Raw genomic sequence first — 57,671 nt, 5'->3', positions numbered from 1 at the left:
TTGCCTAACTTTAAGGTCACCAACGCAAACTTGCCATACAAGACGCGGTTAGCGCGTTCAGCTAGTGGCCAGTTCGATGCCGTGGTTACGCTGTGGGGGGCTGACTTCCCAGACCCAATCACCGACCTGTCCCTGTTCACGTCCGACAATTCCTACAACAACGGGAAATGGAAGAACAAGACCTACGACAAGCTGGTCAAGGAAGCCACGACGACCAACGCCAACAAGCCCGCTGCTCGGTGGCAAAATCTGATTGATGCCCAAAAGGTTCTGTTGAAGGACCAGGGGATCATTCCGGTTTACCAAAGCGGCAAGCCACAATTGGTTAAGTCAAAGGTTAAGGGCATCACTTACTTCCCAGTTAGTTCCAACTGGGACTTCAGCAAAGCTTACATCGCTAAGTAAGCTAGTTATGGATACCATTTCAATAGTGAAAATGTGAGGGTGTTTGGTAGATGTGAGTGACCAGAGGGGGGCCAAGCCGGCCAGCTGTGTCGATGGTCTAAGCTGAGCGACTTTCTCAGCTTAGAGCATGGGACAACCTTTGCGACCGCTTTTCAGGCGCAAAGTTGAGGTGGAAGCCCGTCTCTCAGGCTGGAACCGGCCCCATAGCCGGCCCGCTTGAGTCCACCGCCGGGAACGGACATGACCGACACAATCTCATTTCCCCGTCTTGACGGGATCGATGACACCTATCTTTCAAGAATTAAACAACTGATAATTTTTTCAGGACTGATTAGCCCCTAACTGGGCGTGTCAGTCCTGTTTTTGTATATGTAGGAATTTACCGGGGGTCGGGGCGTAAACGGTCGTGTGTGGACTCGGAGGGGGCTTCTAACCTATCTCTGCGTTATAACTACCTTAATTCTTTCAGTTGGCTACTCTTACGGAAAACTTAGAATGATTATTTTGGAAGAATGAATATTAGGATTCACCGACTTGGACGGGTAACTCAGTTAACTGGTAGCGGCACCATTTGCGACGGAATCCCGCCGGCGTGCGCTCCTGGAGATCTCATAAAAGGGTTTACTAACCCAATGTAACCGTAGCCATTGCCGTTATAACAGTCATTCAGCATCGTAACTTTATGCTGTTTTCCTGTATACGGTATACAGAAAACGAAAATTCCTCCCGATTTAAATGTGACATCAGATTTTAATTTTTTATTTTAAATGGCGGTGTAACAGCGTTTTGATAAATATTTTTAAATTAAATTAGCTTTTACCATTGATTTTAATTGTTTTCTAATATACAATTGCAATATCAAATTTGAGGTTGTCAATTTATTTATCAAACAACTAAGAGGGGTTGGATTATAAAATGAAAATCAATTCGGCAGTCAAACTCGGAACGGTCGCGACATTTGCCGCTGTGTTACTTGCAGCGTGTGGATCATCATCGAACAGTTCTAGCGAGGCTAGCAAGCAGACGTTAAACTGGATGGAAAATTCCGCCTTACCTTCAATGGATTCTTCTACCGCCACGGACGTTGTTTCTGGGGAAACGATGAACAACACCGGTGAAGGTCTTCTCCGGATCGGTAAGAACAGTTCTATTCACCCAGGGGTCGCTAAGAGCTACACCAAGTCCAAAGATGGTAAGACTTACACCTTCAACTTGCGTAAGTCTAACTGGAGTAACGGGGACAAGGTAACCGCTAAAGACTTCGTTTACGCTTGGCAACGGACCGTTGATCCTAAGACCGCTTCGCAATACGCTTACATGTACGCGCAGGTTAAGAACGCCAACGCTATCATGAACAAGAAGAAGCCAGTTTCTAGCTTAGGAATCAAGGCCGAAGGGAACTACAAGGTGGTTGTCACGTTAACGCAAGCCACTAGTTACTTCCCATCATTGGTTGCAAGTCCAATGTTCTTCCCACAAAATAAGTCAGTTGTTCAAAAGTACGGTAAGAAATACGCAACGAATGCCCAAGATAACGTCTACAACGGTCCATTTAAGTTAACTTACTGGACTGGTACGTCCGATAACTGGACATTAAGCAAAAACACTAAGTACTGGGACGCTAAGAATGTTAAACTAAAGAAGATCAACTTCAAGACGATGAAGGATCCCCAAACTTCTTTGAGTCAGTACCAAAGTGGCAAGCTTGATGCAACTTACTTGAGCGGTCAACAACCTAAGAACTACAAGAACGACAAGCAATACGTTGAACGTAAGAGTGCCTCAACCTTCTACATTGAATTGAACGAAAAGAAAGATTCAATGATGAAGAACAAGAAGGCTCGTCAAGCCTTATCACTGGCTATCAACCGGAACCAATTCGTCAACAAGGTCTTAGCTGATGGTTCGACTGCCGCAAAGGGCTTAGTTTCAACTGGTTTAGCTGAAAACAAGGGAACGGACTTCAACACCGCTGCTGCTGTTCCATCCGCAACTTCACAAGATCTGGCCAAGGCACAAAAGCTTTGGAAGCAAGCTTTGAAGGAAACGGGCCGTTCTAGCTACTCACTGACCTTAATGGCCGATGACACGCCAGCCGGTAAGAACAGTGCCGAATTTATCCAGAGTCAATGGGCTAAGTTGGATGGCTTAAAGGTTACCAACAGTAACTTACCATTCAAGACGCGTTTGAGCCGTTCACAAAATGGCCAATTCGATGCCGTTATCTCTGCTTGGGGTGCTGACTTCCCTGACCCAATTTCATTCCTGTCTCTGTTCACTTCTGGTAACTCTTACAACAACGGGAAATGGGCTTCCAAGGCTTACGACAAGTACGTTGCCGCAGCCACTGGTAAGGATGCCAACAACAACACTGCTCGTTGGAATGACATGGTTAACGCCCAAAAGACTATCTTAAATGACCAAGGTGTCATCCCCGTTTACCAACAAGGGAAAGCCCAACTGGTCAAGTCCGATGTCAAGGGATTGATTTACTTCCCAACCGGTGCTAACTGGGACTTCAGTCGCGCTTACATTGCTAAGTAAGCAACACGTTTAAATCAGTTATGACAGTCGGGTGAAGGCCCGACCAAATAAGCTTTATCGGGAAGTAAGGATTAACGCGAGTTGGTCCTTACTTTTCGATATTATTGCAATCATTCATCATCTTGTTGTTTTCGTGGAGTTCTTGTTAAGTTTAACGACTTAACGGTAACAAATAAGTCTACTGATTGAGAGGTAAACAAATGGCAAAGTATCTAGCAAAGCGGATCTTTTACCTGATCCTAACCTTATTCATCGTTATTACCTTGACGTTCTTCCTAATGAAGTTGTTACCCGGGACGCCACTGACTAACCAAGCTAAGTTGTCCAAGAGTCAGATTGCGCTGATCTACGAACAATATGGTTTGAATAAGCCAGTCTGGCAACAGTACCTGCTGTACCTAGCAGGGGCTGTGCGGGGTAACTTCGGAACGTCTTTCCAATTCAGCGACCAACCAGTGTCCTACTTGCTTTCAAGTCGGATCGGACCATCCTTGCAGATTGGGCTGCAAGCCATGATCTTAGGGGTCATCGTTGGAATCGTTGTCGGGGCCTTTGGGGCCATGCGGCAGAACTCGTGGGTTGATACCACGGCTACGGTTGTTTCTATCTTAGGGATTTCGATTCCCTCTTTCGTCTTAGCTGTTTTACTCCAATACTACTTGGGGTTGAAATTGGGCTGGTTCCCAATCGCCGAATGGGGTGGCTTTATCTATACGGTCTTGCCAACCCTAGCGTTGGGCGCGACGCCGCTAGCCGAGTCGGCGCGGTTCGTCCGAACCGAAATGGTCGATGTGCTCAGTTCGGATTACATTGAACTAGCCAAAGCGAAAGGGTTGAGTCGCACGGGGGTTATTTACCACCATGCGCTGCGGAACAGTTTGATTCCGTTGATTACGATCGTTGGACCGTTAGCTGTGAACATCATGACTGGATCCATGGTTGTGGAAAACATTTTCTCCATTCCTGGTATCGGGGAACAATTCGTTAAGTCCGTCTTGACGAACGATTACCCAACCATCATGGGCTTGACCATCATCTACTCATTCATGCTCTGTGTCGTTCTGTTGTTCACGGATATCTTATACGGTATCGTGGACCCACGGATCCGGATCACAGGAAAGGCTAACTAGGAGGTAAATAAATGGCAGATACAGTTAAACTCCCTGAAGATAGCTTTAAGCGAATCAATGCCGATGACCGGGCAGCGCTCGACAGTGAAAAAATTGCGGCGCCTTCGTTAACCTTCGCGCAAGATGCATGGCGGCGGTTGCGGAAGAACAAGGGTGCTTGGGTATCCTTGATTGTCTTAGCCATCGTGTTCATCATGGCCTTTGGGTCCCTGGTGGTCTCACCACATAACCCAAACGCCGTGAACCCGTCATACGCCAACTTGCCATCTAAGATTCCTGGCATTGGCATCAATGGGTTCAACGGGACGTTGGTTCAAGCGGGCCAACGAATCGACGCTTATAAGCAGGCTGGGGCTTCCAGCAAGTTTTACATCATGGGGACCGACTACTTAGGTCGGGACCTGTTCTCACGGGTTCTTTACGGGACTCGGATCTCCTTGATCATTGCGTTAGTGGCGACCCTCTTTGATTTAACGATTGGGGTGACCTACGGGATGTTCTCGGGGTGGAAAGGTGGCCGCATAGATACCATTATGCAGCGAATCATTGAAATCATCTTGTCCATCCCTAACCTAGTTGTGATTGTCCTGTTGATTTTGATTCTGAAACCTGGGATGACGTCAATCATCATTGCCATCGCGCTGACGTCGTGGACCAACATGGCCCGACTCGTCCGAGCGCAAACGATGGAGATAAAGGAACAAGAATACATTCTGGCGGCGAGAACGCTGGGTGAGCGACCGCTGAAGATAGCCTTCAAGCATCTTCTGCCAAACCTCTCCAGTGTGATCATCATTAACACGATGTTTACCATCCCTAACGCCATCTTCTTCGAAGCCACCTTGTCCTACATTGGGATTGGGATTTCCTCACCACAGGCTTCACTAGGGACGTTGTTGAACGATGGACAGAAGAACTTCCAGTTCTTACCTTATCAAATGTGGTGGCCAGCACTGGTCCTTTCCATCATCATGTTAGCCTTTAACCTTCTGGGTGATGGCTTACGGGATGCCTTTGATCCGCGGACGAAAGAGTAGGTGAACTAACGTCATGGAGAACGATAAAAACATTTTGGAAGTACGCAACCTGCAGGTTAATTTCAAAACTTACGCCGGTGACGTTAAGGCCATCCGGAACGTCAGTTTTGATCTGCGGAAGGGTGAAACCTTAGCCATCGTTGGGGAATCTGGTTCCGGTAAATCCGTAACCACCCGGACGATTATGGGCTTAAACGCCCGTAACGCCGACATCACCAGTGGCTCGATCCTGTACAAGGACCAAGACCTGTTGAAGAAGAGCGACAAGGAAATGGAACAATTCCGGGGACAAGATATCGCCGAAATTTTCCAAGACCCAATGACCTCGTTGGACCCAACCATGAAGATCGGTAAGCAAATCGCCGAACCGCTGATGGTCCACAAGGGTATGAAGAAAGAAAAAGCCTTGGCACAAGCCTTGGAAATGATGAAATTAGTTGGAATCACCGACGCAGAAAACCGGATCAATGATTATCCGCACCAATTCTCTGGTGGGATGCGGCAACGGATCGTGATTGCGATTGCCTTGATCAACTATCCAGAAATTCTGATTGCCGATGAACCAACGACTGCCTTGGACGTGACGATTCAGGCGCAAATTTTGAACCTGATGAAGGAACTGCAAGACAAGATTTCCACGTCAATCATCTTTATCACGCATGACTTGGGTGTCGTGGCCGGCATGGCCGACCGGGTCGCCGTTATGTATGCCGGGAAGATCGTGGAATACGGGACCGTCGATGAAATTTTCTACAACCCGAAGCATCCGTACACGTGGGGCCTCTTGAGCTCGATGCCAACGCTTGATTCGAGTGGGGATGAATTGCCATCGATTCCCGGGACGCCACCTGACTTACTCGATCCACCAACCGGGGATGCTTTCGCTGCCCGGAACGCGTACGCCCTGAAGATTGACACGGAACAAGAACCACCATTCTTTAAGGTTTCTGACACGCACTACGCGGCCACTTGGTTGCTCCATCCGGATGCACCAAAGGTCACGCCGCCAGCCCAAATCGTGGCACGGCAAAAGAAGTACGCTGAGATGCAACAGGCCTTGGTCGCCAAGCAACGGCCAAGTGTCCCAGTTGAAGAAGAGGAGGAACAGCAATAATGGATTACGAAAATGCCGAAAAAATCCTCGAGGTCAAGCACCTCAAGCAATACTTCAACGTGGGTAAGGCCGATGAGGTTCGCGCCGTCGATGATATCTCGTTTGATATCTATCGTGGTGAAACCTTTGGGCTAGTTGGTGAATCCGGTTCTGGGAAGACCACGACCGGACGGGCCATCATCCACTTGTACGAACCCACCTCTGGTGAAATCTTGTTTAACGGCAAGAACGTTGATAACTTTACTAGTAAAGATGACCAACGCGAATTCCGGCAAGACATGCAAATGATTTTCCAAGACCCGTACGCGTCCTTAAATCCACGGATGAAGGTCAAGGATATCGTGGCCGAAGGAATCGACATTAACCATTTGGCTAAGGACGATGCCGACCGGACCAAGCGGGTGGAAGACTTGCTGGAAACCGTGGGCCTGAACAAGGATCACTCCAGCCGGTACCCCCACGAATTCTCCGGTGGGCAACGGCAACGGATCGGGATTGCCCGGGCATTAGCCGTTGATCCTAAGTTCGTGATTGCCGATGAACCTATCTCAGCCTTGGATGTTTCCATCCAGGCCCAAGTGGTTAACCTGATGAAGAAGCTCCAGCGCGAACAGGGCTTAACGTACCTGTTCATCGCCCATGACCTCTCCATGGTGAAATACATTTCGGACCGGATCGGGGTTATGCACTACGGCCGGATGCTAGAAATCGCCGACTCTGACGAAATCTACGCCCACCCCTTGCATGACTACACCAAGAGTTTGCTGTCCGCTGTGCCTGTCCCTGACCCTGAGTTCGAACGGACCCGGGAAGAGATTGCGTACGACGGTAGCGGTGAGAACGATGGCAAGGAACGTCACCTGGTTGAAATCGCCCCCCGTCACTGGGTACGGGCTGCCGATGATGAAATTGACATGTATACCCAACGGGCCCACGAGGCTTCATTGATTCGCAAGTAAGTGTTTGGGCACCGCAGCTGTTTTCCTGGCTGCGGTGCTTTTTTCTTTGGGCTTGGGGTTTCGGGCTAGGCTTGGGATTGGTTTGGGGATTTAGGTCAAAGGCTTTTGGGTCAAGGACAGTGGGGGATGGCCGCCTGCGGCTTCCAGGGTTCCGCCTGCTGTGGGGACCGCTTCCGGCCTGAGGAGCGGTCCTCCAGCTCGCTTTTAAGCCACCAGAATCGGCGTCTCAAAAGTCGCCCCGTGATGTAAGGCCGGCAAGCCCACCCGCCCAACATCACCGACACAGCCGTCTCCACCCTGGCTTCCTCCGGCTCCTGGTTGTGCGTTGACCAGGTCGCTGGTTTGGCCCGAAGCCCGAAGCCCGAAGCCCGAAGCCCGAAGCCCGAAGCCCGAAGCCCGAAGCCCGAAGCCCAACTTAATTTGCTGACTTGGTACAAACCATTCACAGTTGGCTACACAGCTTATGTACTTGGAGGATGCAAAAAGGGCCAGCAACCGTGATTAGTTGCTGGCCATAGAGATGGAACGGTTTATTGAATTGTTTGTAAGTCGACTTACCGAGGGAATGGCGATAACTCTGTTACACTGGGAAATGCAGGAAGTTTTGTGAGCGGGGGCTGTCTTTTTCCTTCTGAGGTGAAGCGTATGGAAAAAATCCCAAAGAAAGGTTTCACAGTCTATGAGCGTGTTTCAAGCGCTGCCATTGATGTTGGTGTTTGCCACATTGATGATACTAATCGATCGTCACGATCGAAAGTAATCAAAAAAGCCGCCCAGTATAAGCTTTGACAGGCTAGGGCGACTCATCTGTCGTTACTGTCTCCGCTCTTGAAGCGGCTTGTAAGGTCGGTGTGCAACCACCGACCTTTTGTACGTCTACAATATAGCATATTCTCAGGAGAAAAGGGAATCTGTTGTTTGTAAAATACTCGGATGATGCGGTGAGCTAAATTGAAATTTACATATAAAATTATTTATAAGACAAATTACCTAGAGGATGGTGACCACTCTATTACACTAGACAATGCAGGAAGTTTTGTGAGCGGGGACTGTCTTTTCCTTCTGAGGTGAGGCACATGGAACAAATCCAAAGAAAGGTTTCGCAGTCCATGAGCGTGTTCCAAGCGCTGTCATTGATGTTGGCGTTTGCCACATTGATGATACTAATTGATCGTCATAACGATCGAAGATAATCAAAAAGCCGCCCTCTATAAGCTTTGATAGTTTAGGGCGACTCATCTGTCGTTACTGTCTCCGCTCTTGAAGCGGCTTGTAAAGTCGGTGTGCAACCACCGGCTTTTTGTATGCTTAAAATATAACATATTCTAGCTCGAATAACTATTCAAGCCACTCAAATTAGCGTGAAAACATAGAGAATTTAAACCCATTGTTGATTGTCATATAACGATCGGAAGTAATCAAAAAAGCCGCCCTCTAATTCTTTGACAGAGTAGGCGACTCATTTCTCGTTACTGTCTCCGCTCTTGAAGCGGCTTGTAAGGTCGGCGGTCCAACGCCGGCCTTTTTCTATGCTGACAATATAGCATATTCTAACCCAGACAACTACGACAATCACTTACAAGTTTCGTTATAAAAAGCCTACCGACAGAAAGGTTGTCAGTAGGCCAAGACGAAACTATTTAATCTTACCCTCAGAGTTGTTGTAGTCGTTCACCTTGTACTTGCCGTTCTTAACGGTAATCTTGGTGATACTCCCGTTATCAACCGGCACGGAGACGTCGATGTCCGAGTACTTGGAAACGATACTACGGATGGTCGTGCTGTGGGTGGCAATCAGGATACGGTCGCCGTCTTTGGCCGCGGCGATGGCGTGGTCCAAACCAGGTTGTACCCGAGCCCAGAACATCGCGTTGTCTTCAGCATCACCGAAGGGGTCTTGGGCGTGGAACATGTCCTTGGTCTTTTCAATCGTCAATTCCTTGATCATGGCGTTGAAGGAGTCCAAGCCAACCGGCGTGCCCAGCGTGTGCCAGGTGAGGCCGGTATCGAGGCCTTCGAAGTAGCCAAAGTTTTCTTCACGGAAGGCTGGTTCCGTTGTCAAAGCAACTGGGGTCTGGTTAGCGGCTAAAATGTTCTTGGCCGTGTTCTGGGCCCGCGTCGTGTCACTGGCATAGGCAGCGGCAAAAGGAATCTTCGCTAATCGCTCGCCGGCGCGTTTGGCATCGGCGATTCCCTTAGCGGTCAGCGGAGAGTCGGACCACCCTTGAATCCGGTGGTATTTGTTCAAATAAGTTTGGCCGTGACGCACCAAGTAAAGTTCAACTGTTGCCATCTCAATCTCTCCTATTCTTCAAAAAACTTCATCTTTGGTCTACTCGCATTGCCTCCGGGATGGTGAAAATAGGCCGTGACGCTGTGCCATGTCGTTCCCGGCGGTGGCCTCAAGGTATCCTGCTGTGGGGCCGGTTTCAGCCAAAAATCGGGCTTTCACCTCAACTTTGAGCCTGAGAAGCGGTCTCAAAGATTGTCCCATGCTCTAAATAGCGAAAACCACGCTATTAAGACCATCGACACAGCTGGAAACCTTGGTCCACCTCTGGTCACTGGGACTGTCTTCGCGGGCCAATTTTACCATCCTTGCAGCCGATAAGCGTGCAGACCATGGATAAGTTCAACTATTCGTTCAATGATGTCTACATTCAGCTAGTTCATAATACGATGCGTAAGTGATAACCAACTGAAAGACATAACCAATGGTGTGGGTGCCCACAATGTTAGCCGATAGGGCAGAAAAAATGGACTCAGCCGGGGGATTCTCTGTGTTCTTCAGAGAATGGCGACTTTGAAACTCATTTCTCAGAGGTTCAAAGCGAGCTGGAAGACCGTCTTTTGGCTTCCAGCGTCCTGCCCCCAGCGTTCCGGTCCATTTTTTCTGCCCGGCAAGGCGCTGGTAACGTCAGTTTGGACCCCACACAACTGGTTAACATCTTAACAGTTTTAGTTTAAAATGCCTAGTTCGCGCCGGATTTCACGAGCCGTTTCCGCATTGCTGGTGAAGATAATCCGGTCATTCAGCTTCAGCGTGGTACTTCCGGTTGGTCGGACAAAGTGACCGTCCCGGAAAATTTGACTGATGGTGATATCTTTAACAAATGGCAAACTGTGAATTTCCAGGCCGGTGTAGCGCCGGTTGTGGAGGGCCACTTCGTAGACGGCGGAAGTCGTTGACGTCAACAGGCGCAGGGTCGTTGGCGTTTCAATCAGGCTCCGGAGCATGGAGATGTTCACGTTCGGCGTGTTATAGACCTCAATGCCCAGGTCGGTCAGCTCGTCTTCGCGGGCGTCTAACACGTTGCGGTCCTCGAAGCGGGCGATGACCCGTTTGACCCCGTAGGCTTTGGCGGCCTTGGCCAGCTCATAGTTCTTGTTGGCATTGAAATGGCCCAGAACCACGATATCAGCATCGAAGGCGTCTTGCCCCTCCACGTAGTCACTTTCCAGTGAATCCAGCAGGTGGACGTTGACCTCGGAGTTATAAGTTTTGTAATTGTCAGGTTTGTCGGTGTACATACTGATGTCGTACCAGCTATCGGCCAGCTGTTGCGCCACGGGGACGGTCAGCAGGTTGGTCCCGATAAAGTGGACGGTCGACTTCTTCAGGTCTTCAGCCTCGGCAGAATAGCCGGTGTTAAAGAGCAGGGGACCCAGCACACAGGTCAAAATGGCGGCCAGTAAGAAGGCCCCAGACTGTTGCGAGGTGACGACCTTCATGGACTTGGCGACTTGCAAGACGGCCAGGACCATGGTGATGGTCGCCGCGGAAATGGCGGTTCCCGCAAAGGCATTGCCGCGTTTGAACCGCAGCCGCAAGATGAAGTAAACGGCGGCCTTGGCCAGCAGGTAGGCGGCAAAGAAGGCCGGAATCAGTAGCAACGTTGCCGGGTCTGCTAACAGTGTGCGCAGGTTGAGGTCGGCCCCACTCATCATGAAGAAGATGGGGATGAAGAACCCGTATCCGATGCCATCGAGCCGGACCATGGTGTTTTCCTGTGGTTGCAGGAGTTTCATCACGATGCCGGCCACGAAGGCCCCCAGGATACCCTCGGCCCCCACGGATTCGGCAATGACCACCAGACTAAAAATCAGGAAGAAAGCCAGCCGAATATCCAATTGGGTCGTGGACTTGTTGATGCTGTCAAAGAAGGTGAAGAACGGCTTGAACCGGCGGAAAAGCACCCCGGCTGCCAGGAAGACCAGCAGGAGCAGCCACAGGGATTTGCTATTGTCACCGAAGACGGACGCGTAAATCGTCAGGGAAAACAGCGGGATGATTTCACCCAACGCCGCAATCAACAGGACGGTCTGTCCGAACGGCTTACTTAGCAGTTCCTTTTCCTTCAGCGTGGCAATGACGATGCCCAAAGAAATCGTCATGAAGATAATGGCCGCCAGCCATGGGTCCTTGAACAGCCCGGTCCACTGGCAAATGAAGCCCAGTAACAGCGAGCTGACCATGATGGCCGCGTAGCTCGAGACGGCGAGAAAGACCGGCGAGTACTTGGGTGCGCTCCCGGCCGCCTTGGCCGCTAACGGGGTCTGCGGCACCTTGCGTCGGCTGAAGAGGCTAAAGTCAATTTCCATCCCACTGAGGAACAGGAGGAAAATGACCCCGGTGCTCGACAGTAAGGATAACGTTGAATTGCTGTGAACGATGTTGAGGACGCTAGGGCCCAACAGGATTCCCACCAAGATTTCCACCACAGCGGTCGGCAGCACGGTCAATTTGAATTTGGCCATGACCAGCGGCGTCACCAGGGCGGCGGTTAAAATAATTAACAAGGATACTTGATCCATCGTTTCATCCCCTCAAAAAAAGTTCCCCTACATTATACCAAAGTTCGCGTGAAGGAACTGGTTTGACGCCGGTCAGTTTACTTTCTTTATAGGCTGAACACGTGTAAAATGGAAAGTCGAATTATGTTTGATACGGGCAAAAAAATAGTCGTTGTTGGTGCCTCCGGACTGGTGAAAATAGGCCGTGACGCTGTGGGCGCACGCCCGTCACTGACATAGGTGGTGCTGGCGCTCCCGCCGGTGGATTCAAGCGGCCCTGCTATGGGGCCCGGTTCCAGCCTGAGGAGCGGGCTTTCACCCCGACTTTGAGCCCAAAAGTCGGTCTCAGAGGGCGGCCTAATTTCACCAGCCCTGCGGCGTCCACTAGTTTAGCCCGTAGTCATGCATATTTGATTAATGTTGTTGGTTTCATTGTTGACGTCGGTAGGTCGCCTTACTAATCATTCGGCCTAACTGTTAAGACAATGACTTATCTAGTAGCTTAGACTAAAATAGAGTTATGAAATAAAGTTGGCGCATGAAATAAGTTAGCTTAGCCACCACAATTACTATGTGAGTGGCGCCGGAGTCAGTTAGGTATGGAGTTCCCTGTGTCGGCGTTGTTAGACCGGTGGGTTGCCGGCCTTACAACGCGGGTCGTGTGGGGAGACTTGTGAATTTTGCAAGGCTCACCACCGCCTTTGAAGACCGACCTATGGCTTCAAAGGGTTGTCCCACAGGGGTGGAATACCTAACTGACGCAGGTAGAACGGACTGAAACACAGTTTTTTTTAATGAAAGTTGTTTACCCAGTTATTTGAGGAGGGATTGGCTTGCCAGATTCAATCAAGGCCCACGAGCAAGAACATTTAGACGCGGTGGTCGCAAAGATCAAGACCGCCGAAAAGGAAGCTAAGGAACGGATCGACGTAGCCGAGAGTGATGAGGCCGGGATCCGGAAGAACTTTGTCAATGATTTACGAATCAAAACGGATAGTTACGAAGGGATTTTGGAAACGGCGCTCTCCGTGCGGCAACAGCAACAAATGCTGGCCGAACGGCAGAATAGTTGGCAACACGCGACCACGGAACTGAGTACGCTCAAGCGCTTGGAACAGAAGGCTTACTTCGCGCGAATCGACTTTCAGGAAGGTCCTAAGGCCAAGGTAGAAACCATCTACATCGGCCTGGGATCCTTCTCCGACACGCCCGACCACTTTCTGATCTATGACTGGCGGGCCCCCATCTCCAGCATCTACTACGATGGCGAACTGGGAAACGTCAGCTACCAAACGCCGGATGGCGAGCAGACCGTGGACGTCAAGCTAAAGCGCCAATTTCAAATTGAAGACGGCACCATTGTCACCCTGTACGACACGGATCAGACGGTCACCGACCAGATGCTCCTGTCGGCCTTGAGTGAGCACTCCGACACCAAGATGAAGAGCATCGTCACCACCATTCAAAAGGAACAAAACCAAATCATTCGGGACACCGGCTCCGACCTGTTATTCGTGCAGGGGGCCGCGGGTTCCGGGAAGACGGCCGCCATTTTACAGCGGGTCGCGTTCCTGCTGTACCGTTATCGCGGGCATTTAACCGCTGGACAGGTCATGCTCTTCTCGCCTAACCAATTATTTAACGATTACATCGACCAGGTGCTCCCAGAATTAGGTGAGCACAACATGGTCCAAATGACGTATTACCAGTACGCTGGCCGTCGTTTGCCAAAAATTGAAGTGGAAACGTTGGCCCAACGCTTTGACGAAACCAACACGCCCGCGCAAAAGAAAATCAATCAGATGAAGGGGAGCCTGGCGTTCTTTGATGCCGTGACCGGTTACGCCGATCATTTGGAAGCCAAGGATATGGTCTTCCGCAACATCAAGTTCCAGGGCGACGTCTTCATCCCGAAGGAAAAGATTCAGGAAATCTACTACAGCTTCAACCGCAACTACCACCTGGGTAACCGGCTCCAGGCCACCAAGGAAGCCTTGATTCGGATCCTCAATCGCCGCATCACTAGCGAAATGAAGACCAAGTGGGTTGAAGATACGATTCAAGACTTGAGTAAGGAACAGTTGGATTCTCTGTACGGGGATGACCCGCGGGAGTTCGATTCCTCCGAAAAGGAAATGCAATTCCTGTCACGTAAGGTGGTCATGAAGGCCTTTGAACCCATTCGGAAGGCCATCGTGCGGGCGCGCTTCCTGAGTATCAACAACCAGTACGTCCACATGCTCCGCGACATGCCGCACCGCATCGACCTGAGCGACTACCAAGTCACCGTGGCCGACTGGAACGCCAGCGTCGAGGAATCCGTGGCCAAGCTGCGTGACCACCGGATGCAACTGGTCGACACCACACCGTACCTGTACCTGTACGATAAGATGACCGGGAAGTCCGGTGAACGCGACATGCGCTACGTTTTCATGGATGAAATTCAGGACTACAACGCCTTTCAACTGGCGTTCCTGAAGTTCAGCTTCCCCCGCGCGCGTTTTACCATGCTGGGAGATCTCAACCAGGCTATCTTCACCAAGGAAAATAGCCGGACGCTGTTACAGGAGCTGAGCACCATGTTTGACCCCGACAAGACGCGCGTCGTTCAACTGACGCAGTCCTACCGGTCAACGCAACAGGTCACCGACTTCACCAAGCACATTTTGAAAAATGGGGAGGCCGTGACTGCCTTTGCCCGTGAAGGGGAGCTGCCAACCATGACGGTGGCGGCCGACGAGGAAGCTGGCCTGCAAAAGGTCATCGCCCAAATCAAGCAAAATGAAGAAGAGGACGAGACCACGGCCATCATCGGCAAGGACTTGGCGGACTGTCGTGACCTGACGGAACGCTTGAAGGCGGCCGGTGTGGCGGTAACGTTGATCCAATCCGAAAACCAACGGCTCGCACCGGGGACCATCGTGGTGCCATCGTTCCTGGCGAAGGGGTTGGAATTTGACGGCGTCATCGTGTGGCAGGCCTCGGCCAGTCGTTACGATGCGGATGACGAACGGCAATTGCTGTACACCATCTGCTCACGGGCCATGCACCGCCTGAGCCTGATTGCGGTCGGTGAACTGTCACCGCTGTTGAGCGACGTGCCAGCGGATGAGTACGAAATGGTTTAAGGTTTTTAAACTAAGAAATGAAACGCATCCTCTACTAGCCTTCGGGTCGGTGGGGGATGTTTTTGTATCCGCCCATGCCACAACTGAATCCGCTATCAATCTAGTGAAATCATGCCCGGTAACCAGCGTATCTGCGGTATAATAGGATTTAATTGTTTGACCTGTTGTGCACAGAAAGCAAGCAGTGCCAAGGCTTGTAAACTTAGTAGCCTAGACACTTGTGCGGGTTCAATTCAACGTATGGTCGGTCTTGGAGCCGGAGGGCGTTAGGCTTGCCAGCGCCTGTGTCGGTGGTGTTAGACCGGTGATTTTCCGACCTTACAGCACGGGACGCGTTTGAGACACGTGACTTTCGTGGCTCAAACCGAACCCGAAGACCGCTCTTTGGCTTCGGGTGGGCCCCACAGGCCGGTTGGCCTAAACGCCCGCAGGCGGAAAGACCCAGCACAACAGTTTATTTTAACCAAAGTAGAGGTGTCTCCATGAGTGATCCCATCAATTACAATGCGTTTACCCGCGCCCAGTGGCGGGCCTTTTCCGATGACGCAACGCTCCCACTGACGCAGGAAAGTCTGCGGCAGATCAAGGCGTTTAACGACCGGATTTCCCTGCAAGACGTTCAGGACGTGTACATTCCGTTGGTGCATTTATTACACTTGGAATTTAACCACTACCGCCAATTACAAAAAGACAAAGCGGCTTTTCTCCAGCAAAAGCCACGGCGGGTCCCATTTATCATCGGAATTGCCGGCAGTGTGGCCGTGGGTAAGAGTACGGCGGCGCGCTTGCTGGAAGTGTTGCTCAATCACTATTTTGAGGGGCAACGGATTCAGCTGATTACGACTGACGGCTTTTTATACAGTAATGAGGAATTAAAAAAGCGCAACCTGATGGCGCGCAAGGGCTTTCCGGAAAGCTATGATATGGCGTCATTGATTCAGTTTTTAAACGACGTCAAGGCGGGGCAGGAGCTGATCAAGGCCCCCGTGTATTCCCACAAGGTGTATGACATCGTGCCGGATCAGTTTGAGTACATCGTGCACCCGGACGTTTTGATTGTTGAAGGGATTAATACCCTGCAGTTACCGACCAATGAGCAGATTTATGTCAGCGACTTCACCGACTTTTCGTTGTACGTCGATGCTGATCCGACGCTGATTGAGAGCTGGTTCTTGGAACGGTTTGAGTTGTTATTGCAAACGGCCTTTCAGGATCCAACCAACTATTACTATCCTTATACGACGGTCAGTCACGAAGAAGCCATCGCGAAGGGCAAGCAGGTTTGGCGCGATATTGATTTAAAAAATTTAACGGAATACATTTTACCTACGCGAAATCGAGCGGACATGATTCTGCATAAATCCTTCCATCACCGCATCGACCGCCTGTTGTTGCGGAAGTACTAGGAGGCGGCGCAATGTTACGAGACGCCACGATTGTGGACGCGGACGCTGTGGCCATGTTGGTGCTCCACGAGGTAGAACGCCGCCAGCTCAGACGCCTGCGTCGCGTGACTAAGGAACAGTTATCACAAATGTTATTTGTCGGCTACCACCAGCCTGATTTTCGCTACGGGTATCCGCAGGCCAGAGTTTATCAAAATCAGGGCGTGGCGGTCGGCGTGGCTTACGGTTATCCCGCCGCAACTGAGCGGGCGCTGGATAATCAATGGGCGACGTTGTTTGAACGGCAACAGTTGACGGTGCCCCAACAGCTCGTGGTGACGCCGCGGGCCTTGCCGGACGAGTGGTACCTGGATCTGTTGACGGTTCGCAACCGCTCCAAGGGCAAGACCTACCAGCAGAAATGGTTTGACGAGTGGCTGCTGGGCGATGCCATCCATCGCGCCCGGCGGAGTGATTTGCCGGCGATGGGGATGGACGTGCGGCCGGGGAGTTCGCTGGCGGGGTTGGCGGCGGAGTTCGGCTTCGTCGCCACACAACGCCGCCATCTAGACCGCCAAACTTACTATCATTTGCGGTTGAAACTCGGGTAGAATTCGCCTTCGGGCTGGTGAAAACTGGCCCGTGACGCTGTGGGCGAACGCCCGAAGCCTGAGAAGCGGTCTTCGGCCTTACTTTGAGCCGAAAATCGCGTCTCAAAGATATCAGTTGCCTAAGCGGTAAACCGCTAAGGCAACTCCCACGGCTGAGCCCATTTTCACCAGCCCTGCGGCTGACACGGGTTTGAACCGCAGATAGCGAGTTGATGGTTCTGCTGGTGTGCTGTTTGGCTAATTGTTATTGAAAATAGGTAATGGACATGAACAGTGTTGAATCTGGTTGGGTTTGACCCGTTATAAATGGATGTGTCAACGTTAGTGACCAGAGGCAGGCCAAGATGCTCAGCTGTGTCGGTGGTCTTGGCAAGGGTATTTTCCTTGCCTAGAGCACGGGACGACCTTGGAAACTCGCGAACTTTAGCGAGGTTTCAAGGCGAGGCGGAAGACCGGTCTTTGGCTGGAACCGTTCCCCACAGCAGGGCGTCTTGAGCCTGCCGCCGGGAACGGACTTGCGCACCATTTTAACGTGGGGCTGTCAGCCGCAGGTGGCGACCAAGCAAATTTTCCATCACCGGGTGAAGCGATTGTGGTGGATTTACATTGACCCGCGTTTCAGAAATCGGTATGATATAACCAATGTTTAAAAAGAAGAAAGGGTGAATGGCTTGGCAAACGTTGATATGTCCAAATTCGATAAAATTATCGTCTTGGACTTCGGAAGTCAATACAATCAATTGATTACGCGCCGGATTCGTGACATGGGCGTTTACTCTGAACTGAAGGCCCACACCATGAGTGCGGCTGAAATCAAGGCTTGGGGCCCTAAGGGAATTATTTTCTCAGGGGGACCTAACAGTGTGTACGATAGCAGTGCCTTTAACGTTGACCCAGAGATCTTCAAGTTAGGGATTCCTATCTTGGGTATCTGTTACGGGATGCAACTGATGGCCCACAGCCTGGCTGGCGGGAAAGTTGAATCCGCTGATAACCGGGAATACGGGCGGGCTGACATCACGGTATTAAGTGACGATGCCAAACTGTTCAAGGACACGCCAAAGACGCAGACGGTCTGGATGAGTCACGGTGACTTAGTGACCCAGGTGCCTGATGGCTTTGAACGCGTGGCAACGAGCGAAAACTGCCCAATTTCTGCCATGCAAAACGTTGACCGCAACTTCTACGGGATTCAATTCCACGCGGAAGTTCGGAACACGGAATATGGTAACGACATCTTGAAGCACTTCGCTTTTGATGTCTGTGGCGCAGAATCTAACTGGTCTATGGACGATTTCATTGACCTGCAAATCGAACACATTCGCGAGACGGTCGGCGACAAGCGCGTCTTGTTGGGCCTGTCCGGTGGGGTCGATTCCTCCGTGGTCGGCGTGCTCTTGCACAAGGCTATTGGGACGCAACTGACCAGCATCTTCGTGGATCACGGTCTGTTGCGGAAGGGTGAAGCTGAGCAAGTGATGGCGAGTCTGGAAGGGAAGTTTGGTCTGAACATCGTTAAAGTCGATGCCCAAGACCGTTTCCTGAGCAAGTTGGCTGGTGTTACTGAACCCGAAAAGAAACGTAAGATTATTGGGAATGAATTCATCCAAGTCTTTAACGACGAAGCCCAAAAGCTCGACGGTATCGATTTCTTGGCCCAAGGCACGTTGTACACCGACGTGATTGAAAGTGGGACGGACACGGCGCAAACCATCAAGTCTCACCATAACGTGGGTGGGTTGCCGGAAGACATGCACTTCCAGCTGATTGAACCCCTGCGTTCCTTGTTCAAGGATGAAGCCCGTGAGTTGGGTGAAAAATTAGGGATGCCAAGCGACCTCGTTTGGCGTCAGCCGTTCCCTGGTCCCGGTTTAGGGATTCGGGTTCTGGGTGAAATCACGCCAGAAAAGTTACAAATCGTTCGCGATAGTGACTTGATTCTGCGTGAGGAAATCAAGAAGGCCGGCCTCGACCGTGATATTTGGCAATACTTTACCGTCTTACCAAACATCAAGAGTGTCGGCGTCATGGGCGATGGCCGGACCTACGACTATGCTGTGGGTATCCGGGCCGTCACGTCCATCGATGGGATGACCGCGGACTTCGCGCGCATTCCATGGGATGTCTTACAGGAGATTTCCGTCCGCATCGTAAACGAAGTGGATCACGTCAACCGTATCCTGTATGATGTTACGAGCAAGCCGCCTTCGACAATCGAGTGGGAGTAGGCTTTACTTCCATTCAGCCGGACTGTAACGGCGTAAATATACGATGATTTAAAAGAAGCAGCTAACCTTTTGTTGGGGTTGGCTGCTTTTTTTAGTGGTGGACAAGAACTTACGGGTATTGGGGTATAAAATTGTTTTTCACAGAGAGTCGGTTCACGCACACAAGTAGATTTATCGGACGCAACCCATTGAGACCAGTTAGGCTCTCGATGGGTTTTTAGTAGCCCTAGGATGCTGTGGCAACATCGACCGTGTAACCGCAAAAAAATGATGATACGATTCGATAAAGGTTTATTACCTACATAAAATTGTCCGTTTTTCCCACTTAAATACGGCTAAACTATAAAAATTCAAGCACCCATGAACCACCTGTAGAGCTAAACGTAACGGGGGCTCACTTGACGTTGCAACAATATTTGGCAACAATAATGTTTTAGGGGATTGAACGTCACTCACAAACTGCCTATAATGGATAGTAATAACAAGGGTAACGACTATATTTGACATCACATTACCTGAGCTTGGTCATGTTAAGAGGGGGACCAATCATGAGGGATTATGAACGTAAAACACATTACAAAATGTACAAATCACATAGAGGCTGGCTAGTTGCTGGTATCACTGTTACCAGTATGGCAGTGGGAATCGTCGCTGGACCACAGGCCAGTCAGACCGCACAGGCTGCCGATAATACGCCAACTACTACGGCAACCATTTCCGGTCAGTCAGCGACAAGTGGCGCACAGGCCAAACTATCAGCTGCGACAACGACGGACAAGTCGACTGGTAATGATAATGGTGATAAGACACCAACACCAGTCGCACCACAGAAGCCAGTAGTTGGGTCTGCGCCCGTCCAGCCAGCGACGGACAAGTCGACTGGTAGTGATAATGGTGATAAGACACCAACACCAGTCGCACCGCAGAAGCCAGTTGTCGAGTCTGCGCCCGTCCAGCCAGCTGACGGTGGCACGCCGGCTAATGATGGTATTGTTGCGCCAAAGGAGCCTTCATCTAATCAAACGACACCGGCACCAGGTGAAAAGCCGACTGCCAGAACTGCCGTGACGACCGCTGCGCCCTTTAAGACCGGGATTTCTGTGCAGGATACCGATGATTTAACCAACAAGGTGGCTGCCACACCAGCCTTTAACATCAGCAAGACTGATCAGTTGCAATATACTTATAACCATGTGGATTCTGCCGGGCATAACACAGACTTGAGAGTTGTGGATGGCTATGATGCTAGTCATCAAGTACAGGGAGCTGGCACTTGGTTGGGTGAGACGTATGCGAACCAGATTGCCCAGGATGCTAAAGGAATTGATCCAGTTACGTCGGCTAAGTACGGGACCCAACTCATGTACATCGATGAATGGCTGCCAGACTATGGACTTCAATACTTTCTCTGGCAGAATAACTATGCCAAGACGTATGCCACGATTGCTGACTTTCGCAACAACTTCTCGAAGGCTGAGTTGGCAACGCTTACGTCCATTTATTCGAACGATAATTTACAAGCCGCAGCCGGCAATCAACCGACGACTTACTATCAGAGTATTATGGCCATGCAGACACTTGAAGGCCTACAAAATGCGGTCAACCTGCAGGTATTAGATATTTCACCGAACTTGTTGGTCAGTTTAGAAGCTTACGGGACTGGTGAAAAGAATAGCAACCTCTGGGACATTCGGGCGTTAAGTGGCCTGAAGAACCTACGTGAGGTTCAGTTACCAACGGCTTCCATCAATGATATCTCAGCACTAGGAAATCACGACAAGTTGACCGATGTCAGCTTGTTCGATAACCAGATCACGGATATTTCACCACTGGCGACGGATAAGAATCTCTTGATTTCAAAGGCTAGCCTGTTTCAGCAGCATGTGCTGTTAGCCCCGATTAAAGTCAGCAATAAGTTGGCTAAAGGGGCCAATTCAACTGATGCAGGAATGCTGACCTACACGACGCCATCCTTTATCATCAAGGACCTGACTGCCAGCAACCTGCCAATTCAGGGCTTTGATAATGCCAGTGATCTGTTATATCCTTCCCTGTACCCGTCTAGTTCTGATGCCGGTAATCTGAACAGTAACACGTTGACCTGGTATAACTTATTAAATAGTACTGATTCCACGTACGGTAGTCTGTCCACCACCTGGAGTGATACCAACAGTAACTTCGCTGGTTACATCATTCAGCCGTATGAATTGGCTGCCAACGTCAGCGATTTAAACGTTAATATTCAGCTACTACAAGCTAACGATCAGCAGTTGAACTTGGCGCCAGCTACCCTGATTTCTGGGGATATTGGGTCGAGTGTGGACGTCCAACAGAATGCAACCGTCCAGACGTTATTGAATCAACAGTTGTCTAAGGGCTACACGTTCTCCGGGCTGATTTTGGATGGCACGGGCCTGTATTCCGACTACGCGGCAAAGAACGGCAAGGCCAATGCGCAAACGTCTTGGGCCACCACTTTAGGTGACGAGTCCAAAAACTGGACGATTCTATTTTACAAGGGCGTCATGCCCTGGACGGTGTCAGTTGGTTACGGTGTGAAGGATGCCAATGGCAATTACACACCAATCACGAATGCAGACGGCACGGCCGTGACCGCCAACTACAAGGGAACGTCGGCTGACAAACTAGCTTTGACCGATTATGAAAGAGACTTTGACGACTATGTTTACACCGGTGCTGAAACGAGTGCTGATGGTCAAACCTGGACTGATATTAGCCAGGCGGCTGATATTCCTTACGTCAACGACATTCAAGCGGTCCGGATGGTTTACGCCCAGGCTAAGAAGGCCACGGTGACCATCAAGGACGCTACCACGGGTAAGACGCTCCAGGTGTTGGATGCGACGACCAATCCTGAACTGAAGGGAGCCATTGGGTCCACCAGTTCTTTTGATTCCAACACGGTGATTGCGCCTGAACTGGCCAAGGGATACACGGTGGTCAGTGATACCACGAAAAACGCTGACGGTACCAGTGCCATTGTTTTCGCCAAGGATGCTACGGCTAACTTGGATTACACGATCACATTAGCACATGCGTTTAAGACCGTTGAGCAGGCCGTTCACGAACAGATCACGTATCAAGATAAGCAACAAAAGACAGTTGCTGCGCCAGTAACTAAGACGGTGAACTTTGCTACGGTGACGGACCAAGTCACCCAAGACGCCGTCACCTACAGTAAATTAGATGCTACAGCGACGCCCGAATTAGACGTCACTGGTAAACCTACTGACGCTAGCTGGGTGGTTTACCAAGCGGGTAGTGATTTGGCATTCGCTGCGGTGAAAAACCCAAGTGTACCTGGGATGCACGTTGTTTCGACGACTGACCCGGCCAATGTTTTGACACAAACGGTAGCCCAGCCAGTAACACCGACCACCGGCGATTTGAGTTTTGTCGTCACCTATGACGCTAATCCAACATCCGGTGGCGGTGACAATGGCAACAACGGTGGCGGAACCGTTACGCCACCAGTGACGCCAACTACACCAACTCCCGGCGATAATGGTGGCGCCGCCGCGGCTGTGGTCACGCCTAAGAAACCAACGAAACCGACAAAACCGACAAAACCCAACCAGGGTGGCCAAGCGGTTGTCGTGAATAAGAAGACGATTCGCGGAGCTGGTCATCAGGCTGGTGGGACGGTCACTGCCGGTGGTCAAGGGGCAAAGGTTCAGGCCTTGACAGCGCCAGTAGAGAAGACAGCGTCAGTAGCGAAAACGGCTACAGCGACGACGGACTTAAAAGCGGCTCAGTTACCACAGACTAACGAACAGCAGCTTAACGGGTTAGCCGTCATCGGGTTAGCGCTGTTAGGTGCTTTGACTAGCGTTGTGGGCTGGAAGAAACGTCGCTTCTAATCTTAGGGAGTAGGCTTTACTTCCAGTCAGCCGGTATGTAACGGCGTAAGTAAATGAGACATTTCAAATAAGGCATCTGCTTTTATTGTGGGTGCCTTTTGTGTACGCTTAACGTGATTACTGAATTTAAAAATGGAAAGGATGATTAACAATGATAGTTATGGGAGAACATAGCCGTGCAACTTATGGGGGAGTTTTAGACTTGCTTGATGGGATAGAGTCTGAGTGGAATCCAAATCAGGACCAAGCACCTGCAGATACTAATGCTTCGAAGAGAATTTTTGAAGTTGAAGAGGGAAAAGAAGACAGCCTGGTACGAAAGGGTAAGCTAATTCGTAATGGGAAGCAAATAAGACATCGACGAGATTGGCTAATTCTTGCTGATATTTATAACAATGGCGAGTATACGCAAGGATTTCACCTTCGCAATTATATTGAATTTAAGTTGCATGACGGAGCAACGAGGAGTGATGGCCTCTATGACGGTCGAATAAGAAATGCCGCGCTATACTTCTATATTCGAGAGGTTGTCTATGGGGATAGTAAAGAAAAAGGTAACTTCGAGAACGAGGTCCAAAAAGTTATTAATCATTACGAATTAGTGAATGAAGATAATCAGGATGTTCGAGTGAATAACTTTAGACGAATTTTATAATCAAGTTAGCCACTTAGAGTTTAGGACAAATAAATACACCAAGGTAGCTGGAAGCTTTTTTATCGGTGTTTAACAATGAATTTTTTAGTGCGGATAAAGTTAAATAGTGCTATGGTTAATTTAATTAATAAATACAAAAAGGAGAATGGTGGGAAGATGCACAAACTAGCGGCAACACTGATGATAGTGACGGCACTTAGCTTTGGGAGTAGTGTGGTGACAACGACTACGGCGAATGCCAGTACCTGGCACAAAGGGACACCCAAAGTTTTACGCGGTGTCTGGAAGTATAGCCCTTCAGGCAAGTGGAAAGATGATGTTGGGCCTATGTTTAAGCTGACGAAGACGACGATGAAGACGTATGGTCGCGGCAGCATTCAGGGGAAAGCGTCATATAAAGCGTTGGGCCACCATAAGTATCAGGTGAAAACAAAGGCTAAAGGGAAGTTACCACCACTGAATTTCAAATTTCAATACGTCAGTAAGCATAAAATGCGCGTAGTGGGGTACAGTCAGCTTTACAAGCGGTAAGTAAACACATAGATGAAAGCGCTTTACTAAAACTGAGGAGTGAAGGTTAACATGAAGAGACAATTATTATTTTCAGGACTGGCCGTTATGGCGGGTCTGACTTTAGGGAGTATCGCGTTGCCAGGCACCACGGCTGAAGCCAAAATTCACTACACAACAACGCCCAAATCGTTTAGAGGGACCTGGGTGAACTTTTCAAAAGATGACATCAACGGCACCATGTATCGCTATCGTTCAACGGCAAAGATAACCAAGTACGTGTACAACTATAAATATGTCGTTAATGGGCGGACAATCTCAAAGGTTAACTGGTCGGGAAAGAAAAAGTCACATTTTTATAATCATAGTGATCTTAGCGTTAAAAAAGGAAAAAACGGGCGTTGGCGGATTTCTCAGTATGGCATGAAAAATAACATCTTCAATACGACCTACAAGCGAGTTAAGCACAATGGGAAACAGGCCTTAGTCAGTCTTGATCATTACGGAGATGGTACACCACTGAATCTTTACTACTACAAGAAGTAAGTTCTGAGGAGAATCAAGCGAATGAATAAACGGGTAAAGTTAGTTATTGCCGGATTGATGGCGCTCAGTTTTGGCATTGTCTCCGTGACCACAGTCTCTTCGCCAGCTTTGGCAAAGACCAAGGCAGCTAAGGTGATTAGCCACCAAAAATTAGCGAAGACAAAGTTCCATCCTAATGGCGGAAGTCTATATACCTCAACCAAGCTGACGAAGAAGTCGCCTAAGACGTTCAAGGCAGTGAAGACAACGTTCTACGCGACGAAGTCAGTCAAGGTGAAGAAGGCTAATAGTAAGCGGGCAACCTATTACTATGTTAAAAACAAGAAGGGCAATATTAACGGTTGGATTTGGAAAGGCTATCTAAACAAGACCAAGAACCTGGCACAACGGGCCTCTGACATTCGGCGTTTTAAGGCGACTTACAAATATGTTGATAATCCCAAGGATGACGGCTACCAATTGTACCGTGACTCGTTGAGCGGCATGACTTTAGCTCATGCTTATAATGACAGTATCTATGTTGAGAAAGCTGGTATTCCCTCAATTCTGGAGGCAACCTATAGTACGTCGAACGCCAAAACGCTGCGAGGATGTCAGGCAACCTATAAAATTTTCAAAGGTCGGTTCAGCGCTAAGATTAACGCAAAACTAGCGAAGCAATGGAAAAAGGTCTTAAAGGATTCTGCTGCGGTGAAACGCCAACCCGACGTGGGTGACGTTACCGATCAGATGTACGACTCGACTTTGAAATTCACGAATACATTAGGCAATGCTATCCATGGCTTGGATAAGTAAGCGGCAACAGTCACCAAATTTAGTAAGGGAGCGATAGATATTATGAAATCTAAATTGATTTTTTCAACAATGGCAGTAGCGGCTGGTCTAGCCTTAGGCGGTGTTGCGACCCCGAACACGACGGCCGAGGCGAAGATTCACTACACAACGATGCCCAAATCATTCAGAGGGACTTGGGTGTGCGTTGATGATGAAGATTCCGCCAACATTCACACGCTTAAGATCTCGAAGTACGTTTACGACTACAAGTCTAATTATCATGGCAAGAAAGAAACGCTGGCTAAATGGTCCGGCAAGAAAAAATCACATTACTACAATCACAGTGACCTTAGCGTCAAGAAGGGCAAGCACGCGGAAACTTGGCGAATCAGTTGGTATCGCATGAACAGTTTGTTTGCCGAAACGATTAAGAAAGAGAACCATAAGGGAAAGACAGCCCTAGTCTTCCTCGACCGTTTTGGTGATGGCACGCCGCAGCGAACTTATTTCTACAAGAAGTAGACTAGCCTCAGTTGGTCGTCGTCAATTCAAAAATTGGCGGCGACTTTTTAGATAGATTAGTTACCTCCTCAACCCCAATACAGTCCATAAATGCGTCAACTGCCATGCCCAAATTAAATGTCCAATCACGTATTTTTGGAATCTTTGCCGGGGATGGTCACAGATAGACTAAAAGGGTGTATAACTAAGTTAGAATGTTGTTTATGAAACGGGGGAATGACTAATGGGACAATCAGTTGTTATATACTTTTCAAATACTGGAACAACGCAGGCTATCGCCGAACAAATTGCGGTGACGACAGACTCTAAGCTCATTGGAATTCATGCCAAGGTAGACCATCCGGAGGCCGACCTGGACTGGGAAGATCCAGTCAATCAGAGCTACCATGAGATGCATGCGCAAAAGGTCCGGCCAGCCATTGAGGCAATTGATCCGGCACCGATTGCGGCGGCCGACGTCATCTATCTGGGCTTCCCACTCTGGTGGGCGACCGTTCCCGGAGAAATCAATACGTTACTCGACAGCTTGGATTTGACCGGCAAAGAGGTTCATCCTTTCTGCACGTCTGGGTCCACATCAATCACCGAGGCGGTCAGCCAGTTGCGGGAAAACTATCCACACATTGACTGGCACGCGGGCCGGCGTTTCGCCACCAGTCTGACGGCGGACGAGATTCGGGATTGGGCAGCGGAAGACTAACCAAGTTGAATACGTCAATGGTTGTCGTCTTTTTGACTAAGCAGTAAATACCCACAAATTGTGCGCCACAACACTGGTAATCGCGAGGCTCACCGTGCTATTCTGGGATTGTACCGAATACATAGTGGAGGAGCGATTCAGATGACGTTCAAACAATTTGGGGTTTCTTTATTAACACTGGTGGTTCTAGCACCGGTGATGACCGTACCCGCCAGCGCTAAGGTTAAGGTGATTCCCAAGGCCATGCGGGGCACCTGGGTAACGAAGCCGCAGTACAATAAGAAACGGCATATCAAGAAGAATATGTGGCTGCCGAGCATGAAGTTAGTGGTTTACAAAAAGACTGCCAAGTGGCAGATGAGGGGTTACTTGCCTTCAGATACGGGTTATGATCATAAAATCCATAAGATCAACGCCTTTCAGTACAGTAAGGATGTTGTCACGCTGCACGGGGATGCGCTGTTTACGAAATGGAATTTCTTAAGTCGTCGGGGTAAGAAACTCGATTTCGGCCAGCAGCGTGGTGGCGACATTTTCATGACGCGAGCTAAATAAGGATACCAACACAATCCCCAATCGGATTGTGTTTTTTTGCCAAGAAATGGTCGTATAATAAAGACAGAGAGAAATCCAACCACAGGAGGATTTTACATGTCAAAACAAGTGATTATCTACTTTTCTAATACTGGACACACCGCTGCCGTGGCCCAAAAGATTGCGGCCGTGACGGGTGCGCAGCTCATTCAACTGCAGGCCGAACAACCCTATACGGCGGCCGACCTCGATTACAAGAACCCGACCAGTCGGACCTCGCTGGAGACCCATGATGAGACGTCGCGGCCAGCCATCGTGGTGCCGGACAAGACGCTGATTGCCAACGCCGACACGATTTACCTGGGCTCGCCCATCTGGTGGGGGCAGGTGCCCCACGTCATCAACACCTTGCTGGAGACCGGCTTCTTCCGCTGCAAGGACGTCCGGCAGTTCTGCACCTCTGGCGAGACACCTATCGCCAAGTCGACGGCCAAGCTGACCACGGACTATCCCGCCATCAATTGGGGACCCAGCCAGCGTTTCACCAGTGCCATCACCGGCACGGCGGTCGAGGACTGGATCAAACGGGGGAATCGGTAATCTCGTCGCGTGATTCGTGGCGCCCCGCAAACAATTGTCGTATAATGGGTTTATTCTAAGAATTTAAGGAGAAAACTATGGCAGAATCCACACATTTTTATGCACTGTTTCAACCCACGCATTACAACGTTTACCTTGATATCAACCGTGCGACCAAGCTGATCTCTGGGACGTCCACCATTACCGGTGACGCCAAAGAGACGAGCATCGCCATTCACCAGAAATACATGACCATCAGCGCCGTTAAAGCCGATGGTAAGGACGTGCCATTTACCTTTGATGACGAATCCGAAGGCATCCACATCGACTTGGGCAAGACCGGCGAGACCACGGTGGCCATTGACTTCACCGCACCATTGACCGACAGCATGATGGGCATTTACCCATCCTACTACGAGTTGAATGGGGAGAAGAAGCAATTGATCGGGACGCAGTTTGAAACGACCGCTGCCCGCCAAGCCTTCCCGTGTGTCGACGAACCCGAAGCGAAGGCCACGTTTGACCTGGCTATCAAGTTTGACGAACACGATGGCGAAACCATCATCAGCAACATGCCCGAAGTTAAGACGGTTGACGGTGTTCACTATTTTGACACCACGGTCCGCATGTCTTCTTACCTGATTGCCTTTGCTTTCGGGGACATGCAGAGCAAGCTGACGACCACCAAGAGTGGCGTCAAGGTCGGTGTTTTTGCCACCAAGGCGCATCAAGCAAAGGAACTCGACTTTGCCTTAGACATTGCCAAGCGCTCGATTGAATTCTACGAAGACTTCTACCAAACGCCATACCCACTGCCACATTCCTGGCAACTGGCCTTACCCGACTTCTCAGCCGGCGCCATGGAGAACTGGGGCCTGGTCACGTACCGGGAAGCCTACTTACTGTTAGATCCCGACAACACCTCATTTGAAACCAAGCAACGCGTGGCCACGGTTATCGCCCACGAATTGGCGCACCAATGGTTCGGTGACCTGGTAACCATGAAGTGGTGGGATGACCTCTGGTTGAACGAAAGTTTTGCCAACATGATGGAATACGTGGCCGTCAACGCCATCGAACCCGACTGGCACATCTGGGAATCCTTCCAAACGGGTGAAGCCCCAATGGCGCTCCAACGGGATGCCACGGACGGTGTCCAATCCGTTCACGTGCAGGTTGAAGACCCCGCCGAAATCGACGCGCTGTTTGACAGTGCCATCGTCTACGCCAAGGGTGCCCGGATGCTGGTCATGGTTCGCGCCTTGATCGGTGACGACGCCTTACGTGCCGGCTTGAAGAACTACTTTGCGACGCACCACTACGGCAACGCTACCGGGGCTGACCTCTGGGCCGCTCTGGGGGCCGCTTCCGGCATGGACGTTGGTGCCATCATGACTTCTTGGCTCGAACAACCCGGTTACCCCGTTGTTTCCGCCGCAGTGGTCGATGGCAAATTGACCATTCACCAACAACAATTCTTCGTGGGTGAGGGCAAGGACGCCGGCCGTCAATGGCAAGTGCCATTGAACAGCAACTACGACGCTGCCCCAGCCATTTTCGCCGACACCGATGCCACGTTAGGCGATTACGCGGCGTTGCGTCAGGCCAGCGGCGAACCCTTCCGTTTGAACGTCGGGAACAACTCCCACTTCATCGTGAAGTACGACGCGACCTTGTTGCAAGACATCCTGGACAACTTAGAGTCCCTGGACGCCATCACGCAGTTACAATTGCTGCAAGACCTGCGTTTGCTCGCGGAAGGTCGGCAAATTTCTTACGCGGACATCGTGCCATTACTGCCACGGTTCGCTAAGAGCCACTCCGCTGTGGTCAACGACGTGCTGTACGGCGTTGCCAACAACCTGCGGAAGTTCGTGACCCCTGGTTCGACCGAAGAAGCTCAGTTACGGGCCTTATTTGGCAAATTGAGTGCGCCACAGGCTGACCGGTTAGGGTGGTTACCACAAGCTGGTGAATCCAACGACGACCAATTGACGCGGCCAACGATTTTAAACGCTGCGCTGTACGCCAAGGAACCAGCTACGTTACAGGCCGCTCACGCCATCTTTACGGCGAACCAGGACAAGTTGGCTAGCTTGCCAGCTGCCGTGCGGGTCTACATTTTGGCGAACGAGGTGGAAAACTTCGGGAACGCCGACCTGTTTACTCAATTGTTGAACGACTACCGGAAGTCCAGCGACGCCAGCTACAAGGCCGACATCGCTGCGGCCTTGCCAACCACGCCGGACGCCGACTTGATCAAGCAATTGATCGACGCGTTCGAAGATGCCGACACCATCAAGCCACAAGACTTACGGGCTTGGTACCGTGGCGTGTTAGCCCACAAGGGGCAACAGGCGGCATGGGATTGGTTACGGAACGACTGGCAATGGCTTGAAGACACGGTCGGTGGCGACATGGAATTCACCACCTACATCACCGTGACGACGGGTGTCTTCCACACGCCAGAACGGTTGGCTGAGTTCAAGGCCTTCTTCGAACCTAAGATCAACACCCCAGGCTTAACCCGGGAAATTAAGATGGATACCAAGGTCATCGAGAGTCGCGTTGACCTGGTCGAAGCCGAAAAGGACGCCGTGAACGCTGCGGTTGCCAAGACGGTAAAGTAACCTTTTAAGTGAATGAAACGGAAGCCCTCATCAGTAATGGTGGGGGCTTTTTTCTGTGGCCGTCGAAGGTGAAACGGGCTTATGGTATACTACATTAAGTTATTGATAGTCTCGATTAAGTTGAGAGAAAATGCATAAGAAGATTGTGTCCAAATCAGGCTAGTTTGCGTGACCAGAGGTGGAAGACCGCCCCTCAGTCTGGAACCGGTCCCCACAGCAGGGAACGGTGAATCCACCGCCGGGAACGACATAACTAGTTTGATTTGCACAACAATTGTGGAAGAAGGACGTGGCGTGAGAGAACTCGTCGATTATTTTCAATCTATTCGGATCCGGGGGATGGGCTGGCTGTTGCTGGTCTGCTTGTATTTATTTGCGAACCAACCGATGCTAATTTTGGTGTACATCTACCTGGCCGCGATGATGATTCTGCGGACCTGGTTGGCGCAGTTCCCTCGATTAGCTAAATGGGGACTGACGGTGGCTTACGGTCTCTTAATGGTATTGCAGATTATCTTCGTTTCGGTCGTGGTCTTTCCGGACCGTGGCTGGTCAATCGTGTACTTCCCTGAAAAAATCATCGGGGTCATCATTGTGTTGTTACCGCTGTGGGTCGAACGTTTCGTGACGACCAACAATCAGGTGGCTTTTTACCTGCCAACGGTCGAAGAGGCCGCCACGGTCAGCTTCGATGAGTTGCGGCAGAGTGCGGACAAATTGAGCGACCTGATGAACGATGCGACGGCCGCCAAGGACAAGGTGTCCGTTGACCACTTGAAGACGATACTGGCGGACCTGCCGCGTCACAGTTCCGTGCGGTACATCAACCATGGGACACTGACGGACGATTATTTTGCGGCGGCCACTGCGACGCTAGCAGATGAGCATTTGTACCTGGCCGTGTCCAATACCGGGAGTGCCGCCAGTGAAATGATCTCGGTGGTCACGCGCAAACAGTTCAATCACGTGTCACTGGCCTTTGACCGCGACCTGGCCACGATTATTTCGTACAATGGTGGGGACAACGTCTATCCGCCGGGGATGAACGCGGAAACGCTGGAGTTTTTCCACCAGAAGCAGGGCGCGTCGCTCTTGGTCTACAGTTTGCCGGTGACGCGGGAACAGAAGCAGTTCGTGATTGACAAGATTGCGGAAATCAACCGGGAAGGCAGTGCCTACAACATGGTGGGCCTGGTTTCCAAGCACTCGGCGAAGCCCAACATCCTCTTCTGTTCGCAGTTCGTCTACAAGATGCTCAAGCTGGCGGGTGTCGCCTACTTCGATAAGCGAGATGGCGAGGTCAAACCCACGGACTTTATCGAACAAGATTACTATAAGAAATTGGCGTTTGCGTATGAGTTGAAATTCTAACTGACACCAGCGCCTAAGTAAAAAAGGGACAGAATCGTTTTTGCCTGCAATGGCTCGCGGGTTAAAACGATTCTGTCCCTTTTTTGCGGGTGTTCGCTAGTTATTTCGGTAGGGGCCAGGTATACTTGCAAGAATCGATTGAAATAGAGAAAGAGCCTGGAAAATTTCCAGACTCTCAATCAACGCAATTAGTCGTTTAAGTTGTAACGTAACTTCATGTGTTCGGAACCAAAGGTCACCATGTCGCCCAATAACTTGGTTTGACGGGTGAATGATTCGTTGGACAATTTTTCGTTAGCGTCTTTCAAAATCTTGACGTCGGCTCCGTTAACGATTGCGGCATCCGTATCGTTTTGAATCTTACGGTAGGCACCCATGGCGTCTAAGGCAAAGGTGTTCCGGAAGTCTTCGTACAGGTCGAAGTCCGTGTCACCTAAGAGGGCCGTGGTGCAGCTCAACCAGTACATGTGGTTCATGTTGAAGGTGCCATCAGCGTCCTTGTAGGCAGCTGGGGTGTCGTCAACGTTGGCGTAGAAAGGTACGACCGTGTTGAATGTGTTAGCACCAAAGGCTAACCAGTGAATCCCGGCAATGCTGTCAGGCACGTTGTTCCGAATCTGCAGGATGTGGACGTCGTGGTTCCGGTTGATTCCGATTGGGCGGAACTTCGTCTTGTCACTTTCAGAGCCGTCGCCGTAAACATCATATTTGGTGTTTTGGAAATGAGAGCTCAGAACGTACTTGACGTCTTCAATAGAGATCTTCCGGTTGGCGTGGCAAATGAATGGCAGGTCTTGACCTTGGGGATCCTGTTCAACGTCTGGGGTGAAGTACTTTTGACCGAACCAAGCACGGGGGTTGTTGTAAACCGTGTCCTTGTCAGTCGCACTCCCAAAGATGTGACGGAGGTTAACGCCATCGAAGTCGGGGTTCAAGTTGTAAGTGGCAATCATGTCAGCCAGGTCGTCTGAAGCCAGCGTGTCATCGGCGTTGAAATCAAAGTCGTCAATGTTCATCCGGTTAGGGGCAACCACGTAGGCGTCATCTGGAATCCGCTTAGCAGCCCAGTGATGACCACCGATGGTCTCTAACCACCAAATTTCGTTGTTATCGGAGAAGGCGATACCGTTGGGTTCGTAGGTCCCAAATTCCTTCAGGAGGGCACCCAAACGTTTAACCCCTTCCTTGGCACTGTGGATATATGGCAGAACTAAGGTGACCAGGTCTTCTTCACCGATCCCGCCGGCAACGTAAGGGTCGATACCCAAGACGCGGGAGTTCGTGGTGATGGTTTCAGTGGCTGACATGGCAACGTTATCGCTGTTGATGCCGGCTGCTGGCCAGATACCGTTGGTCAGAATTGAGTTAGGAATTGACGTGTAACGTAAGGGGTTATCGGGCAGCTTGATTTGCACACCACTGATAACGGCTTGGTAATCCCGGGGTTGGTCGGCGGGGTTAACCACGACAAATTTTTCAGGATCGAGGGCTTCGTGACCATCGTCGTTTCGTGAAATGATGGTTGAGCCGTCGATTGAGGCCTTTTTCCCAACTAAAATAGTGGTACATGAACCTTTAATTCGTTTTTCCATAAATGCAGCACTCCTTTTAACCCATATTATATCATTGTCGTCAGGGTGAAGAGAAGTGGTTCGGCAATTCCGACCGGCTATTTTTCAGCTGTTCGCGGGTGGTCGGCGGCGGTGTCGTCATCCTTGGGCGTTGCGCACGTAAGAGGTCTTTGAGCTCCTGGTTTTGTTGCTCGATGGTGGCTAGGCGTTTGGCAACCTGTTGATACTCGGAGTCACGCCCGCGGTTGGCAAAATAGGTGGTGATCGTACTGGTCAATGCCCCGATAAAGCCAATGCCCACTAGCATCAATAGGGTGGCCGCACATTTGCCGACGACCGTGTGCGGGGCCACGTCACCATAGCCGACCGTGGTCGTAGTCGCAATTGCCCACCAGAGGGCCTCACCCCAGGAAACGTGCTCGGCGTAGGAATACAGGGTGGCCGCCAGAATCAGAATGGCAGTACAGGCCCAGAGGAGGTAGACGAAGCCGTTCGTCTTTAGGAAGCCCTTTAGGATATGACGGAGCTTGCCGATGAAACCCACGAGCCGGACGAAACGAAAGAGCCGGACCAGTCGAAAGAGTCGCGTGATCCGGGCCAGCCGAAAGAAGCTGAAGATGGTACTGAGGGGGATGATGGCCAGGAGGTCAAAGATGTTGTGGCGGAAGAAAACCCATTTATGGGGCGCCCGCCACAGCCGAACGAGATAATCCAGCGTAAAGAAGGCCAGGATTCCGTCATCCAGCAGGGACCACGGCCAGCGGGTGATGCCAATGACCCCGGAGAAATCAAAGACAGCCAGACCAATCGAAATCAAGGCCAGGCCCACGACGATTAAGTTGTAGAATTTTTTAACGGTCGTCAATGTCATCACTCCCCACAGTCATTTGTCCCTAGTATTAAGGTTAGTATGACACGTTTAGCCGAATAATGAGTGTGGGGGTGACTGGTATTGACGGTGGGCTTACTTGGCACACGTTTCGGCCAGATTGTAGGCATGGATCAGTAGGACGACAAAAAGAGCCTAGGACAGGTCCTAGGCGCAAACGTGATACATAGATTTAAAAAGATTAGGCCGTAGCGGCAACCCGTGCAGGCATCATGGCTGGTAAGAGCGCATCGATCATGCCCTGAGTGGCCGTTGGAAAGGCGAAAATCATTTTGCTAAGATCCGGCGCGGTCAGTCGTTGGTCAATGATCAGGGCCAAGACGTTGACGATGTCTGGGGCGTTCATGCCATAGACCGAAACACCCACCAATTGGTTAGCGCTATTAAGTACAGCTGTCAGTTCGCCATCGGTTTCGTTCTGATAGGCGAAGGCAAAGAATTTGCTGTAGGGGATGGTCTGAACGTGATAACGTTCCGGATTAATAGCCACATCTTCAGTGGTCACGCCGATTTGAGCCAACCGTGGCAGCGTGAAGAGCACGTTGGGGATGGCGGGGTAAACGATGGGGTCCGAATTACCTAAAATTTGACCGGCGATGTAATTGGATTCGAAGACCGCCGTGGCCGTAATCTTGGGTTGGTCCTTGTCTAGGACGTCGCCGCTGGCGTAAATATTGTCGCCGTTCGCTCGCAAGTGGGCATCGACTTCGATGCCGCGTGCGCTGGAGTAGATGCCGGCGTTTTCCAAGCCCAGCCGAGTGACATTGGCTTCCCACCCGGTGGCGTCGATCACGTACTGGGTGTCGATGCTCTTGCCGCTAGCCGTGGTGACCCGGTAGCCATCGGTGGTGACGTCAACGGATAAGGCCGATTCATTGAAGTAGCAGGTGGCACCGGCCTCTTCTAAGTGGGCCACTAACTTATCAACGTGCACAGCATTAAAGCCGCGAGCAGCCCGGTCGCCGTGTTCAATGAGGGTGACCTGACTCCCGAGAGCCAGTGCTAAAGAAGCCAATTCTAGCGAGAGGTTCCCGGCACCAATAAGGGTGAGATGACTAGGTAACTTCGGAAGACTGAGGAATTCTCGACTGTCATGCAGAAATTCATTGCCCACGATGGCGAGGCGTTTAGGTTTTTGCCCAGTGCCAATCACAATGTTGTCGGCCTTGATGATTGCCTTACCAACTTGGATGAGGTGGTTGCCCATCAGGATACCCCGACCATTGATGACGTCGATGCCCAGCTTGGTGAAAAGGGCGGTCATCTGGTCTGGAAGGGAATCAATCACCTGGTGTTTGTACGCCATGAACTGTTCCCAGTTGACGTTGGTCGTGCTCTGAACCCCGACGTTAGCGGATTGGTGAAGTTTAGCAATCAGTTCTGAAGGTCCATCCAATAAAATTTTGGCATCACAGCCATAGTTGGTGCAGGTACCGGCAACCAAATCCTTTTCGATAATAACGACGGATTTTCCGGCTTGTTTCAAGGTGACAGCGGCGTGCCAATTGGCGTGACCGCTACCGATAAACGCGACATCATAGCGTGACATTGACTAAATAACCTCTTTCTATTTTTGGTCGTGAACGATTAGTTTGGGGGCAAAGAACGCTAATTTAGCAGTCTTTGCAGTTTCTCGATGAGTGCATGGTTCATCTGTAACGCGGCATTGTACTGAGCGGGTTCAATGTTTTGGGCATCCACACAGATTCGAATCGCGTCAAAGATGGCTGGCTTAGATGTTCGCCCGTGTTCCGTCAGGCTGATGATCAACTGACGCCGGTCATCGACCTGGGGGGTTCGCGTGAGCCAGCCGTTGTATTCCATCCGCCTAAGCAGTGGGGTCAGCGTATTGCTGCCAAAATCTAGGCGGTCACCTAGATCATGCAGGGGCTGCCGATCATTTTCCCACAGACTCAATAGAACGAGATACTGGGGATACGTCAGGGAAAACGGCTGAAGCGCTTGTTGATAGAGTTTAACCAGCAAGCGGCTAGCGTGGTAAGTTGAGAAACAAAGTTGATTGGCTAGAGTTAAGTCATCCTGCACAGTATCCTCGCCTCCAATTAAGTTGTGTACGATATACTATACTATAAGCACATTTGTCTCACCTGTCAACTATCTTCGGGCTAGATTGTGAAAATTACGAGATAATTAAGACCGTTGTAACCGCCACCGAATCGCGGCTAAATAGGATTGTGGGATAAATGAAAAAATATTGAATAAATTTTTCCACTAAAAGGCTAACTTGCACTATTTACGTAAAATGGCTAAAAACGGGCTAACCCGCTAGGTGGACCGAAGTTTGGTTCTGTCAGTCTAACGACCAGGGGAGTATTGCGGGCGAACCTAGCGTATAATGGAGCCTAGAGTTAATTCGTAGAAATTAGAAACAAGCATAAGGAGTAGACATGATGGAGTTAGCGGCAGCACAAAAGGTTTTAAAAACAGTCTTCGGCTACGATGAGTTCCGGCCGGGGCAAAAGGCCGTCATCGAACACGTGATGGCTGGCGATAATAGTTTGGCCATCATGCCGACCGGGGGTGGGAAGTCTCTGTGTTATCAAATCCCCGCCATGTTGTTTGATGGCATTACCGTGGTCGTGTCCCCCCTGATTTCTTTAATGAAGGATCAGGTCGATGCGTTAAACGATAGCGGAATCCCCGCCACGTTTATTAACAGTTCGTTGGACTGGCCCGATATTCAAGAACGTTTGAACGCCCTACACAACGGCGTCTTTAAATTACTCTACATTGCCCCCGAACGGTTGGATTCGGCGGCGTTTATTCAGGCGCTGTCAAGTTTGCCAATTGATCTGCTAGCGGTCGATGAGGCCCACTGTATTTCCCAATGGGGGCATGACTTCCGGCCCAGCTACCTGGCGTTGAGCACGGCGATTGAACAATTGCCAACGCATCCCCAGGTCTTAGCCCTGACGGCCACAGCCACGGAACAGGTAGCCACCGACATTCGTCAACAACTGCGCATCGATGCGGCTAATGAGGTCAACACCGGGTTTGCCCGGGACAATTTGAATTTGACCGTGGTCAAGGATCAGGATACGGACCGGTACATTTTAGACTACTTAAAGGTCAACCAGGGTGAGGCCGGTATCATTTACGCCAGTACCCGAAAGGAAGTCGACCGGGTCACCAAGCTCTTACAACGTCACCACATTGACGTGGCTCCATACCATGCGGGGCTGGACGAAGATGTGCGGCGGCAGAATCAGGAAGACTTTCTCTATGATCGGGTCCAGGTGATGGTCGCCACCAATGCCTTTGGGATGGGTATCGACAAGAGTAACGTGCGGTTCGTGATTCATGCGCAGGTGCCAGGAACTCTTGAAGCCTACTACCAAGAAGCCGGTCGGGCCGGTCGGGATGGGTTGCCCAGTGAAGCCATTTTGCTCTACCGGGCCTCGGACCTCCAGATTCAACGGTTCTTTATTGATCAATCCGAAATGGACGAGGAGCACCGCCAACGCTCGTATCGCAAGCTCCAGGTAATGAACCGCTACGCCAACACGCAGGGATGCCTGCAGCAGTTTATTCTGCATTACTTTGGGGAAGAGTCCGAACCCTGTGGGCGCTGCAGCAACTGTCTCGATGACCGCGAAGCCCAAGACGTCACCACGGATGCCCAGAAAATTCTGTCCTGCGTTATTCGGTTACGGTCACGCTACGGCAAGGCCGTGGTGGCACAGGTACTGACCGGCGCGCACAATCAGCGGGTTCGCGAGAATCATTTAGACGAAGTCACCACCTACGGCATCATGCAGGGGCAACGACAAAAGGCCGTTGGGGAGCTGATTGACTTTCTGACGGCGGCCGGCTACCTGGCAAGCGTTGGGGGCCAGTACCCCACGTTAAAGGTGACGGCCGAGGGTGGTGCCGTCTTGAAGGGCGACGAACAGGTCTTCCGGAAGATGGCCCGGCAGGTCAAACGCCTGGCCCCAGAGGACGATGAACTCTTTGGTCAACTGCGCGCCTTACGTCGTGAATTGGCCGAAGCCATTGGCAAGCCACCATTTGTCATTTTCTCGGATAAGACGCTCCACGCCATCTGTGAAGCCCTGCCGACCGATGACCAGAGCTTCCTCGACGTTAAGGGTGTCGGTCAGAGCAAGCTGGATAAGTACGGCGAAGAGTTCATGGCAATCATTCGCGAATACGTGGCGACAGAACGAGCAAAATCATCAAAAGAAGCCTAATGCCTAAAGCCAAGCGGCCAACGATTAACGGGATTTTCCCGCCATCGTTGACCGTTTTTGGCGACATAAAAGAGCAAGACGTCTCGCTTTGTTCACGCTATCAACTATGGTAATCTAGAAGTCTGTCAGTTACTTAGTCAATCGACGGGAGGTCGCCATGTCTAATCCAGACTTTATTGAAATTGTGAATGATCGGGAGAATAACTTGAAGAACGTGAGTCTCAAGATTCCCAAGAACAAACTAACCGTGTTTACCGGGGTATCCGGGTCGGGGAAGTCTTCCATCGTCTTCGACACCATTGCTCAGGAGGCAGGGCGGCAACTGAATAGTACATATGATAGTTTCACCCGGCTGTACCTGCCACACTATCACCGACCGGACGTGGATGAGGTGCATAATCTGTCGACGGCCATCGTGATCGACCAGAAGCCCTTGGGCGGCAATGCCCGCTCGACGTTGGGAACGGTCAGTGACATCAACGCGCTCTTGCGGATTCTCTTTTCACGGTTCGGTCGCCCCCAGTATGGGCACGCCAGTAACGCCTTTTCCTTCAATGATCCGGCGGGGATGTGTCCGGACTGTGAGGGAATTGGCAAGACCTACGTGTTGAATCGCGAGGCGGCCTTGGACGTTACGAAATCCCTGAACGAGGGGGCCATCCAGCTACCCGGGTACGGGGCAACTAGCTTTTACTTTCAAATGATTGCGAACAGCGGGTACTTCGACCTCGATAAGCCGGTTCAAGATTTCACCTCGGCCGAAATGGACCAGCTGATGAACGGTGAGAAGCCCTTAACGGTCGATTACCGGGGAGCACAGATGAACGTGACGTTTGAGGGCATCGAGCGTCTCTTCTATCGACAAAATCTAAAGACCAGCACGGGCATCAGCGAGGGTGCGCGCAAGAAAATTGAAAAGTTTGCGACCATGCAGACGTGCCCAACCTGTCATGGCCAACGTTACCGACCAGAGGTTTTAGCCGCCAAGGTCAATGGGTTTAATATTTTTGAGCTGACGGACCTTCAGTTGGACCAGTTGCTGATCACACTAGCGACGTTTACGGACGAGCGGATGCAGGGACTGATCACCAGCATTCGCGAGCGGGTTCAAAGCCTGGTCGACGTCGGCTTAGACTATCTCAGCCTGACACGAGAGACCACCACGTTATCCGGTGGGGAATCGCAGCGGGTGAAGACGGTCAAGTATTTGGCCAATAGTCTGACGAACCTGTTGTACATCCTTGATGAACCCAGCACGGGACTGCATCCCCGCGATGTTCACCGGCTCAATGACTTGCTCTGCCGCCTGCGAGATAACGGCAACACGGTGCTCGTGGTTGAACACGACCCGGACGTCATCAAGGTGGCCGATTACGTGGTCGACGTCGGACCGCACGCCGGGATTCATGGGGGTGAGATCACCTTCACCGGAACCTATCCGGAACTACTCAAGGCAGATACCCTGACCAGTCGTTTTTTGAGTCAAACGTTGCCAATTAATTCCAATCCACGGCAGCCAACGACCTTTCTGACCAGCCAACCCAGTCGCCGGCATAATCTAAAGGATGCCGTTTTGCGGGTACCGACCGGGCTATTTACCGTCGTGACCGGGGTGGCGGGCTCTGGGAAGAGTACGCTGGTCGAGCAGGCTTTTGCCCACGACCAGCCGGACGCCATTCAAATCGACCAGCGGCCGTTACACGCTAACAGTCGCTCCAATCCGGCGACCTACATCGGCGTGATGAATGATATTCGCAAACTGTTAGCCACAGCCAATGACGTGAGTGATAGTCTGTTCAGTTATAACTCCAAGGGTGCTTGTCCCCAGTGTGGTGGCAAGGGTGTTGTGGAACTGAACTTGTCATTTATGGAAAATGCGACGGTGACCTGTTCGCTGTGCCACGGCGGGCGCTTTGATCCGCAGGTGTTGACCTATACCTATCAGGGCAAGAACATCGTTGAAATTTTGGCCATGACGGTTGAGGAGGCGGTGACCTTCTTTGCCGGTACCAAAGTGGTGAATAAGTTGACCCACGTGACCAATGTCGGCCTGGATTACCTGGCACTTGGTCAGCCCCTGAACACCTTGTCCGGTGGGGAGGGTCAGCGGTTGAAGATTGCCAAGGAACTCAACAAGCGTGGGAATCTCTACATTTTGGATGAGCCGACTACCGGCCTGCATCCCTCAGACATTAAGGTGATGATTCAGATTATTAATCGCCTGGTGGATAAGGGCAATACGGTACTGGTTATTGAACACAACCTAGACATCATGCGCAGTGCGGACTGGTTGATTGATATCGGTCCGGACGGCGGGAACAAGGGTGGCGAGGTCCTGTACGAAGGTCCCGTTAGCGGCATCCACCAGGCTGAACGCTCGGTGACGGCTCAGTATTTGTAAGGATGAAAAGGGATCGACTTTCCGTTTCCGGCGGTGAATTCAAGCTGCTCTGCTGTGGGGCCGGTTCCAGCCGGAGAAGGTTCAGTAAGAACGCAAATATGTATCAAAAAAATAAAAGAAAACCAAAAGATTCGCGTCCGCGCAAAGTTGCGGATGCGAATCTTTTTTGCTAGTCGCTCATTTAATAAGACAGGTTTAGTTAGCAACCTGAATTCGGAACATGTTCCAGGAAAGGGGTTGGAGCGTGGTTTGCAAGGTGTTGTCGGTCAGGGTGACGTGGTCGTTAGGTTCGATGGCCATGACCTGATCTTCGTTGGTTTGTTTGATGTCGTAGCCGGCAAATTGGGTGGCCTCAATCACGGATTGCGCGGTGAATCCTCGCAGTTCAGTGCTAAAGTCCATAGCATCTTCACCCTTGTTTTCGGCAAAGACCATGACTTCGTGGTGTTCCGGATTGTAGACGGCTAGGCTGTCAAGGTACGGCACGTCGGTAAAGTCCTTACTGTCGTAGGCGTCCGCCGTTTGCTTAGGGGTGAGCGCGATACCGCGACCGTACTTGGATACCTGCATGAACGGGAAGAAGATGGACTGCAGCCAGATGCCGGTGTCATCGGTCATGATGGGCGCAATCACGTTGACCAATTGGGCCAGACAGGCAATTTTTACCCGGTCGGCATGCTTCAGCAGCGTGATCAACATGGTCCCGACCATTAGGGCATCCTCAAAATTGTAGTGGTCTTCCAACAAATGGGGCGCTTGTTGCCAAGGTGCGGTCTCATCATCTTGTTTGTGGGAGTGGTACCAAACGTTCCATTCGTCCAGAGCCAGATTGAGTGTCTTGTCGCTATGTTTACGGGCCTTGACGGCGTCACATACGGCAACGATGCCACTGATAAACTCATCGAAGTCGACGGATTTGGCCAAGAAATTGTGGAGGTCGTTTTCCTCATTATCGTAGTAACGGTGCAGGGAGAGGTATTGCACGTCGTCGTAGGTGTGGTCGAGGACGGTTTCTTCCCAGCTGCCAAATGTCGCCATTTCCCGGGTCGAACTTCCGCTGACGACTAGGTCTAGGTCGGGGTCAACCAGCCGCATGACCTTGGCCGTTTCGTGGGCCAATTTGCCATATTCTTCAGCGTCCTTGTGACCAATCTGCCAGTCGCCATCCATTTCGTTACCCAGGCACCAGGTCTTGATGTTGAAGGGTTCTTCGGCGCCGTTTTGTTTCCGCAGATCACTCCAGTAGGTGCCACCGGGGTAGTTACAGTATTCAACCAGGTTGCGGGCGGCGTCGATGCCACGGCTCCCCAGGTTAACGGCCATGTCGGGTCGCGTGCCGGTCTGTTTCGTCCAGTTCATGAATTCGTGAAGGCCAAACTGGTTGGTCTCAATACTCCGCCAAGCCAGATCCAACCGAGTTGGTCGTTGGTCTTTCGGCCCAATGCCATCTTCCCAGTTGTAGCCAGAAACAAAGTTCCCACCGGGGTATCGAATCAGGTCGATATTGAGGTCCTTAACGGCTTTGACCACATCCTGCCGAAAGCCATTGGCATCGGACAGGGGATTGTCCGGGTTATAAAGCCCATCGTAGACGCCGCGGCCCAGGTGCTCAATCAGAGCACTAAAGACACGGTCATCGATTTTAGAAATCTGATTGGTGGGGTCGACGATTAATTTTCCTTGCATGGAAGTTTTCCTCCTAATTAGGTATGTGTCAGTTATAGGTGAATAGGGTATGTGTTTACGCGTGATAGACGTCTACAGGAGTGCAGACGTCTATCACAGTTCTACAGAATGCCCGTTGATTAGTGATAAAGCGCGAATAGGGGCTACGCGGATGTAAGCCGCAGGACTGGTGAAAATGGACCACGTTGGTGGATGTTAGTGACCAGAGGCGGGCCAAAGTGACCAGCTGTGTCGATGGACTAAGTAGCGTGTTTTTCGCTACTTAGTCCATGGGACAACCTTTGAGACCGATCTTTGGCTCAAAGTTGAGGTGGGAGCCCGGTCCTCAGGCGGAAACCGGCCCCACAGCAGGGCACTTTGAGCTCGCCGGCGGGAACGGACAGCCCCGCGTCCCGGCCCATTTTAACCAGCCCGGAGGCGCAGACAACATCCGCGAAAACCCCAAAGAAAAGAGGGGCGGCCGCGATTGGCCTCCCCTCCATTTCAAATCTAATTACTTAAGCGTTGACGGTCATTCTTGACTAGTCGTCGCCGTTTCAGTTTTAGCGTCGTCAGGTGCTTCAACTTCACCAGCTTGGACAGGGTCTTCCTTCTTCAACATGAAGGCAGCGAACAAGGTAATGAAGAAGACAACGACACCCATGATAACGTAAGTGTGTTGGTAACCAATCTTGTCGTACATGCTCCCAGCAACCGTTGAGAAGATGAAGACGGAAATCTGTTTAGCGAAGTTCGACGCGAGGGCGTAAACCGTGGCGTACAAACGAATATCGAAGGCACCAGCGATGTACTTCATAATAGAAGTTAACAGCAATGGCATTTCCAGACCAGCCAACAGACGGAAGCCGACGATCCAAATCCAGTTAGGGGATAAAGCAGACCCTAAGATCCGGATACAAGTCAGGAACCCGTAGATGATCAACCCATTCCGAGAACCAATCTTGTTGATGATCCAAGGCATTGGGAACATTAAGCAGAATTCAATGGCCGTTTGGGCGGAACTCATGTAAGAGTAAACCAAGGTCCCTTGAGCAGCCGTGTCAAAGAAAGTCTTGAAGAAGATGATAAATTGTTGGTCAAAGACATCGAACAAGGCAGAAGCACCCATGTAGAAGATAGCCAAAACCCAAAGGTTCTTGATCTTGAACACGGAAAGAACCGTCTTCATGTCCAGAGAGTCGGAAGTATCACCGGCAGCGGAGGCATTGTCCATATCAACTTTGTCAGAGAAAATCAGTAAACCAGTTAAAATAATAGCAGCAATGGTACATGCCCAGAAGATTGAGTTTGGCTTCCAGAGGAATACCCGGCCGGCAACTAATGAAGCAACAACCCCGGCAACAGAACCCCCAACCCGAGAGTGGGCGTATTCGAAACCGTTGGCTAAACTAGCACGTTGAACGTATTGTTCAATAACGGAAACACCACCGTTTAAGATGAAACTGAGGAAAGTCCCAGTCACAATGGCAACTAATACCGTGTTAATGTGCAGCAGTGGCATGAAGGCCCATTGGAAGTAAGGCCCGATGAAGATCCCGACGATAGAAATCGTTAAGATCAAAGTCTTCTTGAAGAGTAACTTATCGGAAACAACCCCAAAGACTGGTTGGAAGATCAAGGAAATCCCGGCCATCATGGAGAAAATCATCCCGGATTCAGTCCCGTTTAAGTGAGCAACTTGTTCCAACCAAAGGGTTAAATACCCGTTGACAACAGCCCAGATAAAGAAGTAACTAAAGTGAGAGAATGGGAACCCCCAGAAATGTTTTGATTCAGTTTTTGCATTATCCATTTTTTATTTCGCCCCTATTTGTAATTGTATGGAACTGGCTTGCCAAAGTTTGGTGTGCCATCATCATTCCAAGTGAACGGCTGAACCATCGTGTGACGGTTTGGATCATACAGTGGGTCGCCCTTGATGTCGGTGTAGTTCCGGCAATGGTAAACTAAGATATCGGTTTTATCATCTTCGGCAACCGTGAAGGAGTTGTGACCTGGGCCAAATTGGTGAATTGGCATGTTGCTTTGGAAAACAGGCGTCTTGGACTTGGTCCAGTTGGCGGCGTCCAGCAAATCAGTATCTTCAGGAACACTCAGCATGCCCATGGCATAGTTTTCGTCGGTCGCGCTGGCGGAGTAGGTGAGGAAGAACCGACCGTTACGGTGTAACACGGCAGGACCTTCGTTGACCCAGAAAATCTTCGTTTCCCAGTCGTATTCAGGCTTCGTCAGCATCACTGGCTTGCTCTTCAGCGTCCAAGGATTTTCCATTTCAGCGATGTAGATGTTGGAGTTCCCTTTGATTGCGGGATCCTTTTGGGCCCAAACGTAGTACAACTTGTCTTGGGCTTCAAAGACCGTAGCATCTAAAGCGAAGGTATCCATTGGCGTTTCAACCCGGCCATGTTCGATCCAGTCGGATTCGTCACGCATGGGATCTGGATTGTCGCATTCAATACAGTACATCCGGTGTTGGAACATCCCGTTGTGGTCGAATTCCTTGGTATGGGAAGCGGCGAAGTAGATGAACCATTTACCATCAATGTAGTGTAATTCGGGTGCCCAGATCAATTGGCTCATGGCACCGCTACCATCTGGGTGTTTACGCCAGATAGTCCGGGGTGCAGCGTTGGCCAACCCGTTTAAGGTTTTTGCCCGGCGAATTTCAATTAAGTTGTAGGCAGGAACGGAAGCAGTGAAGTAGTAGTAACCATCAGTGTGCTTGTAGATGTAAGGATCTGCCCGTTGAACAATGAGTGGGTTGATGTAATCCTGTGCTTGTACCATATTAAATCAATCTCTCCTTTGGCTGAATAATTTGTAAGGACTTAAAATTGCTATTTCCAAATAAATCCTAATAAATAAGTACATATGAAATATACAACCGGATGAAAACGCTGTCAACCACTTTTGTTAATCTTTCTACAAAAAAGTTTGTTTTTCGTGGCTGGATTAACTATAATATTAAATGTTAGCGGATACATTGCCGATTAGTTTTGATTTACTTAACCTAATGGTAAATATTAAAGAGCAAAAAACTTTGTGAAGAGGAGCGCATTACGATGCAATTAGACTTAACAGAAACATCTTTACCGGTCTACGAGGCCTTGGCAAGTCCCGTCCGATTGAAAATCATTCAATTGTTGTCCGGTCAACCGATGAGTGTGCAGGATTTAGCTGGTCATTTGGATTTAAGCAGTGCCATCGTCACCAAACACCTGCGCAAGCTGGAGACGGCCGGGCTGATTGCCAGCAAGCGGGTTGGTCACCAGAAGATTTCTTCCTTACATGTCGACACGATTGAGGTCAAGTTCCCTCAGGCCATTTATCCAGACTTCAAGGTTCACCAGACCACCATCCCGGTTGGCCACTACACGGAGTACTCCGTGCAGCCGTCGTGTGGGTTGGCCGGTCCTGATGGCTACATTGGCAAGGTGGACAATCCCAAGTTCTTCATGTTTCCCGAGCGGATGAATGCCGGGATGATCTGGTTCAACGATGGGTATGTCGAGTACCGCACGCCTAACTTCCTCCAACGGGGGGAGCACCTGGAGATGCTCGACCTGTCCGTCGAGTTGGGCTCGGAATTTCCGTTCTCCAACAATACCTGGCCGTCCGACATTACGTTTTCCATTAATGGTAAGGAAATTGGCACGTGGCGGAGTCCCGGCGACTTTTCCGATATCCGTGGGAAGTATACGCCCGACTGGGTGCCGGACAACGTTAACCAGTATGGGATTCTCAAAATCTTGCGGGTCACGGACCACGGCACCTATCTGGATGGGCAACCCTTCACCGATGTTTGTTTGGATGATTTACCAACGGATCAGGAGACCTGGACCATTCGTTTCGAGGTTAAAAAAGATGCTAAAAAGTCCGGTGGCTGTACTATTTTCGGTCAGGGATTTGGCAACCATGATCAGAATATTGCGTTGTCTGCCTTCTATAGTTAATTGTCTAATGAATTCCGATTATTATGATATTTATTTGAAACGGCCGCCGAAAACCGGTAGAATAAGTGCATTGATGAGGTGCTAACATGGAAAATAAATATCAGAAAGTCAAAGATGGCTTAAAAGAAGATATCATCTCGGGCAAATATCAGGTGGATGAAAAGCTACCGACGGAGTCCGAGCTAATGAAACAATACGCGGTGAGCCGCTACACGGTGCGCCGGGCCGTGGGGGATCTGGAAAGTGATCACTTCATTTACCGGATTCAAGGGGGCGGTATGTTCGTCCAGGACTGGCATAAGGATTGGTCAACGCCAACCGATACCAAGTTGATTGGCGTCATCACCACCCATATCGCGGACTACATATTCCCGAATATCATTTCTGGCATCGACCAGGTGTTGTCCAAGGCCGGTTACTCAATCTTGATCAGTAACACGCATAACATGCACGATAAGGAGCGCAAGAGCCTCATCAACATGTTGGACAGCAAGGTGGCTGGGCTGATTATCGAACCCACCCAGAGTGCCTTGCCCAATCCCAACGAGGATCTTTATCAGGAAATCAAGGATGATGAGTTGCCGACGTTGTTCATCAACGCGCACTATCCCAAGCTGGACTTTCCCTACGTGGATACCGATGACCTGACCGCCGAGCAGAACATGATGCGCTACCTGTTTGAGCTGGGCCATAAGAGTATCCTGGGAATCTTCCAGGTGGATGATATCCAAGGGGTCTATCGGATGAACGGATTTGTCCGGGCCTACCAGGAGCATCCCGAGTATTCCTATATGAGTAACATCATCATGTACCAATCGGGGGAATCATCCGAGAAAATCTACGAGCGTATCAACGGCTACCTGCAGCAAACGGAGGCGCCAACCGCCATCGTCTGCTACAACGACCAGCTGGCGATTCATGTGATCGACTACTTGAAGTCTAACGGCGTCCGGGTCCCGGAAGATATTTCGGTCACGGGCTTTGATAACTATCAAATTGGGGAATACTTCACGCCGTCCCTGACGACCATGAATCACGAGAAGGAACGTATGGGGGCCGATGCGGCCAACGCCATGATCAAACTGCTGAACCATGATCAGGTGGAGAATATCACGTACCAACCAGAAATTGTGAAGCGTCATTCAGCGATTAAGCTGCCGGACGGGGAATAGTCGTCTGGTTTGATCAATAATGAGTATGAGCGAGCGAACTTGGTGAAACTGCCGGGTTCGCTTTTTTGTGGCCAAAATGGATTCGGCAAATTAAGGAACGCATGCCGTGAATTGTCAGAGACGACCGCGAATTGGAATGATTACTTATCCGGATAAGTACATAATCCAGGAAACAACCAATCTTTTGGACGTCGGTCTTGGCGAAAATAGGGCAGTTTCACCCAGTTATCTTCCATTTTATGGACGATAATCTTGCTGTAATTTCAGCCTAGCAAGAATTATAGACACCTAAACCCCTTGATACGATTGAATTAGGCGAATAATCCGTACAAATATAATTTGTTCTTGATTTATGCGAATAAAAATTGTACAATTCTTGTGTTGAGTCATAAGTTACAGAATTAACTAGCCAACAGCGCTAGGGAGGTTAATCGCATGAGTGCGGAGAATATTATTCAGGATGTTGAAAGCGGTAACATCTCGTTGGGGATCGAACTGGGTTCCACGCGGATCAAGGCCGTCTTAGTCACTCCCGACTTTAAAACGATTGCTTCGGGCAGTTACGTTTGGGAAAACGAGTTGAAGAAGGGCGTTTGGACGTATTCCTTGGAAAACGTTTGGGCCGGGATTCAAGCCAGTTACCAAGAAATGGCTGCGGAAGTACAAACGAAGTATCACGTTCCGTTGACCAAAATCGGGTCAATCGGGGTCAGTGCCATGATGCACGGGTACATGGCCTTTAATGAAGACGATGAGCTACTGGTGCCATTCCGCACTTGGCGGAACAACATCACGGCGCAGGCCGCCGATGAGCTGACGGATTTATTCGACTTTAACGTGCCACAACGTTGGAGTATCGCTCATTTGTACCAAGCTATCCTCAACCAGGAGGACCACGTCAAGGACGTGACGTTCTTCACGACGTTGGCCGGCTACGTACACTGGCAACTCTCTGGTGAACGGGTCATTGGAATCGGGGATGCCTCCGGGATGTTCCCAATCGACAGTTACACCAAAGATTATGATGAAAAATTATTAGAAAAATTCAGAGACGTTAAGTCCGTGCGGCAGTACCACTGGGATATCAAGGAAATCTTGCCCAAGGTGCTCTTAGCGGGTCAACCGGCCGGTAACTTAACGACCGATGGCGCCAAGTTATTGGATCCGAATGGCAACCTGACCGCCGGTAGCGTGATGGCACCGCCTGAAGGGGATGCTGGGACCGGGATGGTTGGTACCAACGCCGTTCGCGAACGGACCGGGAACATTTCCGCGGGGACGTCAGCCTTCTCCATGGTGGTCTTGGACCAACCCATGAAGGCCGTTCACCGCGACATCGACTTGGTCACAACCCCAACTGGTCTGCCAGTTGCCATGGTCCACACCAACAACTGTTCTTCCGATATCAACGCTTGGGTCAACCTGTTTAAGGAATTTGCCCAAACGATTGGGGTTGACTTGAAGCCCGACGAATTGTACGGGGCGTTATTTAACAAGTCAACGGAGGGCGATGCCAACGCCGGGGGCCTGTTGAACTACAGTTACCTCTCCGGTGAAAACATCACCAAGATGACAGCTGGCCGGCCACTGTTTGTCCGGACACCGAACAGCAACTTCACCTTGGCCAACTTCGTGAAGACGCAGTTGTACGCTGCATTTGCCCCATTGAAGATTGGCATGGACATCCTGGCTAACGAGGAACACATTCATTTGGATTCCTTGATTGCTCAGGGTGGCCTGTTCCGGACGCCTAAGGTGGGGCAACAGGTCTTAGCCGACTCGTTGAACACGCCAATCACCGTCACCAGTAATGCCGGCGAGGGTGGTCCTTGGGGGATGGCAGTCCTTGGCTTCTACGTCACGGACAAGGATACCAACGAAACGTTGGAGGACTTCCTGGACAACAAGGTCTTTGCCAATCCCGACAGCACCACGGTCGACCCTGACCCAGCTGGTGTGCAAGGCTCGAATGAATTTATCGCCGGTTACAAGGCCGCCTTACCCGTTGAAGGCAAGGCCGTCGACTTACTGGACGATTAAGCACTGATAGTTAAGGAGAAAGAATATGCTTGAAGATTTAAAACAAGAAGTTTACGAAGCCAACATGCGTTTGCCAAAACTGGGCCTGGTCTCATTCACTTGGGGCAACGTTTCCGGGATTGACCGCGAAAAGGGCCTATACGTCATCAAGCCTTCCGGTGTCGCATACGACGACTTGAAGCCAGAAGACATGGTTGTTGTGAGTGTCGCCGATGGCAAGGTCGTTGAAGGGGACATGAACCCTTCCAGTGACACGCCAACCCACACGTACCTGTACAACCATTTTCCAAATATCGGTGGGATCGTGCACACCCATTCACCTTGGGCCGTTTCCTTTGCCGCTGCTAAGATGGATATTCCAGCCATGAACACGACGCACGCCGACACCTTCTACGGTGACGTGCCGGCCGCCGATGCCTTGACTAAGGAAGAAATCGAAGAAGACTACGAAGGCAACACGGGGAAGACCATCGTGAAGACCTTTAACGAACGGGGTATCGACTACGAAGCCGTTCCCGCTGCGTTAGTTAGCCAACACGGTCCCTTCGCTTGGGGCCCAACCCCGGACAAGGCCGTTTACAACGCCAAGGTGCTCGAAGTGGTTGCCGAAGAAGACTACCACACGGCCCAGTTGACGCGGGCTAACCGTGAGTTGCCACAGTACTTGCTGGATAAGCACTATCTTCGCAAGCACGGCGCCAACGCCTACTACGGCCAAAACAACGCCAAGTCCAAGGAACATGCTGCTCGCGAGTAATATCCTTACCTGGATGCCTCGCCAAGTAGGTACGCCATCCCATGAGGCACGGCCGAAGCCAAAGAGCGGTCTTCGGCCTTGGGTCCAAGCCTCACAAAGGCGTGAGGCTTGACCCCATCCAGTGATGTAAGCCCGGAAGAACGCCGGCCTAACATCACTACCACGGGATTCTGTACCTACTTGGCTTCGGCGGCAACGATATGACGACGCGGAGTGACTGTCGTTCATTGAACAGTCATTGTCATAGTCAGTCGCACGCTCAGCTTCTTCTGGGGTATCGTGAGTTTTCACCGTCTCGGAGGCGGCCAGCTTAACCTGTCAAACGAAACTTAAAGATAAAAAATTAAAAGGAGTGTCATTATTATGTTATCAGTTCCAGATTATGAATTTTGGTTTGTTACCGGTTCCCAACACCTGTATGGTGAAGAACAATTGAAGTCCGTTGCCAAGGATGCCCAAGACATCGCCGACAAGTTGAACGCTAGCGGCAAGTTGCCTTACAAGGTGGTCTTCAAGGATGTCATGACGACCGCTGAAAGTATCACGAACTTCATGAAGGAAGTTAACTACAACGACAAGGTTGCCGGTGTGATCACTTGGATGCACACGTTCTCCCCAGCCAAGAACTGGATCCGTGGGACGGAATTATTACAAAAGCCATTGCTGCACTTGGCTACCCAATACCTGAACAACATTCCTTACGCCGACATCGATTTTGATTACATGAACTTGAACCAAAGTGCCCATGGTGACCGCGAATACGCCTACATCAACGCCCGTTTACAAAAGAACAACAAGATTGTTTACGGCTACTGGGGTGACGACGACGTGCAAGAACAAATTGCGCGTTGGGAAGACGTTGCCGTCGCTTACAACGAAAGCTTCAAGGTTAAGGTTGCGCGCTTTGGCGATACCATGCGTAACGTTGCCGTTACTGAAGGTGACAAGGTTGAAGCACAGATCAAGATGGGCTGGACTGTCGACTACTACGGTATCGGTGATTTAGTTGAAGAAATCAGCAAGGTTGCTGACGCTGACATCGACAAGGAATACGCCGACCTCGAATCTCGTTACGAAATGGTTCAAGGCGATAACGATGCTGACAAATACACCCACTCTGTTCGCGTCCAATTGAAGCAATACCTGGGAATCAAGAGTTTCTTGGAAAAGGGCGGTTACACGGCCTTCACCACGAACTTCGAAGACCTCTGGGGGATGGAACAACTTCCTGGTTTAGCCGCACAATTGTTGATTCGTGATGGTTATGGCTTCGGTGCTGAAGGTGACTGGAAGACCGCTGCCTTGGGCCGGGTTATGAAGATTATGTCCCACAACGACCGGACGGCCTTCATGGAAGACTACACGTTGGATCTGCGGAAGGGCCACGAAGCCATCCTCGGTTCTCACATGCTGGAAGTTGACCCTTCAATCGCTTCCGACAAGCCACGCGTTGAAGTTCACCCATTGGACATCGGTGGTAAGGCTGACCCTGCTCGTTTGGTCTTCACTGGTTCCGAAGGTGACGCCATTGACGTCACTGTTGCGGACTTCCGTGACGGCTTCAAGATGATCAGTTACGCCGTAGACGCGAACAAGCCAGAAGCTGAAACGCCTAAGTTGCCAGTTGCTAAGCAACTCTGGACGCCAAAGGTTGGCTTGAAGACCGGTGCCCTGGAATGGATGAAGGCCGGTGGTGGTCACCACACCATGCTTTCCTTCTCCTTGACGGAAGAACAAATGGAAGACTACGCTACCATGGTTGGCATGACCAAGGCTTTCATTAAGTAAAGTTGATTGAAAAGGAGTGGCCGCTCGCCGGTAAGGCGGACGGCCACTTTTCTTATCGCTTGTTCTTTGCGCTCCCGGCGGCAAGCCTTGCTCCCGCTGCTGTGGGGACCGACTGCGGCCTGAGGGGCGGTCCTCTGTCTCGCCTTGAAACCTCGCTGAGAAGCGCGAGTTTCCAAGGTCGTCCCATGCCCTAGGTCGGGAAAGAACCCCGACCAATGCCATCGACACAGCTGCGTCCGCAAGGTTGCCTCTGGTCGCTCACAAACGTTAAGAAAAGTGGCCAGGGTGGGGTGTGTAAGGGATTGTGCGTTGTCGGCGGCATGGATTAGTAATTTTACGGTTCTGAGCAATGCTGTTTCTAACAAGTATCGCGACACCTACAAGTAAAATGCGTGAGCATCAACAGAATAAATAAGGTCATCTCAAAATAACAAACAAGTCATTGACAATAAGAAGAATGACACGGTAACGGGCTAAACAAGTGTTAGCCGCAGGGCTGGTGAAAATGGGCCAGTCGTGGTAGTGACCAGAGGTGAGCCAAGCCGACCAGCTGTGTCGGTGGTCTTGGCTGAAGTTTTTTTTCAGCCTAGTCCACGGGACAACCTTTGCGACCGGTTTTTAGGCGCAAAGTTGAGGTGGAAGCCCGTTCCTTGGCTGGAACCGGCCCCACAGCAGGGCGGCTTGAGCTCACCGCCGGGAACGGACGCGACGAGGCCCATTTTCACCAGTCCGGAGGCGAAATAAACACTCGTTTAACCCGGAACCGGGAAAATGGAGGAATTATGGCTAAAAGTGAAAAACAAAAAATGATCACCGGTGAACTCTTCAACGTCTACGACCCAGAGCTAGTCGCTGAACGCGGCGTGGCTCGCGACCAGGTCGAAGCCTTGAATGCGTTAGGTGAATCGGACCCGGCTGCCAGTGAGCAACGGGTGAAGGCCTTATTTGGTGCGACGGGTGCGGGCGTTGAAGTTCACGCTACGTTCCGGTGTGACTACGGGTATAACATCTATGTGGGTGATGATTTCTTTGCCAACTATGACTGCACGATTTTAGATGTGGCGCCGGTCCGAATCGGCAAGCACTGCCTGCTGGGGCCCAAAGTTCAGATCTATTCGGTGAACCATCCGGCCGACCCCAAGCTTCGGCGTAATGGGGCCATGGGCATTGGCAAGCCCGTCACGTTGGGCGATGATGTCTGGGTCGGCGGTGGGGCCATCATTTGCCCTGGCGTGACCCTCGGGAATAACGTCATCGTGGCGGCCGGTGCGGTCGTGACTAAATCATTTGGCGACAACGTGGTCCTCGGCGGTAATCCAGCGCGCGTGATTAAAAATTTAAAGTAGGCTTGTACCATAAAACACAATTTTCGTAGGTAAAGACGCGAAGATTGTGCTTTTCTTTAGGTGCTTTTAGATAAATGCGCTTACATATAGAATTTAAAATAAAAGAAAACGGTTTACACAAAAGCTATATTTACTGATTTTCAAGGGGTGCATGAGAGAACACTAGTTATTGCACCTATTTGTTTGATAAGTCGGGTGTCGTTGAAATCAAAATACATTTCTGGCCGTCTATCCGACAAGTTGTGCCATCGCATGAGTTAACCGATATTCAAACTGCCGCTACCAATGAAGCAACGTTCGCATAAAATACCTCCTTTATTTGAGTTTGTACTCTGTTAGGTGGGCAGAATTATATGAGAACATACTAGGTGAGTGACGGAAAGCGTATATAATTAAATTTGTAACCGATTTCATAATAGACTTTTCAAACTATTCCAGTGGTGCTATACTCAATAGTGTCGAAAGACATAATAGTTTTCTCTTTTATACCCTAATTTGAGAGGAACTTAAAGTAAGGAAATGGTCATTCAGGTGATCATTTTCCGTGCAGCTCTGACCCCCACAAGTTAACTTGCGGGGGTCATCTGTTTATATAATTTTATTGGAGGCGCTCTTTAATGGGATACATTTTAGGCTTGGATATTGGTATTACCTCGATTGGTTACGCGGTTTTAGCGACTGATGCAACAGGAGTTCCTTACAAGATTCTGTGCTTAAACACAGTTATTTTTTCAAAGCCTGAGAACCCCAAAAACGGAGCGTCTCTAGCAACAGATACACGAAAACATCGTGGTAGTAGAAGGAACAATCGCCGGAGCAAATTCCGAAAGTTGCGAGTTAGACAATTATTTCTTCGGGAAGGTTTAGTTAATAAGTCTTTTATTTCTAAATTCTTATCTCAAAAGGCTCCCCACCAAGACATCTGGAAATTGCGGAGGCTAGCTTTGACCGAACCAATCAGTAATGAACAGGTCTTTGAGGTTTTGTATTATTTTGCTGGGCATAGAGGTTTTAAATCAAACCGGCGGTCAGAGCTTAAGGTAGTGGGATCTAAAGATTCAAAGGATAAGGAAGATAAGAAGGTTCTTTCGAATATTAACGAAAATAAGAAGAGAATTAGTGATTTTGAGTCATTGGGAACAATGATGGCTGATCTTCCTGAATTCCAGTTAAGAAAACATAATAAAGATTATCAAGAAGAGGCCACTATCTATCCGCTTCGAAAATGGTTGGTTGCTGAAGTTAATAAGATTATTACTAAGCAAAGGGAACTAGGCAATGCTCAACTTACCTCGGACTTTTCCAAATCCTATTTATCGATTTTTGAATCTCAGCGTGATTTTGATGAGGGTCCCGCGAGCCCTAGTCGTTTCGGCGGAAATCTAATTGAACGAATGGTTGGTATTGATTCCCTGGATCCCAATGAAAAACGTGCTGCTAAGCTGACAAATACTTTTTTCAGATTTAAACTTCTTTCTGACTTAAATAATTTGCAAATCCGTTATGCAATTGGTCAGTCTTATCTTCCATTAACAGTGGATCAGCGGCAGGTTATTTTGAAGGCTACCAACCTAAAATCTCTAACTTTTGCTCAAATTCGAAAAAAGTTGTCACTTGATGAAAAAGCCCGTTTTAATTTAGTGACTTATGATCTTAAAAAGACTTTTGGGAGCGTAGAAAAGAACAAGTATTTCTTTAAGAAAAACGGATTGGCTACTATTAATGAGCTCGTAGCAGATTCAGAACTTGTTGATCAAATTGGGACGGCTCTTTCATACTTTAAAGGGGATGCCAAGCGAAAGACGGAACTAACAAGGTTGGGTCTTAATGAAAATCAAATTGATCAATTGTTGCCATTGCAGGCCAAAGGATTTGGTCACCTTTCATTGAAGACAATGAAGGCAATTCTGCCGTACCTTGAGCAAGGAATGATCTACAATGATGCTGCTGACAAGGCCGGTTACGATTTCAAAAATAACAAGGTTGATCGACAATATCTCCGTAACAACATCAAAAATCCAGTAGTCAGCCGTGCAATTGCTAAAACATTAAAGGTAGTTAAAGCGGTCATTAATCGATATGGCAATCCAGACGCTATTCATCTTGAATTAACTCGTGAGATTAAACATAATTTTAAAGAGCGTTCTGAGATTAAAAAGCAACAAGATAGTAATGCAAGCAAGAACAATATTGTGGCCGGAAAGCTTGAAGAAAATGGTATTCCAGTAAATGGAATAAATATAACTAAGCAAAAGCTCTATGACGAACAACATGGTATAGATCTCTACACTGGGCGACCTATTAATTCGGAGAATCTTTTTTCAGATAATAGTTTTCAAGTTGACCACATCGTTGCCTATTCTAAAAGCTTTAATGACAGTTTCACGAATAAAGTTGTGACGGCTACACATTGCAATCAGGCAAAAGCTAATCAAACTCCGTTGGAATACTTGGGAACTAGTGAAACAGCTGCTGACGAATTTAGAACCCGTGTATTGGCAAACATTAAGAACCCTCGTAAACGGCAGAACCTGCTAAAGGAACATTTTACTGAGGAAGATCGGCGAGCTTGGAAGTCTAGAAACATTAATGATACTGGCTATATTAATCGTGTGCTGGGCCAATATTTCCGCCAGAACATCTCATTTTCTGGCGTTTTCAAAAGTCCGGTCGTAACTATCAATGGTGCGACTACCGCCTATATTCGAAAGCGCTACGGCATTTCTAAGAATCGGCAAGCTTCAGATTTGCACCACGCTGTAGATGCTGTTGTGTTAGGTTGTATTACGCCCAAATTTATCAGGCAGTTAACGGAGTATAGTGAGGAACAAGAAACTAAGCATAGCAAGCAGTTTTGGCAGATTGAACGAGATAAAAAATTTAGTGGCGCAACAGCCAGTGAATATCAAAATCGTATTAAGATGTTTCCACAACCATGGCTGGATTTCCGTGATGAACTTCTTGACCGGTTATCTAGTGACCCGGCCAAATTAATGTTTGGACATCATTGGGAACATTATTCTGAAGAAGAGATCAATAAGTTAAAGCCTGCTATGGTTATTCGAACTTCAAACCATAGAGTTACTGGGCCCGCACATGAAGAAAAAATATATTCCAGCAAGATTTATGCTGACACTGGAATGGGGCAAATTCGGGTGCCGATTAACTCATTGAAGTACGACGAGAAGAATGACGCAATCAAAGGCTATGCTTTAGAAGCTGACGGGAGTAACCAGGTGATTTATGAAGCTTTGAAAGAAAGACTGAAATCATTTGCAAATTTTAAGGCGAACAAAGCTGAGAAAAAATCGGCAAGTTCAACTAATAGTAAAGGATCAGAGCCTTTTCCCGCTAACAAGCTTGAAGTAATGATTGGTAATCAAAAACAGATTGTTTCTCATGTAAAAATATCGAAGCCTATTACATTGCCAGTGAAGGTTGGAAATGGTACAGGCCTCGCTCTAAATGGAAGTATGCTTCGTGTTGATATTTTTAGAAGACATCAGGACAACCAATTAGTTGGTGTGCCGGTTTATGTCTCCGATTCAGTAAAACATTCTTTACCAAATAGGGCTGTTTGGGGTTCTAGTTATTCGACATGGTATGAGATTCAACCTAGTGATAAGTTTATCCTGTCAATTGCCATTAATGATCTCATCGAAGTTCATAGCAGTGATCCATTGAAGCTGACTAATAACGTAACTCATGAGGATATTCGGTCCACCAAATTATTATGTTACTTTGTGAGCACCAAATAACTGACCGTATTGAAATGTAGATAAAAAGGGAAAGGGCGTCCTCGATTTTTGAGGACGCCCTT

Annotated in this window: 40 protein-coding genes (1 of these 40 running past the window's edge); 31 read left to right on the top strand and 9 right to left on the bottom strand. The window is 49.9% G+C overall.

The genetic code is table 11. The features are described from left to right. From EKM84_RS11435 to EKM84_RS14530, 7 genes are all read left to right on the top strand, one after another. A protein-coding gene (locus EKM84_RS11435) for a peptide ABC transporter substrate-binding protein (RefSeq protein WP_125765885.1) crosses the window boundary here: on the top strand, positions 1-405 show its final stretch. It extends 1,224 nt beyond the left edge of the window; only the last 405 of its 1,629 coding nucleotides appear in the window; the start codon falls outside the window, past its left edge; its stop codon occupies positions 403-405. Between the two features lie 915 nt (positions 406-1,320). Further along, positions 1,321-2,949, top strand: a complete 1,629-nt coding sequence (locus EKM84_RS11430; protein ID WP_125765884.1) for a peptide ABC transporter substrate-binding protein — start codon at positions 1,321-1,323, stop codon at positions 2,947-2,949. A 200-nt stretch (positions 2,950-3,149) separates the two neighbouring features. Next, positions 3,150-4,079 (top strand): oligopeptide ABC transporter permease, encoded by a 930-nt coding sequence (opp3b, locus tag EKM84_RS11425; protein ID WP_125765883.1) that lies wholly within the window; start codon positions 3,150-3,152, stop codon positions 4,077-4,079. An 11-nt stretch (positions 4,080-4,090) separates the two neighbouring features. Further along, positions 4,091-5,116, top strand: coding sequence for an ABC transporter permease (locus tag EKM84_RS11420; protein WP_125765882.1), 1,026 nt, complete (start codon positions 4,091-4,093; stop codon positions 5,114-5,116). A gap of 13 nt (positions 5,117-5,129) precedes the next feature. Beyond that, positions 5,130-6,230, top strand: a complete 1,101-nt coding sequence (locus EKM84_RS11415; RefSeq protein WP_125765881.1) for an ABC transporter ATP-binding protein — start codon at positions 5,130-5,132, stop codon at positions 6,228-6,230. After that, complete coding sequence (locus EKM84_RS11410) at positions 6,230-7,189, top strand: ABC transporter ATP-binding protein (RefSeq protein WP_125765880.1); 960 nt, start codon at positions 6,230-6,232, stop codon at positions 7,187-7,189. Before EKM84_RS11415 ends, EKM84_RS11410 begins: the two co-directional genes overlap by 1 nt. A gap of 1,076 nt (positions 7,190-8,265) precedes the next feature. Next, a complete protein-coding gene (locus EKM84_RS14530; protein ID WP_404819575.1) occupies positions 8,266-8,382 on the top strand; it encodes a putative holin-like toxin in 117 nt (38 codons plus the stop codon). Between the two features lie 443 nt (positions 8,383-8,825). Here the strand turns inward: EKM84_RS14530 and EKM84_RS11400 are convergent, their stop codons facing one another. Together EKM84_RS11400 and EKM84_RS11395 are read right to left on the bottom strand one after the other, a co-directional pair. Beyond that, positions 8,826-9,482: a histidine phosphatase family protein gene (locus EKM84_RS11400; RefSeq protein WP_125765878.1), complete on the bottom strand. Its 657-nt coding sequence runs from the start codon at positions 9,480-9,482 to the stop codon at positions 8,826-8,828. A 665-nt stretch (positions 9,483-10,147) separates the two neighbouring features. After that, positions 10,148-12,004, bottom strand: a complete 1,857-nt coding sequence (locus tag EKM84_RS11395) for a cation:proton antiporter family protein (RefSeq protein ID WP_125765877.1) — start codon at positions 12,002-12,004, stop codon at positions 10,148-10,150. Between the two features lie 812 nt (positions 12,005-12,816). Here EKM84_RS11395 and helD point away from each other — a divergent pair. From helD to EKM84_RS11320, 15 genes are all read left to right on the top strand, one after another. Then, entirely contained in the window at positions 12,817-15,111 is a 2,295-nt protein-coding gene (gene helD / locus EKM84_RS11390; protein WP_125765876.1) for an RNA polymerase recycling motor HelD, read from the top strand. Positions 15,112-15,593: 482 nt separating this feature from the next. Further along, on the top strand, positions 15,594-16,517 hold the full coding sequence (gene coaA, locus EKM84_RS11385) for a type I pantothenate kinase (protein WP_125765875.1): 924 nt from the start codon (positions 15,594-15,596) through the stop codon (positions 16,515-16,517). Between the two features lie 11 nt (positions 16,518-16,528). After that, the gene (locus EKM84_RS11380) at positions 16,529-17,107 is read left to right on the top strand and encodes a hypothetical protein (protein WP_125765874.1); all 579 of its coding nucleotides are present in this window, start codon (positions 16,529-16,531) and stop codon (positions 17,105-17,107) included. A gap of 686 nt (positions 17,108-17,793) precedes the next feature. Further along, positions 17,794-19,335 (top strand): glutamine-hydrolyzing GMP synthase, encoded by a 1,542-nt coding sequence (gene guaA / locus EKM84_RS11375; RefSeq protein WP_191988085.1) that lies wholly within the window; start codon positions 17,794-17,796, stop codon positions 19,333-19,335. Positions 19,336-19,883: 548 nt separating this feature from the next. Continuing rightward, a complete protein-coding gene (locus tag EKM84_RS11370; RefSeq protein ID WP_164511388.1) occupies positions 19,884-23,216 on the top strand; it encodes an LPXTG cell wall anchor domain-containing protein in 3,333 nt (1,110 codons plus the stop codon). A 151-nt stretch (positions 23,217-23,367) separates the two neighbouring features. Next, entirely contained in the window at positions 23,368-23,871 is a 504-nt protein-coding gene (locus EKM84_RS11365; protein WP_125765871.1) for a hypothetical protein, read from the top strand. Between the two features lie 156 nt (positions 23,872-24,027). After that, entirely contained in the window at positions 24,028-24,402 is a 375-nt protein-coding gene (locus tag EKM84_RS11360) for a hypothetical protein (RefSeq protein ID WP_164511387.1), read from the top strand. Between the two features lie 51 nt (positions 24,403-24,453). Beyond that, positions 24,454-24,927 carry a hypothetical protein gene (locus EKM84_RS11355; protein ID WP_125765869.1) on the top strand — a complete coding sequence of 158 codons (474 nt, stop codon included), beginning with the start codon at positions 24,454-24,456 and terminating at the stop codon, positions 24,925-24,927. Positions 24,928-24,948: 21 nt separating this feature from the next. Next, positions 24,949-25,722, top strand: a complete 774-nt coding sequence (locus tag EKM84_RS11350; RefSeq protein WP_125765868.1) for a hypothetical protein — start codon at positions 24,949-24,951, stop codon at positions 25,720-25,722. Between the two features lie 42 nt (positions 25,723-25,764). Continuing rightward, a complete protein-coding gene (locus EKM84_RS11345) occupies positions 25,765-26,223 on the top strand; it encodes a hypothetical protein (RefSeq protein WP_125765867.1) in 459 nt (152 codons plus the stop codon). Between the two features lie 223 nt (positions 26,224-26,446). Beyond that, a complete protein-coding gene (locus EKM84_RS11340) occupies positions 26,447-26,923 on the top strand; it encodes a flavodoxin (protein ID WP_125765866.1) in 477 nt (158 codons plus the stop codon). 141 nt (positions 26,924-27,064) lie between these two features. Continuing rightward, positions 27,065-27,478, top strand: coding sequence for a hypothetical protein (locus EKM84_RS11335; RefSeq protein ID WP_125765865.1), 414 nt, complete (start codon positions 27,065-27,067; stop codon positions 27,476-27,478). Positions 27,479-27,574: 96 nt separating this feature from the next. Continuing rightward, positions 27,575-28,057: a flavodoxin gene (locus tag EKM84_RS11330; RefSeq protein ID WP_125765864.1), complete on the top strand. Its 483-nt coding sequence runs from the start codon at positions 27,575-27,577 to the stop codon at positions 28,055-28,057. 77 nt (positions 28,058-28,134) lie between these two features. Continuing rightward, positions 28,135-30,666: a M1 family metallopeptidase gene (locus tag EKM84_RS11325; protein WP_125765863.1), complete on the top strand. Its 2,532-nt coding sequence runs from the start codon at positions 28,135-28,137 to the stop codon at positions 30,664-30,666. A 294-nt stretch (positions 30,667-30,960) separates the two neighbouring features. Next, positions 30,961-32,037 carry a hypothetical protein gene (locus EKM84_RS11320; protein ID WP_125765862.1) on the top strand — a complete coding sequence of 359 codons (1,077 nt, stop codon included), beginning with the start codon at positions 30,961-30,963 and terminating at the stop codon, positions 32,035-32,037. 188 nt (positions 32,038-32,225) lie between these two features. Here EKM84_RS11320 and EKM84_RS11315 read toward each other — a convergent pair whose 3' ends face one another. The 4 genes from EKM84_RS11315 to EKM84_RS11300 all read right to left on the bottom strand — a co-directional run bounded on the left by EKM84_RS11315 (position 32,226) and on the right by EKM84_RS11300 (position 36,543). Then, positions 32,226-33,629, bottom strand: coding sequence for a C69 family dipeptidase (locus EKM84_RS11315; protein ID WP_125765861.1), 1,404 nt, complete (start codon positions 33,627-33,629; stop codon positions 32,226-32,228). A 40-nt stretch (positions 33,630-33,669) separates the two neighbouring features. Further along, positions 33,670-34,473 carry an ion transporter gene (locus tag EKM84_RS11310; RefSeq protein WP_225418192.1) on the bottom strand — a complete coding sequence of 268 codons (804 nt, stop codon included), beginning with the start codon at positions 34,471-34,473 and terminating at the stop codon, positions 33,670-33,672. A 205-nt stretch (positions 34,474-34,678) separates the two neighbouring features. Beyond that, entirely contained in the window at positions 34,679-36,046 is a 1,368-nt protein-coding gene (locus EKM84_RS11305) for a dihydrolipoyl dehydrogenase family protein (protein WP_125765859.1), read from the bottom strand. Positions 36,047-36,105: 59 nt separating this feature from the next. Beyond that, positions 36,106-36,543 carry a MarR family winged helix-turn-helix transcriptional regulator gene (locus EKM84_RS11300; protein WP_125765858.1) on the bottom strand — a complete coding sequence of 146 codons (438 nt, stop codon included), beginning with the start codon at positions 36,541-36,543 and terminating at the stop codon, positions 36,106-36,108. A gap of 362 nt (positions 36,544-36,905) precedes the next feature. On the opposite strand from EKM84_RS11300, the gene recQ reads away from it, so the two are divergent. Both recQ and EKM84_RS11290 read left to right on the top strand, forming a co-directional pair. Continuing rightward, positions 36,906-38,708, top strand: a complete 1,803-nt coding sequence (gene recQ / locus EKM84_RS11295; RefSeq protein WP_125765857.1) for a DNA helicase RecQ — start codon at positions 36,906-36,908, stop codon at positions 38,706-38,708. Between the two features lie 157 nt (positions 38,709-38,865). Next, positions 38,866-41,109 carry an ATP-binding cassette domain-containing protein gene (locus tag EKM84_RS11290; protein WP_125765856.1) on the top strand — a complete coding sequence of 748 codons (2,244 nt, stop codon included), beginning with the start codon at positions 38,866-38,868 and terminating at the stop codon, positions 41,107-41,109. 195 nt (positions 41,110-41,304) lie between these two features. On the opposite strand, the gene arfA is transcribed toward EKM84_RS11290, so the two are convergent. The 3 genes from arfA to EKM84_RS11275 all read right to left on the bottom strand — a co-directional run bounded on the left by arfA (position 41,305) and on the right by EKM84_RS11275 (position 45,582). Further along, the gene (gene arfA / locus EKM84_RS11285) at positions 41,305-42,795 is read right to left on the bottom strand and encodes an arabinosylfuranosidase ArfA (RefSeq protein ID WP_125765855.1); all 1,491 of its coding nucleotides are present in this window, start codon (positions 42,793-42,795) and stop codon (positions 41,305-41,307) included. A gap of 511 nt (positions 42,796-43,306) precedes the next feature. Further along, positions 43,307-44,587, bottom strand: coding sequence for an oligosaccharide MFS transporter (locus tag EKM84_RS11280; RefSeq protein WP_125765854.1), 1,281 nt, complete (start codon positions 44,585-44,587; stop codon positions 43,307-43,309). A 14-nt stretch (positions 44,588-44,601) separates the two neighbouring features. Then, a complete protein-coding gene (locus EKM84_RS11275; RefSeq protein ID WP_125765853.1) occupies positions 44,602-45,582 on the bottom strand; it encodes a glycoside hydrolase family 43 protein in 981 nt (326 codons plus the stop codon). A gap of 275 nt (positions 45,583-45,857) precedes the next feature. On the opposite strand from EKM84_RS11275, the gene EKM84_RS11270 reads away from it, so the two are divergent. The 7 genes from EKM84_RS11270 to cas9 all read left to right on the top strand — a co-directional run bounded on the left by EKM84_RS11270 (position 45,858) and on the right by cas9 (position 57,609). Next, positions 45,858-46,748 (top strand): ArsR/SmtB family transcription factor, encoded by an 891-nt coding sequence (locus tag EKM84_RS11270; protein ID WP_125765852.1) that lies wholly within the window; start codon positions 45,858-45,860, stop codon positions 46,746-46,748. Positions 46,749-46,834: 86 nt separating this feature from the next. Then, positions 46,835-47,920 carry a GntR family transcriptional regulator gene (locus EKM84_RS11265; RefSeq protein ID WP_125765851.1) on the top strand — a complete coding sequence of 362 codons (1,086 nt, stop codon included), beginning with the start codon at positions 46,835-46,837 and terminating at the stop codon, positions 47,918-47,920. 435 nt (positions 47,921-48,355) lie between these two features. Beyond that, positions 48,356-49,960 carry a xylulokinase gene (locus EKM84_RS11260; protein WP_125765850.1) on the top strand — a complete coding sequence of 535 codons (1,605 nt, stop codon included), beginning with the start codon at positions 48,356-48,358 and terminating at the stop codon, positions 49,958-49,960. 25 nt (positions 49,961-49,985) lie between these two features. Further along, entirely contained in the window at positions 49,986-50,717 is a 732-nt protein-coding gene (locus EKM84_RS11255; RefSeq protein ID WP_125765849.1) for an L-ribulose-5-phosphate 4-epimerase, read from the top strand. Between the two features lie 363 nt (positions 50,718-51,080). After that, positions 51,081-52,505 (top strand): L-arabinose isomerase, encoded by a 1,425-nt coding sequence (gene araA, locus EKM84_RS11250; protein WP_125765848.1) that lies wholly within the window; start codon positions 51,081-51,083, stop codon positions 52,503-52,505. 782 nt (positions 52,506-53,287) lie between these two features. After that, on the top strand, positions 53,288-53,851 hold the full coding sequence (locus EKM84_RS11245; protein WP_125765847.1) for a sugar O-acetyltransferase: 564 nt from the start codon (positions 53,288-53,290) through the stop codon (positions 53,849-53,851). Positions 53,852-54,468: 617 nt separating this feature from the next. After that, the gene (gene cas9, locus EKM84_RS11240) at positions 54,469-57,609 is read left to right on the top strand and encodes a type II CRISPR RNA-guided endonuclease Cas9 (protein ID WP_125765846.1); all 3,141 of its coding nucleotides are present in this window, start codon (positions 54,469-54,471) and stop codon (positions 57,607-57,609) included. Positions 57,610-57,671: the final 62 nt, after the last annotated feature.

It is taken from the genome of Levilactobacillus mulengensis (genome assembly GCF_003946045.1).
Classification (GTDB): Bacteria; Bacillota; Bacilli; order Lactobacillales; family Lactobacillaceae; genus Levilactobacillus; species Levilactobacillus mulengensis.
This window is presented reverse-complemented; position numbering and strand designations above follow the sequence as displayed.

Bases quoted from the DNA above. Each gene is read 5' to 3' on its own strand.
- EKM84_RS11245 (WP_125765847.1), top strand. From the start codon at position 53,288: ATGGCTAAAAGTGAAAAACAAAAAATGATCACCGGTGAACTCTTCAAC.
- guaA (WP_191988085.1), top strand. From the start codon at position 17,794: ATGTCCAAATTCGATAAAATTATCGTCTTGGACTTCGGAAGTCAATAC.
- EKM84_RS11420 (WP_125765882.1), top strand. From the start codon at position 4,091: ATGGCAGATACAGTTAAACTCCCTGAAGATAGCTTTAAGCGAATCAAT.
- EKM84_RS11380 (WP_125765874.1), top strand. From the start codon at position 16,529: ATGTTACGAGACGCCACGATTGTGGACGCGGACGCTGTGGCCATGTTG.
- arfA (WP_125765855.1), bottom strand. From the start codon at position 42,795: ATGCAAGGAAAATTAATCGTCGACCCCACCAATCAGATTTCTAAAATC.
- EKM84_RS11350 (WP_125765868.1), top strand. From the start codon at position 24,949: ATGAATAAACGGGTAAAGTTAGTTATTGCCGGATTGATGGCGCTCAGT.
- EKM84_RS11305 (WP_125765859.1), bottom strand. From the start codon at position 36,046: ATGTCACGCTATGATGTCGCGTTTATCGGTAGCGGTCACGCCAATTGG.
- EKM84_RS11335 (WP_125765865.1), top strand. From the start codon at position 27,065: ATGACGTTCAAACAATTTGGGGTTTCTTTATTAACACTGGTGGTTCTA.
- EKM84_RS11275 (WP_125765853.1), bottom strand. From the start codon at position 45,582: ATGGTACAAGCACAGGATTACATCAACCCACTCATTGTTCAACGGGCA.
- EKM84_RS11430 (WP_125765884.1), top strand. From the start codon at position 1,321: ATGAAAATCAATTCGGCAGTCAAACTCGGAACGGTCGCGACATTTGCC.
- coaA (WP_125765875.1), top strand. From the start codon at position 15,594: ATGAGTGATCCCATCAATTACAATGCGTTTACCCGCGCCCAGTGGCGG.
- EKM84_RS11345 (WP_125765867.1), top strand. From the start codon at position 25,765: ATGAAATCTAAATTGATTTTTTCAACAATGGCAGTAGCGGCTGGTCTA.
- EKM84_RS11280 (WP_125765854.1), bottom strand. From the start codon at position 44,587: ATGGATAATGCAAAAACTGAATCAAAACATTTCTGGGGGTTCCCATTC.
- EKM84_RS11400 (WP_125765878.1), bottom strand. From the start codon at position 9,482: ATGGCAACAGTTGAACTTTACTTGGTGCGTCACGGCCAAACTTATTTG.
- EKM84_RS11315 (WP_125765861.1), bottom strand. From the start codon at position 33,629: ATGGAAAAACGAATTAAAGGTTCATGTACCACTATTTTAGTTGGGAAA.
- EKM84_RS11395 (WP_125765877.1), bottom strand. From the start codon at position 12,004: ATGGATCAAGTATCCTTGTTAATTATTTTAACCGCCGCCCTGGTGACG.
- cas9 (WP_125765846.1), top strand. From the start codon at position 54,469: ATGGGATACATTTTAGGCTTGGATATTGGTATTACCTCGATTGGTTAC.
- EKM84_RS11365 (WP_125765871.1), top strand. From the start codon at position 23,368: ATGATAGTTATGGGAGAACATAGCCGTGCAACTTATGGGGGAGTTTTA.
- araA (WP_125765848.1), top strand. From the start codon at position 51,081: ATGTTATCAGTTCCAGATTATGAATTTTGGTTTGTTACCGGTTCCCAA.
- EKM84_RS11260 (WP_125765850.1), top strand. From the start codon at position 48,356: ATGAGTGCGGAGAATATTATTCAGGATGTTGAAAGCGGTAACATCTCG.
- EKM84_RS11255 (WP_125765849.1), top strand. From the start codon at position 49,986: ATGCTTGAAGATTTAAAACAAGAAGTTTACGAAGCCAACATGCGTTTG.
- EKM84_RS11270 (WP_125765852.1), top strand. From the start codon at position 45,858: ATGCAATTAGACTTAACAGAAACATCTTTACCGGTCTACGAGGCCTTG.
- EKM84_RS11290 (WP_125765856.1), top strand. From the start codon at position 38,866: ATGTCTAATCCAGACTTTATTGAAATTGTGAATGATCGGGAGAATAAC.
- EKM84_RS11410 (WP_125765880.1), top strand. From the start codon at position 6,230: ATGGATTACGAAAATGCCGAAAAAATCCTCGAGGTCAAGCACCTCAAG.
- EKM84_RS11355 (WP_125765869.1), top strand. From the start codon at position 24,454: ATGAAGAGACAATTATTATTTTCAGGACTGGCCGTTATGGCGGGTCTG.
- EKM84_RS11330 (WP_125765864.1), top strand. From the start codon at position 27,575: ATGTCAAAACAAGTGATTATCTACTTTTCTAATACTGGACACACCGCT.
- opp3b (WP_125765883.1), top strand. From the start codon at position 3,150: ATGGCAAAGTATCTAGCAAAGCGGATCTTTTACCTGATCCTAACCTTA.
- EKM84_RS14530 (WP_404819575.1), top strand. From the start codon at position 8,266: ATGGAACAAATCCAAAGAAAGGTTTCGCAGTCCATGAGCGTGTTCCAA.
- EKM84_RS11415 (WP_125765881.1), top strand. From the start codon at position 5,130: ATGGAGAACGATAAAAACATTTTGGAAGTACGCAACCTGCAGGTTAAT.
- EKM84_RS11325 (WP_125765863.1), top strand. From the start codon at position 28,135: ATGGCAGAATCCACACATTTTTATGCACTGTTTCAACCCACGCATTAC.
- EKM84_RS11340 (WP_125765866.1), top strand. From the start codon at position 26,447: ATGGGACAATCAGTTGTTATATACTTTTCAAATACTGGAACAACGCAG.
- EKM84_RS11370 (WP_164511388.1), top strand. From the start codon at position 19,884: ATGAGGGATTATGAACGTAAAACACATTACAAAATGTACAAATCACAT.
- EKM84_RS11265 (WP_125765851.1), top strand. From the start codon at position 46,835: ATGGAAAATAAATATCAGAAAGTCAAAGATGGCTTAAAAGAAGATATC.
- recQ (WP_125765857.1), top strand. From the start codon at position 36,906: ATGATGGAGTTAGCGGCAGCACAAAAGGTTTTAAAAACAGTCTTCGGC.
- EKM84_RS11360 (WP_164511387.1), top strand. From the start codon at position 24,028: ATGCACAAACTAGCGGCAACACTGATGATAGTGACGGCACTTAGCTTT.